The following is a 48,599-nucleotide window of genomic DNA, read 5'->3' on the forward strand; positions in this document are numbered from 1 at the left end:
ACCCTGGAAGACTACCAGGTAGATAGGCCGGAAGTGTAAGCATGGCGACATGTTCAGCTAACCGGTACTAATAGTCCGTGAGTCTTAACCTAACTATTAAAAAACTTACCCTTATTAACTATACATTTTGTTTCGGTGGCCATGGCGGAGGGGTCACACCCGACTCCATTTCGAACTCGGAAGTTAAGCCCTCCAGCGCCGATGATACTTGGGGGCTACCCCTGGGAAAGTAGGTCGCTGCCGGAACATCTCTTAAATGCCTTAAGGCACAAAAAAAGGGACTCATATGAGTCCCTTTTTTTGTGTGCTTATGTTGCTTTTCCGAAAAGACACTTCTTTACCAGCACTAAAGGCTGAATGCAACTGACTTCTCAACTAAGCCAAGCCTTCTGGATCAGCATCGAGCTACAACACGTTATGAGATGAAATATGGAGAAGAGTGAAGAATAAATCGTGGAACTAAAAAAGGCCGCCTACTCCAGTTAAGGAATAGGCGCCCGGAAAAATGAGAGGAGTTTATGAAAAGTTTAGTTGAGAACTTTGTTTACCAGTTGATCAAACTCTTCCACTGAGTTGACACGGTATGTTTTCTTGAAGAGCGTATTAAGGATGTCTAAGGATTGAACAGATTTAATCTTTTCAGATAATGATTGTCCAACCACATCAAATCTTTCAGTTAAACTTTCAATGATTACTCTCTGTAACGTACTGATTTCACCTTTCTGCTCCCAGTAAGGTTTACTCGTACGTTCCAGTTTCTCTTTAATTTCTTGTGCTGCTACGCCTAACATTTTTTCACCCCCTGCAAAGTTTTTTACAGAATGGACAAGTCGTTTCCTATGAACTTTCCCTATGGAAAGAATATATCTTATGGATATTTCCAGATAATCTCTGGCTTCGTCTCCATCCGGCAATTTTGCTATCAGGCTGTATATTTCATCAATTTTTGACTCAAGATCATCATAATGGATGTATTTGAGCAGTAAATGAAATATCTCCATTACTATGCTTGTCTTAAAAGCTGCATCATCCATCCGGCCGATATCATGATGAATGTGGCGGAATTTAGGTACGAAATCTAAAAAATGTTCTGATGGCAGTTCAAAGTAATCCTCAAAATGAGTGCTGAACTTCCATGTGTCTTTGCCGTTATAAATAAGCACCGGAATAATCACAGGCAAGTGTGAACTCAGTTGATTACTGTCTTTTAACTCAATCCATTTTTGAATTTCATAGTTGAGCATTTGCACTCTGGCAAACCAGTCAGGATAGCTCTTATGCTCGTATAAAAAATAAAGACGCAGGGAATTAGCACTGCCTATGATATCGAGTGTGGCCATGACATCTGAGAAATACTCTTTCATTTCTCTGGATATAAATCCAGTCATAGATATGTGCAGACTGTTCAGATCAACATGTCTTCGTATCTCGTATGGAATATAATACCTGATATAGTCAGCAACTACGTTCTTTCTTTTGAAGAAACCTTTAAAGCATTTATCATGTGCCTGGCGGATGATTTCGTTTTCCATACAGAAAAGTTTATCCCAGAATGTTTTGGTTTGCAAGCACCATCACAAACGTCTCCACGACCAATTTCAGGAGCCAATGAAATATTTTCATTTTTGCGGGCGACCTGATAAAGGGCAACGAGTATTATCATTATTGTAAGCTCCTCACCCGGGGGGACCGGTACCGAACCTGCGAGTAACTGTCTTTAAAGTGGAGCCTGCATCCTGCAGGCTATGTAATTCCGGGCGGCTGGAAGCCGCCTCCACATTGAAGATTAGTCCCGTATTGGACATTGGGACAGTCCCCGCGAGGTACTATAAAAATGATTGATGCTGCATTGGTTCCTGGAAGAAATTTGCTTTGATGAAAAAATCTACACAGCGAGGGACAGTCCCCCTCCGGGCTGTAAGCCTCCGGGCAGGAAGCTGTGCCTGGCGTAAAGCGCTCATCTTTGACGGAATTTTTCAGGCAAATGTGCATCAATCATAAGCAAAAATCGTAAAAATATGAAAATTGTAACCGTTTGATTTTATTAGCAAAACGATTATAGTAATTAGTAAGAGAGGCTGAAGGTGGATGAGTAAAGGCTGAAAGGAAAAAAATAATGGCTGTGACAAAGGTAAGGCAGACAGGAGGACTGTTTATGTTTGAGGAAAATACACAAAGACTTGAGAGTTAAAAGTTATCGGTTAATTGTTAGTATCTGAAGAAAGAGGCTCCAAAATTTCAAACGCTTATAACTTATTCACGTCTGGGTGTTTAAAGGCCAAAAAAGAATCGTAATTTCAGTGTTTTGCATGAGAAGTTTTGACTTTCAAGTCAGATGAACATCTAAGTGCTTTGACATTTAGTACTGTTATGTTGTACTAAATGCTTGTCTGTAAATATGGAATATACTGCTTCAGGGGCAGGTGAGCAATGGGCTTGTCAGTATTTTAATTGTTTTTTCTCAGCATTTATAGAATTTGTTTTCTGCTCATGTGCCTTTTCAGCAATTGTTTGAACCTGGAGAGCATGAAGCCTCTGTGTCGCATGCCAGGAGCTTATACCAGTAGTTAAACTGTCATAACAGGGAGGAGGAGAATGAAGTTAGTTGTTTTTGGGGCAACAGGGAAGACAGGAAAGGAGGTCGTAAGGCAGGCTCTGCAAAAGGATTTTGATATTACAGTATTTGTACGTAACCCTGACAAGGTTCTTTTAAGGCCTGCAAACCTGACAATCCTTCAGGGAGATGTTCTTGATCAGTCTGCTGTATCAAAAGCCGTGCAGGGCCAGGATGCAGTCATATCAGTGCTGGGTGCCGGGATACGCAAGACAGATTTGAGGACAAAAGGGACGCGCAACATAGTTAAGGCCATGCAGGAACATGGCGTTAAACGCATTGTGAGCCAGTCTTCTTTGGGAATTGGGGAAACTATTGACAACCTTTCCATCATGGCCAGGTACTTATGTGTGCCGGTGTTTTTGAAAAATGCCTTGATTGATCATGCGGGGCAGGAAGAACTGATAATGGAGAGCGAACTGGACTGGACTATTGTCAGATGTGCAGGCCTGACCAGTGGACCTTTGACTGAAAAGTATCAGCATGGCTTCACATCTAAAAAAAGTAATATCAAAGGGCGTATTTCCCGGGCTGATGTTGCCCATTTTATGCTCAGCCAACTCAAAGATTCATCCTACTTGAATAAGACTGTGAGCATTTCTTATTGAATTTGACGTTTTTATGGCAGGCACTGGGCAGCCAGCAGTAAAGAGAGCCGTAAGGGAAAAGTGCCTGCCTTATTTTAGAAAGTGTCTTTATCCAGCCAAGAGAGATTATAGTCCCTTCTTAGAAACATAAGCTGCCATGTCCGCAAGGCGGCATGCATATCCCCACTCATTGTCATACCAGGCCATCATCTTGGCAGTTGTACCTTCTCCTCCCATAATCATGGTGAATTCTTCATCTATGACGCTGGAATTGGATTCTGCAATAAAGTCTGAAGATACCATGGGTTCTCTTGTAAAGCCGAGAATTCCTTTGAGGGGTCCTGAAGCAGCGTCTTCAAAGGCTTTTCTGTATTCTTCAGTGGTGGTACTCTTTTGTAGAATCAGGGTGCAGTCTACAACAGATACTGTCGGGGTGGGCACTCGCAAAGAAAAGCCATCGATCTTGCCTTTAAGTTCGGGTATAACCAAGGCTACGGCTTTGGCAGCACCGGTAGTTGTAGGTATGATATTGCACGCAGCAGCTCTTGCCCGCCTCAGATCCTTGTGGGGCAAATCAAGAATGCGCTGGTCATTGGTGTAAGCGTGGACTGTAGTCATGGTTCCGTGGTCAATGCCAAACATTTCATGCACTACCTTGACAGCAGGAGCAAGGCAGTTGGTGGTGCATGAAGCATTGGAAATAATATGATGCTTTTCAGGGTCATAGTCTTTTTCGTTGACACCGAGAACTACTGTGACATCCTCTTCTTTGGCTGGTGCAGAAATTATTACCTTTTTGGCTCCAGCCTGAATATGAAGTCCTGCCTTGGGACCGGTGCGGAAAATTCCAGTTGACTCCAGAACAATGTCCACTCCATTGTCCCGCCAGGGAATCTGTGAAGGATCTCTTTCGGCAAAGCTGTCAATTTCCCAGTCTTCAACAATGATTTTATCTTGTTTGACATCGACATTAAAAGGAAATCTCCTGTAATTAGTGTCATATTTCAGAAGATGGGCATTGGTATTAATGTCGAAAAGATCATTAATAGCCACGACTTCCAGCTCGTTTTTATGTGTCTCAAGGATGGCCTTAAGGACTTGCCTGCCCACTCGACCGAATCCATTGATTCCTATTCTTGTTTTGCTCATAACTTTATCCTTCAGTTTTATATGTTCAATGTTCACTCTACACATTTCACTTCATAAACAATACGTAGATGAAAACAAATAATATGGTTGAAAAAAACCCTCAAATGGGTCAGGAATTACACAGGTATAAAAATATTAAAAAGAGAACAGTCGAAATGTGTTATATTTGAACGGTGTCAGAATAAATACATATATGCCCTGTGTCATACATTTAATAAAAGGTCTAATCTTCAAAAAGTCTGTACTCGAATGCTTCCTGCAGTTCACAATCAAGTTTAAGTTTCTGATGCAGCCTTGCGTTTTCTATGGCTATGGCACTCAGATTGGCGACAATGGTCAAAAACTCAATTTCTTCATCAGTAAACTCCCGGCATGTTTCAGAGTAACCCCTGAGCACCCCGATGTACTGGTCTTCGATTTTAAGAGGTATGACCACAACAGATGCGATGCCTTCTTCTTTGGCCTTTTCAGGATACTGAAATCTTGGATCACTGCAGGCATTGTGAATGGTTACGTTTCTGCCTGACAATGCTTCCTGGTCAAGCCCGCTCTTTTCAACCCGCACAGCACCTTTACGGATATAACCCTTGCTTAGTCCATAAGAAGATCCGAGCATCAATCTTTTGCCTTCCTTATCCAAAAGTCTGATGGAAGCTGCTTTAAGCTTCATGGCTTCAGTGACCTGCCGGGAAATCTTGTGCAAAACTTTGGAAGGGTCCAAGCTTGAGTTAATGACCTTGGCCACTTCATACAGTGAATGATAATAGTCTTTTTCGGTTCCGCTCATTAAGTACCTCCTCGTAAAAATACAGATTTATATGTTAGTTAAGATTTAAGATCCTGTCAAAGGAGCTGTAGGAGAACTTGAATTTTCAAGTTACTGAATATCAGGCGTTTATTAGCTCCTCACCCGGGCGGCCCGGGACCGAACCTGCGAGTAACTGAAAATGAGTCTCCTCTATGGACATTGGGACAGTCCCCGCGAGGAAACGTTAAAAAGTTTGATACTGCATTGGTTTTTGGCAAAAATCGGTTTTAATGAAAAAGTTTACATAGCGAGGGACAGTCCCTGTGCCAAGCGCAAAGTTCCCATCTTTGACGGTACTTTTTTGGTAATTGTAAGTGAATCTTAAGGAAAAATCGTAACACACTGAAAAACATAACAGCTTGAAATAATTGACATAAAAAAGTAGTTACTTAGAAGTTTACCTGCTGCTGGTGAAAAATGTTTTGCCAGTTATGGTTAAGGCCCTTTTTAACGACGGCCCCTTGCAAGTTATGATAAAATATCCTGCCTGAAACCTCCTCTGCTCCGAAACGAAGCATATGCTGGGTAGTTTGCTGGCAATCTATAAAATGAAATTTGTTTTTAGCCAAAAAACCAACAAGTTTAACCAGGGCTACCTTGGAAGCATCAGGCAGGAAATAAAACATGGACTCTCCAAAAAATGCCTTGCCCAGGGATACCCCATAAACTCCGCCAGCAAGCTTATTGTTGCTCCAGACTTCCACTGAATGAGCGTAACCTGATTTATGCAGACGAATATAAGCATCCATCATTTCAGGTACAATCCATGTTCCATTACCGTCCGGGCGTGACACGCCCGCGCAATACTCTATTACTCTTTCAAATGCCCTGTCTGCAGTGACTGTGAAGCGTCCGGAATTCAGAGTGCGGCGCAGGCTGCGAGAGATATGCAGTTTCTCCGGATAAAGAATCAGCCTGGGGCTGGGAGCCCACCATAAGATGGGGGAGCCTGGGCTGTACCAGGGAAAAATACCCTTGGAATAGGCGTTAAGCAGTCGCTGTTCACTCAAGTCCCCGCCTATGGCAAGTAATCCATCCGGGTCAGCGTTTTCAGGGTGGGGAAATACCGTGCCCTTGGTCAGAAAAGATACACTCACTCATTTACTTTAAAGTTGAAAGTTAAATAGCTTTCTTTCATGACTGATAAACTATGCTGATACTTTAAAATTAAGCTTGTCTTTTTTTCTGTTTAACTCCACCTTTATAACAGAATTTTTGTCAGTATTTTCAAACAAAAGTTTTTCAGCCAGGGGGTCTTTAATTTCTTCCTGTATAACCCTGCTTAAGGGTCTGGCCCCGAATGCCGGATCAAATCCTTTGCGGGCCAGCCAGGCTCTGGCAGGTTTTGAAAGTTCAATGCTTAACTTCTTGTCAGTGAGACGCTGGTTGAGTTCTACAATGTTTTTGTCAACAATGGATTCCATAACACCAGTACTTAAGGGTTCAAATGGAACTATAGCATCCAGACGGTTTCTGAATTCCGGGCTGAAAAGTTTTTGTACTGCATTGATGCCCTTGGCGCTTAAGTCACTGGAGCTTTCCTGGCCAAAACCTATGCTCTTGGAGCTCATTTCTCTTGCTCCGGCATTGGAGGTCATAAGCAAAGTGGCATGTCTGAAGTCAGCTTTTCGGCCATTATTATCTGTTAGTGTGGCATAATCCATGATTTGTAATAATATGTTGAACATGTCGGGGTGGGCCTTTTCAATTTCATCCAAGAGCAGAATGCAATAGGGGTTTTTGCGGATGGCCTCTGTCAGCAAACCACCCTGGTCAAAACCTACATATCCGGGAGGTGCCCCTATAAGCCTGGCCACTGCATGTTTTTCCATATATTCGCTCATATCAAACCGTATGAATTTGACATTCAAAACCTGGGCCAGCTGCTTGGAAAGTTCTGTTTTACCAACTCCGGTGGGGCCGATGAGTAAAAAACTGCCAACTGGTTTGTTAGGCTCACGCAAACCGGCCTTGGACCTTTTGATGGCTTTGGCAAGGATGTTTACTGCATTGTCCTGACCAAAAATGACTTTTTTAAGATCATGATCCAACTCGTGCAGTCTTGCTCTATCCGAACTGGAAATCTGCTGCATGGGGATTCTGGCCATGCTGGCAATGACTTTTTCAATATCTTTGGGTGTGATCTGCTTTTTGCCTTTGGGAGCACCTTCCAGAACGTGAATGGAACCTGCCTCATCCATAACATCAATGGCTTTGTCAGGAAGGAAACGATCATTTATAAACCGTGCTGAGAGATCAACAGCAGATTCTATGGCCGATGGCATGTATCTAACCTTATGAAATTCTTCGTAGTAAGGTTTCAGTCCCTTGAGAATGGCAATACTTTCAGTCAGTCCTGGTTCTGGCAAGTCGATTTTCTGAAAACGCCTGGAAAGCGCTTTGTCTTTTTCAAAGTGATTCTTGTACTCTTCATAAGTTGAGGAGCCAATGCAGCGTACTTCGCCGGAAGCGAGGACCGGCTTCAAGATATTGGATGCATCCATGGAGCCGCCGCTTGTAGCTCCTGCTCCGACAATGGTATGTATTTCATCAATGAATAAAATTGCACCTTTGATATTTTTGATTTCATTGATCACGCCTTTAAGCCGGGCTTCAAAATCTCCTCGAAATTTGGTTCCGGCCAGAAGGGAACCCATATCAAGAGCAAATATTTTTGTTTTGAGAAAGGATTCAGGAACTTTCTTTTCAGATATGCGAAGAGCAAGACCTTCGGCCATGGCAGTTTTACCCACACCGGGATCACCTACGAAAATTGGATTGTTTTTTCTGCGCCGCAGAAGCACCTGAATAACGCGTTTCATTTCCATTTCACGTCCCACCAATGGGTCGATAAGTCCCTTGGCGGCTTTCTGGACTAAGTTTTCGGTATATTGCTCCAGAAAGCTCTTTCCTTTTTTCTCTTTAGGCTTGCATCCAGGGCAGGCGGATCCCGGCTGATCAGTGTCCATTTCGTGAGAAATATACTCCAGAACATCAAGTCTGGTCAGCCCCTGAGTCCTCAGGTAGTAAACAGCAAACGCGTCATCCTCTTCAAGCATTACAGCAAGAAGGTCTCCTGCCTGGATCATGTTTTTGCCTGCTGACTGCACATGCTTAAGCGCCTTGTGCATTACTCTTTGAACTCCTATGGTCTGAACAATTTCACGATCCCCTGAGGGGGGCAATACTTCGAGATGGTCAAGAAAAAATCTTTCCAACTGGTTTTTCAGTTTGAAAAGATCAGCTCCACATCCGGACAATACCTGTTTACCCTTGTTGTCCAGAAGGTATGCGTAGAGTATATGTTCAAGGGTCAGATACTCATGGTGCCTGACTTTGACTTCCCGAATGGCTCTGGCAATAATTCTTTCAAGTTCGCTGCTTAACATTTATACCTCTTCCATGGTGCATTTGAGGGGATAACCTTCTTTCCTGGCCATACTTTTTACCATAACAACCTTGGTCTCTGCAACCTCGGCAGTATAGATACCGCATATGCCGATGCCGTTTTTATGAACGCTCATCATAATCTGAACAGCTTCTCCCTCGGTTTTGTTAAATACTTTCTGCAGTACATAGATGACAAATTCCATGGTGGTATAGTCGTCATTGTGCAAAAGCACCTTGAACCGCCTGGGTTCCCGAATTTCATCATCCTCGAATGCTTCCTGGGAGACCTGTTCGTCAGTTATTTCTCTGGTCATAGTTTGAAACCCTAATATTTAAAAAATAAAAGTCAATCTTTCGTGCCCTGTTGATGTTATGAAGTTCACAGAAAGCAAATGGTTTTCTGTATCGCATCTGTTTAGCGCTTCTAAGTAACTAGAATCGTTTTGCTAATAAAATCAAACGCTTATATTTTTCACATTTTCACGATTTTAACTTTGATTGATGCACATTTGCCAGAAAAGTTCCGTCAAAGATGGGAGCTTTGCGCCTGGCACAGCTTCCTGCCCGGAGGCTTACAGCCCGGAGGGGGACTGTCCCAATTTTCAGAAAAGTGACAGACTCGTAAAGTTACTCACAGGTTCGGTCCCGGGCCGCCCGGGTGAGGAGCTTTTAAGGAAAGCAGGGGACAGGCATTCCGGGCCCCACTTGAGCGTCAATTTGTGCTCTAAATGTGGTGAACAGGTACGAATTTCTGACATAAAAAATACACAGCAAGTCCAACACCGGATCGATTCACCTGGTGCAGTGTTAATCAGGGTAACAGATACTTTCCAGGCACAGCCCCTTAGCCGGTGCTGTAGCTGGGCCTGTGGTGCGGTCTTTGCCTTTCATGAGCTGATCAAGATAATGAACAGGGTACTTGTTTCGTCCAATAACCTCAAGGGTGCCGGCTATGTTTCTGACCATTTGTTTTAAAAAACCGTCGGCAGAGATGCGCAGAACTGTTTCCTGAGGATACAGTCCAGCTGAAAAGGAAACTTTATGGACAGTCCTTGTACATGTGTTGACGCTGCTTCCGGTATTCATAAAGGCTCTGAAATCATGCCTGCCCACAAGCGAAGCAGCAGCCTCAGTCATAGCCTTGATATCCAGCGGGCCTGTTTTATGAACATAGCGTCTTCGCTGAGGATATACAAAGAGTTTTTCTGTCCAGTAAGTGTAATTATAGGTTTTGGACAGGGCGCTGAACCTTGAGTGGAAATCTCTGGATACTGTCTGAAGATCAATGACCCTGATGGATGAGGGCAACAGGCTGTTGAGGGCTTTGTTCCAAGGCAGGGATATTTTATCATCTGGTGGATCAAAGTGGGCCACCTGACCTAGGGCGTGGGTTCCGGCATCTGTCCTGCCTGCTCCATGGACCCTTACCTGACAGGAGCAAATTCTGCTGATGGCTTTCTCCAGAGTTCCCTGGACTGTTGGCTGTTCATGCTGTAATTGCCAGCCATTATATTCTGTTCCATCATAGGCCAGGGTCAGCCGAATACGTGTCAGTTCCATTGCGAACCCTGAATAATCATTTTTTCAGCCATTAATTTGTTAAGGTCATTGAGAACAGCCATTTTTCCGGCAGCCCAGTCAGGTGCCAGAAGTTCACCTGGAGCGGGATCTCCGGTAAGACGGTGGATAACAATGTCCGGTCGCAGTCTGGACAAGGCCTGGACAGTCCAGGATATATATTCATGCAGACTTAGAGGCGTATATTCTCCCTGATACCACATTTGGGCCATGGCAGTTCCGCGGCAGACATAAAGATTGTGGATTTTTATTCCCTGGACAGGGAGGTCATTAATAAAGTTAATGGTTTTCCTAAAGTTATGGATATTTTCCCCGGGCAGGCCTGCAATCACATGAGCACAGACCTTTATGCCAAGATTGTGCGCCATGGTGCAGGCCAGAGCAAAATCATCCGCCTTATGTCCTCTGTTGATACGCTGCAGGGTTAAATCGTCAGAGCTTTGCAGGCCAAGGTCTAACCATATTTCCTGTGCTGGAAAAGAAGCAAGAATTTGACATTTTTCCCTGTTTAGACAGTCAGGTCTGGTGCCCAGGCACAAAACAGCAAGGTCTTTCATGTCTGTGATTTGCTCAAGAGTGCTGGTAAGATGCCGGGAAGAACAATAAGTATTGGAATAAGACTGCAGGTATGCAGCCAGTTTCAATGATTTATTTTTTTTGAGCAGTTTTTCTCTGAATAGATTGTATTGATCTTTTAAAGAGATGTCTTTATTGAATAGTCCTGTACCTGATCCCTGCTCATTACAGAATGTACAGCCTTTGAAAGATATGGTTCCATCCCTGTTGGGGCAGCTGAAGCCTGCGTCTAAAGGTACTTTTCTTACCCTGGTTCCGAATTTTTTTTTCCAGTATGAAGATAGTTTATTATAAAATTCCATGGCTTTGGTAGTTATGCCCTTTTATCTTTCACAGGCCTGGTCAGTTTTTTCTGCAAAAAATGCACCCTGCGCAATATTGCCTGACCAGGGTTATTCTGGTAAGGAGATTGTTATGCGATTTTGAAAATCAAGTCGGTAACTTGAGAGTTAATTGTTATCAGTTGTTAGTTAATTGTTAATAGTTAAAGAAAAAAGATCATGATTTTTAGTGGTTAGGCTGTATGCATGTCTGGACAACAAAGGTTTTGAAAGGTGCAGTAAATTCAAGGTGTTGCACGAGAACTTATGTCTGTCCAGTTACCTGACAGCCTAATTTAATTTCAACAATAGATGTATGAGGAAAGTATGCCAAGAATACTGGATAAAATATTCGGTGCTGTATCCAACGATCTGGCCATTGACTTAGGTACTGCTAATACCTGTGTTTATGTCAAAGGTAAAGGGATAGTCCTTAGTGAACCTTCGGTGGTGGCTGTGAAAAAAGACTCCCGAGGGACCAATAAGGTGCTTTCAGTGGGCAGCGAGGCCAAAAAGATGCTGGGCAGAACACCCGGTAATATCACTGCCATAAGGCCAATGAAAGACGGGGTTATTGCTGATTTTGAGGTGACAGAGGCCATGCTCAGGCACTTTATTTCCAAGGTGCATAACAGTCGTCGTCTGGTCAGGCCCAGAATAATTATTTGTGTGCCCACGGGCATCACTCAGGTGGAAAAAAGGGCAGTAAAGGAGTCAGCTCAAAGCGCCGGGGCCAGAGAGGTTTATCTCATTGAAGAGCCCATGGCGGCAGCTATAGGTGCCAACCTGCCCATTACCGAACCTACTTCAAATATGGTTGTGGATATTGGAGGCGGCACTACAGAAGTGGCTGTGATTTCCCTTTCAGGCATTGTTTACAGTCGTTCAGTGCGAGTTGGCGGTGACAAAATGGATGATGCCATCAAACACCATGTTAAACGCAAATACAACATGCTCATTGGAGAAGGCAGCGCTGAAGCCATTAAAACCACCATTGCGTCGGCCTATCCTCTTGACGAGGAACAGGAAATGGTAGTCAAGGGCCGTGATCTGGTTTCTGGAATACCTCAGAATATCACTATTACTTCTGAAGAAGTGCGCAAGGCCATTTCAGAGCAGGTTGACAGTATTGTACAGGCGGTCAGAGTTGCTTTGGAGCAGACCCCTCCGGAACTGGCAGCTGATATTGTTGACCGTGGCATAGTCCTGACCGGGGGTGGAGCTTTATTAAAAGGCCTTGACCAGCTGCTGAGGGATGAAACATCCCTGCCCATCACAGTTGTTGATGATCCTTTATCCACAGTAGTTATGGGCTCAGGAAAGGTACTGGACAGCTTAGATGTCCTTAAGGAGGTTACGATAGATTAGCTTGGAAATCTCGCAAAAAAAAATCATCGGGCTTTTGTTCCTTTTTATAATTCTTTACCTGAGTCTGTACACCTGGAATGCCAGGTCCGGAGTTCTGGACCGTTTAGCTGCCTATACCGGGCTTGAGTTTGTGGGATGGGTGATCAAGCCTGGAAAGTTGCTGCACAACCATGCCGCTGATTTTTGGTCTACATATATAGATCTGGTGGCCGTGCACAAAGAAAACAAAGCTTTAAAGCAGCAGGTGAAAGAGCTTAAACTGCAGATTATGGCTAAGTCTGAGCGGGCTGCTTCAGCGTCCCGGCTGGAAAGTATGCTTGGATTTGCACCTCCATCAGGCTGGCAAAGCTCAGGTGCCAGGGTGGTGGCGCATGATTTTGGGCCAATAGGAGCCCTGAACTCTCTAATTGTCGATAAAGGCAAGCTTCAGGGCGTTGCGGTAGATATGCCGGTGATTCATCCTGACGGTGTTGTGGGCAGAACGTTCAGGAACGGGCTGAACTTTTCTTCAGTTCTCATTCTCTCGGATCCCAACAGCAGAATTCCTGTTATAAGCTCAGAAACAAGAGTACCGGGTATTATTTCCGGGCAGGGGTATCAAAAACCTCTTACTTTACAATATGTTCATCTCAATTCTCAACTTGAAAAAGGGGAAATGCTGGTCACATCCGGCCTGGCCGGGATATACCCCAAGGGACTGCCTGTAGCCAGAGTCAGTTCAATATTACGATCTGAAGTTTCACTTTTTCTAATAGTAGAAGCTGAGCCAATGGTTGATTTCAGGAAATTGGAGGAGATTATGGTTCTCAATAAAGACGAAAGACTTAAGATCAGAGATCTTGGTTTTGAGGGTTAGGTATATTGAAGCAGGTTTATTTCTGGCTTATTTTCAGTGTACTGGCGGTCTGGGGGCAGTACTTCGTTCCATCCATGGATTTTTTTACACCAGGGCTTGTAGTGTTATTGCAGCTTGGTCATGTTTCCATGGCTATGTGGTTGGGATTTTTCTGGATGATGGTACAGGAGGGTGCTGGGGGGCTGGCATTTGGAGCTATGATCCTTTTTTATTCCGGCATGATTGTTTTCTTTTATATTGGCGGGGTTTTTTTTGAAGTAAGTAATTTTTTATTTACATTTCTGATTTTTGTTTTTCTCGTCTTTTTTATGAGGGTGGTTGTCTCGGTTCTTGCTTCACTGCAAGGGGCTGTTTTGCCGGACAACTTCCTTCTCCATGACATACTGGTGCAGACAGGACTTTATTTTCTTGTCTGGATCGTAACGTTTAATCTCTTCAAAAAGCATTGTATTCATGAGCCAGTTCAAAGGTAGCAGCTTTTCATATGAAAAGTTTGGAGCCTGCCTGCTGCTTTTTTTAATTTTTATGCTTTTCAGCATCTTTGCACTCAGGCTGTGGTACCTGCAAGTGTATAAGGGAGAGTATTTTTCTCAGAAGGCAAGGGAAAATGTTGAGCGCAGACAGCATATATATGCGCCGCGGGGGCTGATATCCGACAGAAATGGTGTTCTACTGGCTGTCAATGAGCCATCTTACAGCCTGGCCATAGTCAGAGAGGACTGCCCGGATATTTCAGCTACCTTGAATCAGATCAGTGCCTGGACAGGTAAGGAATTACAGGAAATCGAGGCGGAGTTTCAGCGCGGCAGAAGTATGGTCAGATCTTTTGAAAATCAGATACTTGTTCCCAACCTGTCATTTGACATGCTGACCAGGGTTGAAACAGGATCACCATACTGGCCGGGGGTGAAAATTGTGGTTCAGCCCCGACGAAGGTATCTACAGGGTGAAGTTTTGTCTCATGTTCTCGGATATGTGGCCAGGGCCAACGAAGCAGAGTTACAGCGTGATCCTGAGTTGCGTCTCGGTGACAATGTGGGCAAATCAGGTCTTGAACTGACCATGGAACATACCTTGCGCGGCAAAAAAGGGCTGAAAAGGATGGAAGTCGACGCTTCAGGCAGGGTGTTGCATGAAGAAGAGATTGTTGCCCCTGTTTCCGGTCAAGATATAAGCCTCAGTATAGACCTTGATCTGCAGCAGAAAGCTCACAGCCTTATGGATGGCAAATCGGGATCGGTTGTTATCATAGATGCAGATACAGGCCAGATAATGGCCTTAGTAAGCACGCCGAGTTACGATAATAATGAATTTGTCTTTGGTATCTCTCACCAGAACTGGCAGGAACTTCTGAACAATCCTCACCATCCACTACAAAACAGAAGTATCCAGAGTACCTATCCACCTGGATCAGTATTTAAGCTAATAATGGCGGGCATGGCCCATATGGATCCAGAGGTCCGCACCACGGACCGGGTATTCTGTCCCGGACAAATGCGTCTTGGAAACAGAATTTTTCGATGCTGGCACAGCCATGGCTGGGTGGATATGACCAAGTCCCTGGTAGAGTCATGTGATGTGTATTATTATCAGCTTGGTGACAGGTTCGGTGTGGACAGGATCAGCAGTTTCTCAAAAGGCAGCGGTCTGGGCAAAAGGACCGGCATAGACCTTCCTCATGAAAGGGCAGGGCTAATTCCCACGAGAGAGTGGAAAAGGCAAAGGTTTAATGAAGGCTGGAGAGGAGGGGACAACCTTAATCTTTCTATAGGTCAGGGCTTCACTCTGGTTACTCCTTTGCAGATCGCTCGCTTTACTGCCGCACTAATAAACGGAGGCTATCTGTATAAACCTTCTCTTCTTTTAGACGAAGTCAGAGCAGATCCTGAAAAGCTTCCCTGGAGCGAAGGGGCACGTGACTTTGTTTACAGAACCATGATTGAAACTGTTGATGGTGACAGAGGTACGGCAAGAAGACTTAGAACTTCAGGGGTTGTTGTGGGGGGTAAAACCGGAACTGCTCAGGTAGTGCGTCTTTTGCCCGAACATAAGGAAGATGATCCTGAAGCAGTGGAATACTGGCTCAGGCACCATGGCTGGATGGCTGCATTTGCCCATGCCGAGGGAAGAAGGTACTCCATTACAGTTCTCGTAGAGCATGGAGGTTCAGGCAGCGGAGCCGCCGGTCCAGTAGTCAGGGGGCTTCTGGACCATATTTTCAAGAAAGATAAAGCTGGTTGATATTATATCCATATATTCATCATAGAATCATGATTGACAGACAACTTTTCTTCTATATCAACTGGCCCATGCTGGCTGTACTGTTTCTGCTTTTTACCGCTGGAGTTCTGAATCTTTACTCTGCCAGTGCATTCAGGGTTGGGGACGGCATGGCTCTGACCATATTTTACCAGAGACAGATTATCTGGGGTGGTATAAGCCTGGTTTTCATGCTGGCGGTTATGCTTTTTGATTACAGACATTTGAAAACCGTGTCCTGGTCAGTATATATGCTGGCTTTATTTTTTCTGGTAATAGTCCTTTTCTGGGGCAAGTCCATATACGGGGCTCAACGCTGGATTGACCTGGGAATATTTAACTTTCAGCCAAGTGAATTCGCCAAAATAGGTGTGCTGCTTATGGGGGCTGCTTTTCTAGCCAGGCACAAGCCACCCCTGGGCTTTAAGGATCTCTGCAAGATAATGGTCATTGTTTTAGTCCCGGCCTACCTCATAACCAGGCAGCCTGACCTTGGATCTGCCCTGCTGCTTATATTTCTGATATGCGGGATGGTATTATTTCACGGAATAAAAAAAAGCCTGTTTAAAATTATATTACTAACTTTGCCCCTGATAGCACCTCTGGGCTGGATGTTTCTCAAGGATTATCAGAAAACCCGACTTCTTTCGTTTCTTGATCCGAGCCAGGATCCACTGGGCTCGGGATATCATGTTATTCAGTCACAAATTGCTGTTGGATCAGGAGGTTTCTGGGGAAAGGGTTTCATGGAAGGCACTCAGAGCCAGCTGCGCTTCCTGCCCGAAAAGCATACTGACTTTGCGTTTTCAGTTTTTGGAGAAGAGTGGGGCTTTATCGGGGCAGTTGCTCTGCTCTCGCTTTTTTGTTTTTTTTTGTATCAGATTTTTTTATGTTCACAGGAAGCTAAAGACAGGTTCGGCTCTCTTCTGTGCGCAGGGGTATTTTTCTATTTTTTCTGGCAGATTCTTATCAATATCGGCATGGTACTGGGATTGATGCCGGTAGTTGGCATTCCGCTGCCTTTCATCAGTTATGGAGGTACTTCCATGCTGGTTAACTTTATAATGATTGGTCTTGTGCTGAATGTATCAATGCGCAGGTTCATGTTTAAGAGTTGATATGCTGAACATATTTAAGAGCACCCCCAAATCAAAAGGAGTGATGATGGCCAAAGACGAAATAAATGCGTTCATGGGTATGGGAACCTCATATCAGGGAAAGCTGGAGTTTAAGGGTACTGTACGCATTGATGGAGATTTTGAGGGCGAGATTGAATCCGACGGCACATTGATTGTGGGCAACGAAGCAACTGTCAAGGGCAATGTTAGAGTCGGTCAGATGGTTTTGAGCGGAAAGTTTGATGGGATACTCAAGGCCCAGGTAAAGGTCGTGCTGTATAAGCAGGCAAACTTTCTGGGTAAAATAACAACACCTGCCCTGATGATCGAAGAGGGTGCGGTGGTCCGTGGTGAAATCAATATGGAAGAAGATTCAGTTGAACCCCAGCAGGAATAAAATTGCCAACTCTGTCTGCAGAAGAAAAACCGGATGGATTTTCTTGCCTGCTGGGTGGTGGAAAATCCATAATCGGCAGGATTTTCTGTGAAAATTCTAACAATATTTTGAGGTATTAAAACTATATTTTCGGAATTTTCACAAAAATGTTTTGACACAAGCTTCTAAATCGGCTAAACGCTCTGTGTCTTTCACCATAAAAAAGCAACTTTGAACTTAATTTCACATTCTCTTGGGAGGCGCTATGATTGAACTTAATGTCACGTTTTTCATTCAACTTGTTAATTTTCTTATGGTTCTTCTATTGTTGAACGTAATTCTCTACAAACCCATACGCGGCATGCTCAGGAAAAGGGCTGAGATTATGTCTAACAGGGTGAACGAGATAGAGTCATTTTCATCCTCAGCAGTAGATAAGATGAAAGCCTATGAAGCAGAGCTTGAAAAAGCAAGACTAAGGGCTCAGGAGATCAGAAGCTCCTTTAAGGAAGAAGGTTATTCCAAGGAAAAGGAGCTGGTTGAAACTGCGTCAGGCGAAGCTGGCGTGATGATCAGGGAGGCAAGGCAGAAAGTTTCTTCAGAAAAAGAATCTGCCCTAACCAAACTCAAGAAAGATGTGGAAAAATTCGCAACTACTGCAACTGATAGAATTCTTAGCAAGGCATAATCATACATTTCTATTAAGGAGGGCTGTGTGTTGAAAGGAAATAAAAACGTACCGATTATTTTGGCGCTCCTGTTGGTTGCTGCTGGAATTTTCAACGTTGTGGACCCTATGAATTTTCATCCGGATCTGAAAAATCAGATCTGGAGGGTCATCAACTTTGTCATTTTTCTGGCTGTAATCTACTACGCCGGGGGTAAAAAACTGTTTACCTTTTTCCCGGGTCGAAGCAAGGAAATTGAGTCCGAACTCAATGATCTTGCAGCGCGCAGGGAAAATGCCGAGCAGAAATTGGCAGATGTGGAAAAGAGCATTGCCAATCTCGAGGAAGAGAGAGCCAAGCTGATTGAACAGGCCAAAGCTCAGGGTGAAGCCCTGAAGTCAGAGATCATTGCCAAGGCAGAAACTGCCGCGGAACTGATCAAGCAGCAGGCCAGGGTCAGTGCAGAACAGGAAGCAAAGTTGGCACTTGAGGAAATCAAGGCCGAGCTTGCGGAGCAGGTAACAGAGGCTGCCGAAGCCATGATCAGGAAAAAACTCAAGGCCGAGGACCATAAAGCTTTAATTAACGACAGTCTAACAAGGGTGGTGCTAAATTGATAGGTAATATAGTCGCACGCAGGTACGCCCGGGCCCTTTTTGCCCTTGGACAGAAACAGGGCGATAAAGAGCTTAAGGCTTATGGTGAGGATATGACAAAGATTGTCAGTGCTTTAGAGGGAGCCCCTGAGCTGCTTAGGATTTTTAAAAATCCCATTTTTAATGCAGATGAAAAGAAAGGGATTCTAAAGCAGCTCCTGGCCAAACTCAAGCCAGGCCAGGTAGTCGGCAACTTCTGCTATCTTCTTGCTGACAAGGGAAGACTTGATTGTCTGCCCGAGATTCAAGTTTACTATTCAAAACTGTTAGATGAGTCTCAGGGTATTGTCAGGGGTGAAATCGTAACAGCCATTAAGCTGGCTGATAATATGAAACAGGAAATAGTTGGTAAGCTGGAAAAACAATCCGGACGGAAGGTTGTTCTCGATTACGAAGTAGAACCGGAAATTCTGGGTGGAATCAAGCTTAAAGTTGGAGATAAGGTTTTGGATGCCAGTATCAGGGCGCAACTGCAAATTCTCAAAGAAAACATAAAGAGGGGTGAGTAGGGCTATGCAAATAAAAGCAGAAGAAATCAGCCAGATCATTGAGGGCCAGATCAAAAACTACGAAAAACGTGTGGAAATGAGTGAAACCGGAGTTGTTCTTTCGGTTGGTGATGGTATCGCCCGCGTTTACGGTGTTGAGAACGTTATGGCTATGGAACTTCTGGAATTTCCAGGAGGCGTTATGGGCATGGTACTGAACCTGGAAGAAGACAGTGTGGGTTGCGCATTGCTTGGTGAAGATACCGAAATCAAGGAAGGTGACTTAGTCAAAAGAACAGGCAAAATTGTACAGGTGCCTGTTGGTGATGCTGTGCGCGGCAGAGTTATCGATCCCTTAGGCAGACCATTGGATGGTCAGGGTCCGATTCAAAGCTCTGATACAAGGCTTGTTGAAATCAAGGCCCCGGGTATTGTCGAAAGAAAGTCAGTTCATGAACCCATGTATACAGGACTGAAGGCAGTTGATGCCATGACCCCCATCGGTCGCGGACAGCGCGAGCTTATCATTGGAGACCGTCAGGTTGGAAAGACGGCTGTTTGTGTAGATGCGATTCTGGCACAGAAAGAAAGTGATGTTCATTGCATTTACGTTGCCATCGGTCAGAAAAAATCAACTGTTGCTCAGGTTGTTGATGTTCTGAAGCAGCATGGAGCAATGGAATATACCACTGTAGTTTCAGCTACTGCCTCTGATCCTGCATCACTGCAGTTTATTGCTGCCTACTCAGGCTGCACCATGGGTGAGTTTTACAGGGATAACGGCAAACACGCGCTAATCATTTATGACGACCTTTCCAAGCAGGCTGTATCCTATAGACAGATGTCACTCCTTTTGAGAAGGCCTCCAGGACGTGAAGCATTTCCAGGAGACGTATTTTATCTTCACTCCCGACTTTTGGAGCGCGCGGCAAAGATGAGTGATGACCAGGGAGCAGGATCTCTGACTGCGCTGCCTATCATTGAAACTCAGGCCGGTGACGTATCCGCATATGTTCCAACAAACGTTATTTCTATTACCGACGGTCAGGTCTATCTCGAGCCCAACCTGTTTTATGCAGGTGTAAGACCTGCAATTAACGTTGGTCTTTCAGTATCCCGTGTTGGTGGTGCAGCTCAGATCAAGGCCATGAAAAAGGTTGCAGGTACTCTTCGTCTTGATTTGGCCCAGTACAGAGAACTGGCTGCATTTGCCCAGTTTGGCTCCGACCTTGACAAAAGCACACAGAGAAGGCTCACTAGGGGTGAGAGGCTTGTGGAACTTTTAAAACAGCCCCAGTATCAGCCCATGAACGCGGCAGAGCAGGTAATTTCCCTGTATTGCGGTACAAAAGGTTATCTTGATGATATCCCTGTTGAGGCAGTTGCCAGGTTTGAAACAGAAATTCTCGAATATATAAGCAGTCAAAAGTCTGAAATTTTGAATGAGATCAAGGAAAAACAGGACATTGACGCGGATCTTGATAAAAAAATTGCGGCTGCCATTGATGAATTCAAAAAGACTTTTAAGGCCTAACGGGAGATTTAAATGGCATCATTAAGGGACATACAAAGAAAAATCGGCGGGGTCAAAAAGACCAAGCAGATAACCAAGGCCATGAATATGGTGGCCTCGGCCAAACTGCGAAACGCCCAGCAACGCATAGAGCGCTTTCGTCCCTACGCGGATAAATATTCAGATGTATTGACAGACCTTGCATCACGTGTTGATTCCACAGCTCATCCTCTGCTGGAAAAAAGAGATGAGATCAAAACTGTTGGAATTCTCCTTATAACATCAGACAAAGGCCTTTGCGGTAGTTTTAACGTAAATCTTTGTCAGGCTGCATTCAGGCTGGCCAATGAAAAGAAAGGGGATGGCAAGGAAGTCAAGTTTATCTGTGTGGGTAAAAAAGGACGCGACTTCATGCGCAAGAGGGGCTTTGAAATACTGGAAAGCTATGCTGACGTTATGAATGTGTTTGATTTCCAGCTGGCAAGTGACACTGGCAGTGTCATCATAAACAAGTATCTGGAAGCTGAGCTTGACGAAGTTCACGTAGTATTTGGACGGTTTGATTCCATTGTGAAGCAGACTCCTCAACTCAATCAGGTACTGCCAGTTGAGCAGGTTGAGGAAGATGAATCATCTGATGCAGGTGCCTCAAGCCAGTACATTTTCGAGCCGTCTGTGGAAGGATTGTTAGCTGAGCTTCTACCGCGTTATGTAAAAGTTCAGATTTACAGAGGAATGCTTGATACTTCTGCAAGTGAACACGCAGCCAGAATGACTGCAATGGATAATGCCACCAAGAACTGCGATGATCTAGTGGGCCAATTGACTTTGGCATATAACAAGGCCAGGCAGGCAACAATCACAACCGAACTTATGGATATAGTAGGCGGTGCTGAAGCACTGAAACAAGGATAATAGGGGGCGATAAAACATGAGTGAACTAAGTACAGGAAAAATCGTTCAGGTCATTGGGCCTGTAGTTGACCTTGAATTTCCGGAAGGTAAACTTCCCAACATATTCAATGCAATTTTGATTACCAACCCGACCATTTCTGATGAAAAGGACAACCTGGTAGTTGAGGTAGCTCAGCATCTCGGTAACAACGTTGTACGCTGCATATCCATGGACTCTACAGACGGTCTTGTTAGAGGAATGGACGGCAAAGACACAGGTAATCCCATCATGATTCCTGTGGGTAAGCCTTCGCTTGGCAGAATTCTTAATGTTGTCGGTAAGCCTGTTGACCAGAAAGGTCCAGTTAAAGCCGATGTTACCTATCCCATTCACAGGCCCTCTCCATCCTTTGTTGATCAGAGCACCAAGATTGAACTTCTTGAAACCGGTGTTAAGGTTATTGATCTGCTGGTTCCCTTTCCAAAAGGTGGAAAAATGGGAATGTTTGGTGGTGCCGGAGTTGGAAAGACTGTTGTTCTCATGGAAATGATCAACAACATTGGTAAAGAGCATGGTGGTATTTCTGTGTTCGCAGGTGTTGGTGAAAGAACACGAGAAGGTAATGACCTTTATCATGAAATGATTGACGCCGGTGTTATTGATAAGGCAGCTCTTATTTACGGACAGATGAATGAGCCTCCTGGAGCACGTGCCCGAGTAGGACTGACAGCTCTGACATGCGCCGAATACTTCCGTGATGAAGAAAATCAGGACGTTCTGCTCTTTATTGACAATATATTCCGTTTTACCCAGGCCGGTTCAGAGGTATCCGCTCTGTTGGGACGCATGCCTTCAGCTGTTGGTTATCAGCCAACCCTGGCTACGGATCTGGGTATCCTTCAGGAACGAATTACTTCTACAACCAAGGGTTCTATTACTTCAGTGCAGGCTGTTTACGTACCTGCTGATGACTTGACTGACCCTGCTCCTGCTACCACGTTCTCGCATCTAGACGGAACAATTGTTCTTTCCCGTCAGATTGCTGAGCTTGGAATTTATCCGGCTGTTGATCCTCTTGACTCCACTTCAAGAATACTTGATCCAAACATTCTGGGTGAAGACCATTATATGGTTGCTCGAGAAGTACAGATGATTCTTCAGAAATATAAGGATCTTCAAGATATTATTGCCATTCTTGGTATGGATGAGCTTTCAGACGAAGACAAGCTCACTGTATCCAGGGCAAGAAAAATCCAGCGTTTCCTGTCACAGCCTTTCCACGTAGCCGAACAGTTTACAGGTAAGGCCGGGCGTTATGTAAAGCTTGAAGATACTATTCGAGGATTTAAAGAAGTTATTGAGGGTAAGCATGACGATATTCCTGAAAACGCCTTTTATATGGTAGGCGGGATTGATGAAGTTCTGGAAAATGCTAAAAAAGATTAATACTTAAGCTATAAGGTGAAATTATGGCTAACTTGATAAAATTGGAAATTGTCACGCCTGACAGAAACCTGTTGAGTGAAGAAGTTGAATATGTTGGTGCACCAGGAGTTCAGGGTGAATTCGGTGTTATGCCCAATCATATTCCATTCCTTTCAGCACTCAGCATTGGCAGCCTGTTTTATAAAAAAGACGGAAAGAAATTTTATGTATTTGTTTCCGGAGGCTTTGCTGAGGTCAATCCCACCAAGGTAACTGTCATGGCCGAAGTCGCGGAAAAGGCCGACGAGATAAGTGTCGAGCGAGCTCGAAAAGCCAGAGAAAAAGCTGAACAGCGCATGGTAAAGCAAAAAGAAGAAATTGACCATGCTCGGGCTAGAGCTGCCATGGCGAGAGCCATGCACAGAGTAAAGTGCAGGGAAAGCGCAGTGAGCGCAGGCACCTGCTCAGTGTAAGACCTAACTCTATACAAAAATAAAGCCTCGCATTTGCGGGGCTTTTTTTGTGGATAACCCAACACATCTGCTGATGATATCTCAGCACCAATACTTAACCCCCAAGATAGTTTTAACAATGTCTAATCAATTGTTTAGTAATACAATAGCAGTAGTTCTTGCAGCTGGAAAGGGCACGAGGATGAAATCAGATAAACCAAAGGTTCTGCACGAGCTGCTCAACACGCCCATGCTTGGTTTATCCTTAAATACATTTCAATCCATGGGATTACTGGATATCAAAATTATTGCCGGACATGGATACGATGTTCTTGCCGAAAGGTACCCTGAATATGAGCGGCAGATGATATTGCAGGAAAAACAACTTGGTACTGGTCATGCCCTGCAGGTGGCATGGCCTTATCTGAAATCGTCCCCAGCCAAATGGGTTATTGTTGCCAATGGTGACACCCCTTTGATTACCAGTGATCAAATCACCCAACTATTGGAAGGTGTCAACAGACATAATGCCCAGGTTGGACTCCTGAGTTTGACTGTGAAAGATCCAGGAGGTTATGGGCGGGTTGTCAAAGATGAACAGGGAGAACTGCAAGCTGTTGTAGAGGCCAGAGATTGGGATTCCAATAAATACGGTGCTTATAGCGGCGAGGTAAATTCAGGCATTTATGCATTCAGCAAGTCAGCCTTAGAAGAATTGCTTTTTCTCCTTGACAATAAAAACGAGCAGCATGAATTTTATATTACCCAACTAATTTCTCTTGCAAAGAGCAGGGATTTAAAGCTATTTTCAAGTTGCGCTGGTGCAAGTCCTGAGTTGCTGGGCATCAATAGTCCTGCTGAGCTTGTTGAGCAGGAAGAATATTTACGACTAAAAATAGTCAAAAGACTTTTAAATTCAGGGGTCATAATCAGATCATCAGGGCAGGTTCGCATTGGGGCAGAAGTATCAATAGAGCCTGGATCTGAAATTACAGGACCGTGCGAAATTTACGGCTCTTCCATAATCTCTGCGGGCACCCGGATTGACTCACATACTTACATTCAGGACAGTGTTCTGGAGAGTTGTCATATATTGCCTTTTTGTCATATCCAGGGATCTAAAGTTGGATTCGGAGCAACAGTTGGGCCCTATGCCCGTTTACGCCCGGGAACAGAGCTTAAAAAAAGAGCCAGGGCTGGTAATTTTGTAGAGCTAAAAAATTCAATTCTGGGAGAGTCCAGTAAGGCAAATCATCTTTCATACATTGGGGATGCCAGTGTCGGATGTAATGTAAATATTGGTGCCGGTACCATCACTTGCAATTATGACGGTATCAAAAAGCATAAAACACAGATTAGTGATGATGTTTTTATTGGCAGCAATACCGCTCTTGTAGCTCCGGTGAACATCGGCTCCAACAGTATGGTCGGCGCAGGATCTACAATAACTGCTGATATTCCTGCCCAATGCCTGTCAGTTGCCAGGGCAAGACAGAAAAATTTACCTGGCAAAAATCCCTTGAAAAAAAGATAAAATCAATTTAATAAAAATTTATGGAAGCTATAGAACAGCTGGCAAACAAAATCGATGAGCTCCTGCAGGACAAGCAGTCACTTAAGCAGGAGAACCAGGCTTTGAAAAATGAGCTGGAAAATGAGCGTCAGAAGAATAATCTTGTTTTAAACAAGGTCAATGAAATACTGGAAAAAATTGACACTGAAAACTCATCCTGATGCCTGGATATGATATACACGTTTTAGGCTTGGACCTGACATTCAAGACTGATGCAAGTCAAGATCGGGTCGAGCAGGCAAGTAAATTGCTCGAAGAGCGTTTCGCAGAACTTGAGAAAAGGGGCAGCAAACTCAGCAAGGAACGGTTGCTGATTTTTCTGCTTTTGAGTCTGGCAGATGATTATCTACAATCTGAAATAAAGCTTGCAAGCTCTCACAAAAAAATCAGCGAGCTTTTACGGAAAATAGATTCTAGTAATAAATAAAGCGAATTTCCATGATTTTTATTGCAACTCTTTCCTGGCAGGTTTGTGATGAAGGCGATTTATTTTGAGCCAACATTTACCTCGAGGGAGCTGTTGTGCGGTTTTGGTGTGCAAACCCCGCACTGAACGGGGGAGCCTGAAAGAGCCGCTTCGGCACCCACTTATATATACGAGGTTCAAAATAAGTTCCCACACGGCCTGCCGGGGAAATATCATCAGTTAGATGCCTATTCTCAATCCTCCTGCCTGATACGACCATGGAAAGTTGACCATTAACTACTCCAACCTTTCGCGAGCTTGTCTACTGATATAACAACTATCGGGTCCTTCCATTGCGCGAGACTGCTTGACCTGCATCACCATATTATCGATTCGCGAGGCCAGTTAGCCGTGCAAATCAATTTCTTACCAGCATGGACATATTCGGGTTGCCTGCGGTTAAGAAAATAACATATACTCAAGGAGTGGACCATGCTGAGCGCGATACTTATCACTGCTATTATAGCATTAGTGTCTGGGGCGGTTATTGCCGTAGTCGCACAAAAATATTTCGTCAACAAAGAGCTCAGGGATAACCAGGAGCTTGCAGGAAAAATTTTAGAAGAAGCCAGAAAAGAAGCATCAGCTCATAAAAAAGAGATGCTGCTCCAGGCCAAAGATGAGACATTCAAGCAAAAAAAAGAGCTTGAAGAAGAAGCAAGGGCCAGAGAAAAAGAGCTTAAAAAACAGGAACAGCGTCTACAGGAAAAGGAAGAGCGGTTAGAAAAGAAACTGGAAAAGGTGGCACAAAAAGAAAGTGATGTTGTTTCCTGGGAAAACAGGGTGGCTAAACAGGAACGAGCTATTGAAGACAGGGAACATGATCTGCAGCACCTTATTGATCTGCAGACTGCGAAACTGGAAGAGCTTGCCGGTCTGACAACCGAAGAAGCCAAGGCCAGGCTGATTGCTGACATCGAGAGCAGTACCCGTCACGAAGCTGCAAAAATGATACGTCAAATTGAAATGGAAGCGCAAGAGACAGCTGCCAAAAAAGCCAAAGAAATTCTTGCCTTGTCCATTCAACGCTACGCTGGAGACTATGTCTCAGAACATACAGTCTCAACTGTGGAGCTTCCCAGTGAAGATATGAAGGGCCGGATAATTGGACGGGAAGGCCGCAATATAAGGGCAATTGAAGCTGCTACAGGGGTAGATCTGATTATAGATGACACACCAGAGACAGTTGTTCTTTCTGCGTACAGTCCATTGCGCAGGGAGGTGGCAAAGCAGAGTCTTGAGAGGCTGATCAGCGATGGAAGAATTCATCCTGCGCGCATTGAAGACATAGTTGAAAAAGTCAGACAGGAGATGGATGTCAAGCTTCGAGAAATTGGAGAACAATCTACTTTTGACGTAGGAGTGCACGGTATACATCCAGAGCTTATCCGCTTGCTGGGGCATTTGCACTACAGAACCAGCTTTTCGCAGAATGTTCTGCAGCATTCCATTGAAGTCGCTTTTTTGTGCGGCATCATGGCTGCTGAACTTGGTGTGGATCAGAAAAAAGCCAAAAGGGCAGGGTTACTGCATGATCTTGGCAAGGCTGTGGATCATGAGGTAGAGGGACCCCACGCTGTTATCGGCGCAGATCTGGCCAAAAAATACAATGAATCTAAAGAAATAATTCATGCTATTGCAGCCCATCATGAAGATATCCAGCCAACAACCATACTTGCTGTTCTGGTTCAGGCAGCAGACGGCCTTTCCGGTGCGCGGCCGGGTGCCAGGAAAGAACTGCTGGAAAACTATGTCAACCGGTTAGAAGAGCTGGAAAAAATAGCTACTGAATTTCAGGGGGTTAACAGATCCTTTGCCATTCAGGCCGGTCGTGAGGTCAGGGTGATGGTGGACTGTGACCAGGTGGATGATGACAAGACACACCTGCTGTGTAAAGATATAGCCAAGAGTATTGAAGAAAACATGACCTACCCGGGTCAGATCAAGGTAACGGTCATCAGGGAAAAAAGGGCTGTAGGCTACGCCAAATAGCCATGGTAAATCACTAACAATCAAAAAGCCTGGATATTATCAGGAGACATATATGGGAGTTGATCATTCTGAAGCTATGGAGCTTATCAAGCGCGGGTGCCATGAAATTATCGATGAAAAAGAGCTGGAGATGAAGCTCTCCAGGAACAAGCCTTTACGCATCAAGGCCGGCTTTGATCCAACTGCACCGGATCTTCACCTCGGACATACAGTATTAATCCAGAAACTAAAGCATTTTCAGGAGCTGGGACACACAATTATTTTTCTTATCGGCGACTTCACCGGCATGATAGGTGATCCCTCGGGCAAATCAGAGACACGCAAAAAGCTTACAAGAGATCAGGTAATTAAAAACGCTGAAACCTATAAAAGACAGATATTCAAAATTCTTGATCCTGAAAAAACAGAACTGGCCTTTAACTCCACCTGGATGGACAAGTTCGGTGCCGCAGATTTTATTGAACTGTGCTCCATGTATACAGTGGCCAGAATGATGGAAAGAGATGACTTTGAAAAAAGATACAAAGACAACAGGCCCATTGCCATTCATGAATTTTTGTATCCCCTTGTACAGGGCTATGATTCCGTCGAGCTGATAGCTGATGTAGAGCTTGGAGGCACGGACCAGAAGTTCAACCTGCTTATGGGACGTGTTTTGCAGCGTGAATACAATCAGGAGCCCCAGGTTATTCTGACCATGCCCATCCTCGAAGGTACTGATGGCGTTCAGAAGATGAGCAAATCTTTAAATAACTATATTGGCATTGAAGAACCGGCTCCTGAAATGTTCGGTAAACTTATGTCCATATCAGATGATCTCATGTGGCGTTATTATGAATTACTATCTGATCTTGACATGTCTGAAATTGAATCCATGAAACAAGGGGTTCTTAGCGGTGAAATTCATCCAAAAAAATGTAAGGAAGAGCTTGCCCAGGAGATCACGTCCCGGTTTCACGGACGCGAAGCCGGCTTGCAGGAGCGCGAGAATTTTAATAAGGTTTTTGCCAAACAGCAGTTGCCGGAGGATATGCCGGAGTTGAGCTGCAAAGTAAATGATGCCCTTACTGTGGTAGATGTTCTAAGCAGGTCAGGGCTTTGCGCATCAAGAGGTGAGGCCAGAAGACTCTGCAAGCAAAACGCGGTTGGTTTATATGAAGGGTCTCGCATTACTGATCCTGATTTTAAATTTACGCCTGGTGATCATGTCTTAAAGGTTGGCAAAAAAAGATTTTTAAAACTTTATGTAACTGATTGAGGGCTTCTTTTTAACCGAGAAAATCAATATGCTTTACTGCTTTGTATCTAAATTTAAAATCTGGGCCTCCATGATCAAGCTGGAACATTCAGTCTTTGCTCTGCCCTTTGCATATATTGGCATGCTTTGGGCAGCACAGGGCAAACCCGGCTGGTCTACTTTTATATTCCTGACCCTGGCCATGGTTGCTGTTCGTTCGTTTGCCATGACCTTTAACCGCATTGCAGACCTTGAATATGACAGAGAAAATCACAGAACCAGCAACAGGCCTCTTGTAACTGGTGAAATAAGCCTGAGAGATGCTTATATTTTTCTTGCCGGAACAGGACTGATTTTCATCCTTTCATGCTTTATGCTCAATCCGCTGTGCCTTTATCTCGCTGTGCCTGCTCTTTTATGGTCAGCCATTTACAGCTACAGCAAAAGATATACACACTTATGTCATTTTTTTCTCGGTTCGGTTCTCGGTCTGGCTCCAATAGCGGGCTGGATAGCTTATGATCCGAGTTTCGCCTTGCCTCCGTTTCTTCTATTCTGGGGAGTTTTATTCTGGGTGGCAGGTTTTGATATACTTTACTCCTGCCAGGATGCTGGCTTTGATCAGGAAAAGAGTCTGCATTCTATACCGGGTAAGTACGGCCTGGATACTGCTTTTACCCTTGCCGGGTTTTGTCATGTTAATGCATCAATTTTCATCCTCATGGCCGGTGCTGCAATGGGAGCAGGCTGGCTCTATTATCTTGTCTGGCTCGTAATTTCCGTGATTCTTTTAATTGAGCACCGGATCATATCGCCAGCTAATCTCCAGAAAATCAATGTTTCCTTTTTCACTCTAAATGGTCTTGTGGCTGTGCTGCTTTTTGCTGGGGTGCTTGCTGATTTGTTTATTTGACCGCGCGGCACATAAACGCAAGATGCAGAACAGATATCAAATCGCCAATACACATGAGGTTTATAAACCATGACTGATGTCAATTTCCCGGACTACAGGGGTGCTCTGGAATATTACTGTCTTGGATGCAACCAGGTTTTTTCCATAAATAAATTGCATTACACCTGTCCACGCTGCTCCGGCGTATTCCTTCTTACTGACAGGTCTTTTGACAGTTTGAAGCAAACACCTGGGCGCAAATGGCGTGAAATACTGGATGCAAGAGCGGCATCCAAGAATCTTGCTCTTAGAGGGATTTTCAGGTTTTACGAGCTTATTGCTCCAGTAGTGGAAAAGCAGGATATTATATACTTAGGCGAGGGTAATACACCCATTATTCCTGCATCAAAACATCTTGAGGCCCAAACTGGTCAGAAGCTGGCTTTTAAGAATGATGGCCAGAATCCCAGTGCTTCCTTTAAGGATAGAGGTATGGCCTGCGCGTTCAGTTACTTGAAAAAACTGGTGCGTGAAAATGGATGGGATCAAGTTTTGACCATCTGTGCATCCACAGGGGATACATCTGCCTCGGCAGCTCTTTATGGTGCGTATGTGGGCGAGCCTGTCAAAACTGTAGTCATACTGCCCATGGGTAAGGTGACAACCCAGCAGCTTTCCCAGCCTCTTGGCAGCGGTGCCAGGGTTATAGAGCTGCCTGGAGTGTTTGATGACTGCATGAGAGTTGTGGAGTATCTAGCAGATAATTTCCGAGTAGCACTTCTTAATTCTAAAAATGCCTGGCGTATCCTGGGGCAGGAAAGTTATGCTTTTGAAATTGCCCAGTGGTATGACTGGGATTTACAGGGCAAGGCTGTGTTTGTTCCCATTGGCAACGCTGGAAACATAACTGCTATAATGGCCGGTTTTCTGAAAATGTACGAACTTGAAATAATCACTGCTTTGCCTAGAATATTCGGGGTGCAGTCCAGTCATGCGGATCCAGTGTTTAAATATTACAGTCAGGATAGACAAGACAGGAAATACAATCCTGTACAGGTCCAGGCCAGTGTGGCTCAGGCAGCAATGATTGGCAATCCTGTTTCTTTCCCCAGGGTTCAGGCTCTTGCTCAAAAGTATGAAAAAATTGAGGGAGATGGCAGTTTCCATGTCATTCAGGTGGAAGAGCAGGCCATTGTGGAAGGTATGCTTCTCGCCAATCAAAATGGTCATATTGCCTGCACTCAGGGTGGAGAATGCCTGGCAGGAATGCTCAAGGCAAGGGAGTCAGGTTTGCTGAACAGAGAAGAGACGGCTATTCTGGATGCTACTGCTCACGCACTCAAGTTCAGCGACTTTCAGGATAAGTATTTCAGCAACAGTTTTTCTCCTGAATATGAGATTACACCAAGGCAAGAATATATCAATTTGCCTGTGGAGGTTATGAGTCTGGAAGATAAAAACAGGCTGAGCCAGGAAGAGTTCACAAAGGCGGCAGTTAAAGAGATTGCCGGCCTGCTTGGGTTGAGCTCATGAAGTTAATGCCCCCCTTGGGCTCGTAACCCAGAAAAATAACCACGATCATGGAAGGAAGCTGCTAATACACCCTGAAATAATCCCTGTTCCATATCTGGACGTTTTTTCTAATTATGGAATATCTCTGGAAATGCCTTTCATTGATTCGTTTATGTCCCCAGAAATCACTTATGCACTTTTCAGGGAGCATAACCCGCTTAACCGGTCTTCCCAGTGCAGCAATTCGGGCGGTAAAGTAACTGCGAAGAGCCAGGGATCTGCACTTACTGCCAAGCCCTGGATCCCAGGGGCCTGCCCATATGCTGTCAAGCAAAGACTTTTCAGGAGTCAGCCCGATCCTGATTACTGAAATGCCTGCAAGCCAGAGACTTAAAAGCCCAAGAGAAACAAGGTGAACTGTCTGAGCTAAGGACCATGGACTGAACAATCCAAGACAGAACATATTTTTAAGCTCGGTATTATCCAGTACAAGGCAAGGATAAATGCGGGCCAGTGCTGGTTCTGCCTGAATGGTTTTCCGGATATCTTTTAAAAAGATAGCGCCGCTGCAACCTGGCAGGCCAGGCATTAATTGAATGCCCAGATCAAAACCGGACTCCTTTATCAACTGACAAGCCTTAATGGCGGTCCTTCCTGAATATCCCCTGCCAGCCTTTTTCAATACATTGTTATCAAAGCTTTGCACCCCAAGCTCAATCAGATCAACCTGATGAGCTTGTAATTTTCTCAGGATGGACTTGCTTACGTAATCCGGGCGAGTGGAACAACGAATATGATTAACAGCACCTGCCTGTTTCAGGGCTGACGCAGTTTTAAGCATCATCAGCAGATCTTTTTGCCTGATGGCAGTGAAAGTGCCTCCATAAAATCCGAGACCTATTGGAGCTTTGGTCCTGTTATACCTCTCGGTGATACTTTGAAAAAAAGACTGAGCTAATCTATGTAAGGGAATGGGTGTCTGACCGGTTTGAGCCAGTTGAGAACAGAAAGAGCACCGATGAGGACATCCAGCAAAAGGAACAAATACCGGCCATATGGGACCGAACGCTTTATTGGGTTGAGGATGTTTAAATTGTATCATGGTTGAGGATGATTACCTTCTAAAACAAGGGGTTGCAAAAAAAGATTAAATGAAATATGAAGTTCTGCAACAGTTTAGCTTGCATCTGTTACAGAAACCGTCTCAATGATCATGAATGGGGTTGCCCCTAAGGTTGCCGGCAGGGCTGGTTCAGTGGTCCACGCGGGTCTGAAAATGTTAAAGGTAAAAGTCATAAATTCTGGCAATCAATGGATGGTCTGCAATGTTACAGGTACGAGCTATATGATTTAATCATGGCTGTCGAGCCCAAGACATATTATACTGGAGGAATACTTGTGAATGATTGTATATTTTGCGGCATAGTTGGCGGGAAAATTCCCTGCGCTAAAGTTCTGGAGACCGACAATGTCATAGCTTTTCTTGATATTGCCCCTGTTGCAAAGGGACATACTCTGGTCATTCCTAAAAAGCACCTGGCGAATATTCTGGAAATGGACATAGATCTGGCTGCTGATCTGCATGAAGCCGTACAAAAGGTTGGCAGATCAATGCTTGCCTCTTTGAAAGCTGATGGCTTCAATCTGGGTATGAACAATTTTGAGGCTGCAGGACAGTTAGTAATGCATGCTCATTACCATATAATACCTCGTTACAACGGCGATGAGCTGAAACTATGGCCGCAGCATTCTTATGACAATGAAAAGGAAATGGAGATTTATCGCTCAAAAATTGCTCTTATATGGTGAAAGAGGAGTATGCTACTAAGACAAACATCTCATTTTTTTCATAAACGCGTAATGCTCCCAGTCATAAATTCAGAGTGCTGAAGAGGTAAACCCGAGGATGGTTGAATAAATATTTCGTAAAACTGCTGACAAATTCAAGGGGATTAAATATGTCGCAAACGCTGACAAAAGCTCATATTGTTGACAAAATATTCAAAGACAGTCCCAAGAGACGTTCTGATGTCCAAAAACAGGTAGAGGCTTTATTAAAGATAATCAAAAAGGGTATTAAAAAAGATCACTCTTTGCTGATCAGCGGCTTTGGAAAGTTTGAAACTCGCAATAAAAAGCCGCGCAGAGGCAGAAATCCCTATACTAATGAGGATTTGATGCTTGAGGGGAGAAAAGTAGTAGTTTTCAGGCTTTCACATAATTTACGAAAAACAATCAATCAGCAAGGATGAACGCTCCAGGGTACTCTTTCTGTAATTTATCCCGAGCCTGTTCAGCTGCAAGAAGATTGCTGAACTTTCCAGCTTGAACACGCCAGAAATTGCTATTATCTCGAGATATTTTTTGAATTCTGGATTCACTGTAACCGCTGGACCTGAGGTTTCTTCGGAATGCTTCGGCGTTGTCTCTGGAAGAAAATGACCCTACCTGAACATAAAAATTACCCTTCATCTGGTCACGGGGCACGCTGCCTGTGGCCTCAACCCTGACCCGGGCTGTACCAGGTCCGATCATGTCGATTTTTCTGGCTGCGGCAAATGAAAGGTCTATTATTCTGTTGCGGGCAAAGGGCCCACGGTCATTAATTCGAAGGTCAATGACTTTTCCGTTGTCCAGATTAGTGACCCTCACCTTGGTATTCATGGGCAGCACCCTGTGAGCAGCAGTCATTTCGTACATGTTGAAGATTTCCCCGTTGGATGTTTTACGTCCATGAAATTTGGGGCCGTACCAGGATGCTATACCTTCTTCTTCGTAACCTTCATATGTGCTTAACGGAGTGTATGTCTGGCCTAATACTGTATACTTATTCTGTGTTGGGTGGCTGTTTTGCAGGCTTCCGGAAGATGCAGTCTGACTGGATTGAGCCGGTGAAGATGCTGGCGGCTGAACCGGCGCTGCAGGTCGAGCGGTCTGGTCCGGGGTGCGCACTGGTGGAGGTTGAATTTTTTTTGCACATCCTGCTAATTGAGTCAGGGACAAAAAGACTATCAGTATCAAACATATGTATTCAGTAATTGACATACTGCGCATGGCTTTTCCTCACTTTAATGGGCAGTCGTGATGTTTTAAAAGAATTAATCCGAACTTGATCTTATTCAACGGTCATAAAAAATTTTCAATTTCTTTTTTTTATCAGTTTAACACTTATTAGTAAAGTATTTTGAGATGGCCTTTCAGAATAAATGTGAGCTGCGTCCACAACCCAGCTGATATAAGGATCGTTAAGATTTGGGGATACTGAGAGTTTTAGGCTTAAGGAAGAAGGCTGAAGGCTGAAGGTTGAATGTTGAAGGCTGTTGAAAATAGAAGGAGGAAGGTTTAAGTTTTGGGAGTCTGGATATTATTGCTCTTGTCAATATCAAAAATCTTCCTGTTTTCTGGTGCAAGCTTCAAGCGGTAAAATTGCTGAATCTATTAGTAATTTATATAGGAACTTGAACTTTTTTGCATACAAGTAAAACCTAATTAGCAATAAATTCAGAGCATTATGGTTTTACCATATAGATTGTTTCGGTCGCTTAGGCTCTCTCGTGGGTGACAGGTTTTGAGCAACTACATCCCTGACAGCTCAGGTGTCATTGCGAGCGAGTCTTCGAGCGCGGCAATCTCAAACGTGCTAAGGCTGATTTTTTAGTTACTCACAGGTTCGGTCCTGGCCAGTCCGGGTGAGGAGCTTACAAGTAACTTCAAAAAAACTGGCCCCCGGATCAAGTCCGGGGAGACGGTTAAAGCAAGTTTTTACTCTTATCGTCATTCCGGCGAAGGCCGGAATCCAGTTCTTTTCTTGTTCACAAGCTCCAGACTGGGAACACCTCTTTTTTTTGTGGCTCCATCCACATTTTAAAGAAGCGGCTGAAGCCGCAAGAACTAAACCCCCCAGGCTCCAGCCTGGGAACGAGTGTTAAGGCTGTTTTGAGTTACTCTGAGGTTCGATCCCGAACCGCCCGGATGAAACGCTTACAATTCGAGTGTTACGTTGTAGTATTGTGTGTAATTATTTGTTACCGGATCAAAAAAGATGTTAATAAAAATTTTTGTTTTTCGTGATATTAGTACTGGCAATTTTTTTAAACTTAAGCTATTTGTTAAATAAATAACATGCGCGGAACGAGTTTGATTATTTATTAACTGTAAAATCATTTGTGCTTCAGGCGTTCCCGGGTAGTGAATCCGGGCTAGTTAAGGACAAACCATTTTATTTACCAATTGGCAAAGGGGGTCAATATGTCACAAGAGAAAGTAGGCGCAGTCATGGTTGTCGGTGGTGGTATTGCCGGCATTCAATCCGCTCTGGACCTGGCTGAAGCCGGCTATTACGTTTATCTTGTGGAGAAGTCAGCCGGTATCGGCGGCGTAATGTCGCAATTAGACAAGACTTTTCCCACCAATGACTGCTCCATGTGAATTATCTCGCCAAAATTGGTCGAGTGCGGTCGGCACTTGAATATTGAGCTTTTGACTCTGGCTGAGGTAGAAGGAATCAGTGGCGCTGAAGGAAACTTTCAGGTCAAAGTTCGTCAGAAACCACGAGTAGTGGACATGGAAAAGTGTATCGCCTGTAACCTTTGTGCGGAAAAGTGTCCCAAAAAGGTTGCTGACGAATACAATGAAGGGCTGGTCAAGAGAAAGTCCGCCTACATTAAGTATGGTCAGACTGTTCCCTTGAAGTACGCCGTAGAGATGGACACCTGTATTTATTTTGTCAAGGGAGGCAACAAGGGCAAAAAGGGCGGCGGAAAATGCCGGGCCTGTGAAAAATACTGTCCTACCGGAGCCATTGATCTTGACCAGGAATTCAAGGACGAGATCAAGGAAATCAACGTGGGATCAGTTATTCTCACGCCAGGCTTTAAATCTTTTGATCCCACTCCTTTTGACACCTATCAGTACTCCAATTTCAAGGATGTAGTTACCGGGCTGGAGTATGAAAGACTGCTTTCCTCCAATGGACCCTGTATGGGGCACCTTGTAAGACCTTCTGACCAGAAGGAGCCCAAAAAGATAGCATGGCTCCAATGTGTTGGTTCAAGAAATATCAACAAATGTGATAATGGGTACTGTTCCTCTGTTTGCTGTATGTATGCCATTAAGCAGGCCATAGTTACTGCCGAGCATACCACAGGAGACGTTGAGCAGACGATCTTCTACATGGATATAAGAACCCACGGAAAAGAGTTTGACCAGTACTTTGAACTGGCCAAGAAAAAGGGCATCAAGTTTGTACCCAGTCGAATTCACAGCACCTATCCTGGAGACGGCGGCGGAGTTGAGGTTGAATATTTCGATGAATCCAAGGGACAAAGAGTAGTTGAAGGCTTTGACATGCTGGTTCTTTCAACTGGTCTTGAAGTAAGCGAAAGTGTCAAGGAACTGGCTGGTAAACTTGATATCAAGCTGGACAAGTACAGTTTTGCAGAAAGTTCCAGCTTTACTCCTTCAGCTACGAATATTCCAGGTATTTTTGCCAGTGGCTGTTTCCAGAGCCCTAAAGATATTCCTCAATCGGTTACAGACGCATCAGCAGCTGCGGCATCAGCAGCAATATCCTTAAGCAGTCAGAGAGGGACCCTGGCCAAGGAAAGGACTTTTCCGGCTGAAAGGGATGTATCCACTGAGGAACCAAGAGTGGGCGTCTTTGTATGTTCCTGTGGCATCAATATTGCCGGAACCATAGACGTTAATAATCTGGCCGAATACGCAAAAGGGCTGCCCAATGTGGTTTTTGTGGATAATAACCTCTTTTCCTGTTCTCAAGATACCCAGGTTATGATCAAGGAAAAGATTACTGAACATAATCTGAACAGAGTAGTGGTGGCAGCCTGTACTCCCAGAACTCATGAGCCGTTGTTCAGAGAAACCATGAAAGATGCCGGGCTCAATGAATACCTTTTTGAAATGGCCAATATCCGCAATCAGAACAGTTGGGTGCATTCCCAGGAGCCGGAGAAAGCCTTAGAAAAGGCCAGAGATCAGGTGCGCATGGCTGTGGCTAAAGCGTCCATGCTGGTGCCCTTGGAACATCTGACAGTTAATGTTAACCAGTCTGCCCTGGTTGTGGGAGGCGGTATTTCAGGCATGATTTCTGCCCTGGGGCTTGCTGATCAGGGTTATGAAACTATTCTTCTGGAAAAGACCGACAGGCTGGGCGGAAATGCCTGGAGCTTAGTCAGCACCTGGCGTGGTGAAGATATCAAGAAATTCCTGGAAGAGATAATTAACAAGGTGGAAAACCACCCCAATATCAAACTTTATAAAGATGCCCAGCTCAAGAGCAGCAAAGGCGCTGTGGGCGATTTTGTCAGTGAAGTGGAAATAGCTGGTGAGAAGAGGGCCATCAAGTATGGTATTGCAGTAGTATGTACTGGCGGTAAGGAGCTCAAACCCGAAGAATACCTTTACGGTCAGGATCAGAGGATCTTTACCCATCTTGAGTTTGACAAGGAGCTCATGGACCATAAACCTGCTCTGGAAAAGGCCAAAGGCGCTGTGTTTATTCAGTGCGTAGGTTCACGCGAACCGGACAGGCCATATTGCAGCAGGGTTTGCTGTACGCATACCATGCATTCAGCCCTGGAGCTCAAAAAAGCCAACCCAGACATGCCTGTTTATGTCCTTTACCGTGACATCCGTACTTATGGTGCAAGAGAAGATCTATACAGAGAAGCCAGAGAAAAGGGTGTTATCTTCATCCGGTACAACCTTGAAAACAAACCTGTTGTTGCCAAGGACGGTGAAGATATCGTTGTCACAGTCAAGGATCATGTACTGCAGCGAAATGTAGAGATCAGGCCCGGATACCTGGTTCTTGCTTCTGCAATCCTGCCTTCGGACAACAAAGATCTGGTGGATCTGTACAAATGTGGTCTGAACAGCGATGGCTTCCTGCAGGAAGCACATGCCAAACTGCGTCCTGTTGACTTGAGTGTTGACGGTATGTTCCTGGCAGGCCTCTGTCATTATCCCAAGCCTGTAGATGAAGCCATAGCTCAGGCTCAGGCGGCGGTTTCCCGAGCTTCCACCATCCTGTCCAGAGCTGTGATGCCTCTGGATTCCATTAAATCATATGTTACTGAAAATTGTGATGGTTGTGCCATTTGCGTGGATACTTGTCCTTACGGCGCCATCAAGTTGACTGGATATGAAGAAGATGGGGTAGACCATAAAAAGATTGAGACCAACAAGGCCCTGTGTAAAGGTTGTGGTATTTGCGAAGCAACCTGTCCCAAGCATGGGGTATATATCCATGGGTTTACCAATGAGCAGCTTAAGGCCCAGATTTATGCGGCTTTAGAAAATGTTTAATAACAAAGGAGAAATTTAGATGGCTGAAAAGTATGAACCCGTCATTGTCGGATTTCTCTGCAATTGGTGCGCATATGCCGGCGCAGACCTGGCCGGCGTTTCTCGTTTGCAATATCCCACAAACATGCGCGCAATCAGAGTAATGTGTTCGGGAATGGTCCATCCGAATTTGGTTGTTGAAGCTCTGGAAAAGGGCGCTGATGGCGTCCTGGTCCTGGGCTGACACCTTGGTGAATGTCATTACCTGGATGGTAATCACAAAGCTTTTGCCAGGGCACAGGCCATAAAACTGGTATTGGAAGATCTGGGAATTGATCCTGAGAGATTCAGATTAGACTGGGTATCATCTGCCGAGGCTCCAAGGTTTGCCAAAGTAGTATCCGAGTTCACTGAGCAGATAAAATCTCTGGGTCCCAACCCTGTCAAAGCCCAAAAAGAGGCAGTAAACGCCTAATGGCAGCGGGAATGCACTTCCCGTCCTTATGGAGGTAGCTTATATGACCAAGGTAACAGTAGCTGAAGAGTGGTTGAATGCCTGTGCGGGGTGTGAGATCGCTATTCTCAATGTTGGAGATGTCCTGGTGGACCTGCTGGTCAACAACCTGGAATTTGTACATATACCGGTGCTCATAGATAAAAAATACTTTGGGCAGACCGGTGAGGATAAAGAGCTGAGTATACCTGAAGCAGTGGTGGGCATTGTGTCAGGTGGAGTGCGCAACGAGGAACATAAAGAAGTTCTGCTTGAAATGCGCAAAAAATGTCAGATTCTCATAGCCCTGGGTACCTGTGCCACTGATGGCGGTATTCCGGCCATGATCAATATGTATTCTGAAGAGGAACTTAAACAGTTTTATTACAAGGATTCACCTACCACTGATCCCGCCGAATATCCCACAGAGCATATTCCACCCCTTTTGGATCAGTGTTATGCGCTGGATGAAATAGTCAAGGTGGACGTGTCCCTGCCCGGGTGCCCACCGCACCCTGACTGGATAGCTGGAGCCATCCTGGCCCTTCTCGATGGCAAGACCGAATTCAAGATGCCTGAAAGATCTGTTTGTGATGCCTGTCCTACGGTCAGGGAAAGCAAAAAAGGTATAGCAGACATCAAGCGTCTTTATATGGCTGCAGAATATGATCCGGAAAAGCCTCTCAATGAGATGCGCTGTCTTCTGGAACAGGGACTGTTGTGTCTCGGGCCGGTAACAGGCGTTGGCTGCGGGGGAACTAAAGGTGCTCCGAGGTGTATTTCTGCCAGGGTGCCCTGCAGAGGCTGTTATGGTCCCGTCAGAAAAGGTGCCAAACCTTTGGTGGATTATATGGGAGCCTTGGCTTCCGTGGGATTTGATCCCGCTAAGATGCCTGATCGCCGCGGGTATCTGGCCCGTTTTTCCGGTGCTCACGGCGTACTCAAAAAGATTGGTTAGGAGGATAACATGGGAAAGACTTTAAATATAGCTCCCATAACCCGCATTGAAGGGCATGCCAGTGTATCGATACATCTTGATGATACTGGGAATGTATCTGATGCCAGGATGCATGTTCTGTCCCTGCGTGGTTTTGAGCAATTTGTTTTAGGCAGGCCGGTGGAGGAAGTTCCGCGCATAGTTCCTCGCATCTGCGGTATTTGCCCCTGGCATCATCACCTGGCCTCCAATAAGGCAGCTGATGCCTGTCTTGGGGTCGAACTGCCACCAACTGGCAGAAAGTTGCGTGAGCTGTGTCAGATGATGGCCTACATTCCAGACAAGATTCTGCATTTCTATTTTCTGGCTGCTCCGGATTTCGTGCTTGGACCGGACGCAGACTATTCCGTCCGCAATGTTGTTGGAATAGTAGGAGCTAATCCTGAGCTGGCCAAGAAAGTAGTACATATGCGTTATAAGGGTCAGATGCTGCTTGAAAAGTTTGCAGGCAAGGTTATTCATCCCGTTGCCGGTGTTGTAGGTGGTTTTTCCAAGCCACTGCTTGAGGAAGAGCGTAAGGAAATCCTTGCAGGTATCCAGGAACTTAAGGACTTCAGCATATTTACCATTAAGTTTGCCAGGGAAGAAGTGTTCCCCAAATACTTGGATGCAGTAAAGATACTGGGAGTATTTCCTTCTGGCTACCTTGGAACCGTGAGACCTTCTGATGGAGCTCTGGAGCTTTACGACGGCGAACTCAGGATGATGGATAAAGACGGAAATTTTGATCAGTTTACCTATCCGGAGTATGTAGATTACATTGGTGAGCATACAGAGCCGTGGACTTATCTCAAATTCCCTTATTCCAGAAAGGCTGGCAGCCTCAATCTCGATGAAAATGATCCAGTGGGCGTTTACCGCGCCAATACTCTGGCCAGAATTAATGTGTGTGACAAAATGGCTACACCCATGGCTCAGGAAGAGCTGGAAATTTTCCGCAAAGAGTTTGGTCGGCCCACCCATTTGACCCTTTTGTATCACTGGGCAAGACTTATTGAGCTTGTACAGGCCTGTGAAAGAGCCGAAGAGCTTCTGAATGATCCTGAAATCACAGGACGTGAGCACAGGGCTAAAAATATTGAGCCAAGAGCCGGTGACGGGGTTGGATGTGTTGAGGCACCAAGGGGAACGCTGATTCACCATTACAAGACAGATGATAATGGAATGGTGACCATGGCCAACATGATTGTGGGTACAACCCACAATAATGCTCCCATGAACCTGTCAGTAAAACAGGCTGCCAGGGCACTTATCAAAGATGGAAGTTATGATCAGGGTATACTGAATCGTGTGGAGATGGCCATACGCGCCTACGACCCGTGAATGAGCTGCGCAACACACCGCCTGGATGGCGGCATCAACGTTGAGCTGAAGATTTACGATTCGCAGGGAAATGTCATTGAAACCATGGGTAAATAGATTAGACAGAATAAAAGAAATGGTTTAAAAGAGGCCGTCTTCACATGAGTGAGGGCGGCCTTTTTCAATTTTACAGGAGAGAAAATGGACTGGTCAAGCATGTTTAATTCCAGAGTAGTCGTCTTTGGGTGCGGAAATACATTGTATGGTGATGATGGATTAGGGCCCAAAGTAGTTGAAGCTCTTGAAAAGGATGAATCACTTGGAAAGGATATAGCAGTCATTGATGCTGGCACATCCATCAGGCCACTGCTTTTTGACCTGATTATGGGCGACAGGCACCCGGAGCGAATTATTGTGGTGGATATTACCACTGATGAAGATATTGAGCCAGGAGAAATCAAGGAAATTGACGTTGATCAGGTTGACCCGAAAAAAATATCTGATTTTTCCATGCATCAGTTTCCCACCACTAATCTTCTTAAAGAACTGAAGGACAGTACTGATATTAAGCTGAACATTCTGGTGGCCAGACCTGTAAATGTTCCTGAAAAAATGGCTGAAGGCTTGACTCCGGAGATGGAAAGGGCTGTTGGGAGTATTGTAGACCGGATCAAGGAGATTGTAGCTGTCTGATTTTGCTTTATTTTTCCAGATGATATGATACTGCCTGACTTCCTGTTGCCTCAAGCTGAACTTTTCTTAAGCTCGTAGCTCGTAGCTCGTAGCTCGTAGCTCGTAGCTCGTAGCTCGTAGACTAAATCTTAAAACTTAAAACTTAAATCTTAAAACTTAAAACCTCAGTTCCTCAATGATAAACCAAAAAAATATTCGTAACTTCAGTATAATAGCTCATATTGATCATGGTAAATCAACTCTTGCGGACAGAATTCTGGAAATAACCGGTCTGCTTGGTGAAAGAGATAAAAAAGATCAGTACTTAGACAGGCTGGAGCTTGAGCGGGAAAGGGGCATTACCATCAAGGCTCAGTCAGTGCGCATTCCGTATAAAAGTAAAGATGGACAAGACTACGTGTTGAACCTCATTGACACACCTGGTCATGTGGATTTTTCTTATGAGGTTTCAAGAAGCCTTGCAGCCTGTGACGGTGCTCTTCTTGTTGTTGATGCCACTCAGGGGGTTGAGGCCCAAACCCTTGCCAATGTTTACATGGCTCTGGATCATGATCTTGAAGTGATCCCTGTGTTGAATAAAATTGATCTTCCCAGTAGTGAGCCTGAGCGCATTGCTTCAGAGATTGAGGAAATAATCGGATTAGACTGTTCTGATGTGTTGAAGGTCAGCGCCAAGACAGGTCAGGGTGTGCCGGACGTATTGGAAAGACTTATAAAGGATATTCCTCCTCCAGTTGGAGAACGTCTTCAGCCTCTTAAAGCTCTGATATTTGATTCATGGTATGATTCATATCTCGGAGTGGTGGTTTTGTTTAGAGTTCTGGACGGAAGCATTAGTAACGGTCAGGAAATCATGATGTTTTCCAATCAGAAAAAATTTGAGGTTACCAGGCTGGGTGTTTTTTCCCCTGATCCTCAGGAAATAAAAGAGCTTGGACCGGGGGAGGTTGGTTTTTTATGTGCAGGGGTCAAAGATCTGCAAGAAGCCAGAGTAGGCGATACCATAACTTCAACCGATAATCCTACTCAAACTCCCTTTCCAGGATTTAAGCGTATCAAGCCAATGGTTTTTTGCGGACTTTACCCTGTGGAATCAGCTGATTATGAGGGTTTAAAAAACGCATTGGAGAAACTGCAGCTCAACGACGCCGCCCTTGACTATGAGCCGGAAACCTCACAGGCATTGGGCTTTGGATTTCGCTGCGGATTTCTGGGCTTGCTCCATATGGATGTCATTCAAGAGCGACTGGAGCGGGAGTTTCAGGTTAATCTCATTGCTACAGCTCCTTCTGTTATTTATAAGGTCGTAGGTGTGGATGGAGTCGAGTTTGAGATAGATAATCCGTCCAAACTTCCTCCAGTGCAGGAGATACAATGCGTAAAAGAGCCATTTGTGAAAATGGAGATTCATGTTCCCAATGAGTATGTAGGCAATGTACTCGGTTTGTGTGAGGAAAAAAGGGGCGTTCAGGTAAATATGCATTACCTGTCCTCCACCAGGGTTATTATAACCTATGAATTGCCTTTTGCTGAGATAGTCTTTGATTTTTTTGATCGTTTGAAATCAGTGACAAGAGGGTTTGCCTCGCTGGATTATGAAGTTATAGACTACCGTGAATCAGATCTGGTCAAGTTAGACATAATGATCAACAGTGAGCCTGTGGACGCCATGGCAGTTATTGTTCACCGTGAAAAAGCATACCACAAGGGCAGGGCTCTGGCTCTCAAGCTCAAACGTGCTATTCCCAGGCAGCTTTTTGAGGTCATCATCCAGGCGGCCATTGGCAATAAGATTGTAGCGCGGGAGCGAACAGCTCCTCTTCGGAAAAATGTCACTGCCAAGTGTTACGGAGGTGACATTACACGGAAAAGAAAGCTTCTGGAAAGACAAAAAGAGGGTAAACGCAGAATGAAAAAAATGGGGAGTGTTGAAATTCCCCAGGAAGCCTTTCTGGCAGCCCTGCAAAGTGATGACTGATTCATGAATATGGATCAGACTGGCTGTAATGATAGACTGGGCGACTGGTTACTCAATAACAAGAAAAAGGACGGAATAAATAGATGAACCCACGTTGGCAGAATATGCTTAAAGAATATGCTGAGGCATTGATCATAGCTCTGGTATTAGCGCTTTTTATTCGTACATTTATTGTTCAGGCATTCAAAATTCCTTCAGGGTCTATGCTGCAGACTCTTCAGATAGGTGATCATCTTCTGGTCAACAAGTTCAAATATGGGATACACATGCCTTTTATGGACAGATACATATTTGAATTTGATGGTCCTGAAGTTGAAGATATAATCGTCTTTGAGTTTCCTGAAGATCCTTCCAAGGATTTTATCAAAAGAGTGGTGGGCGAACCTGGTGATGTCATTGAGCTGCGTGACAAGCAGCTTTATCGTAATGGCGAACCAGTCCAGGAAGGCTATATTCAGAATACCGATGAAAGGGTAGTCAATGGCCGTGATGAAATGGAGCCCTTTACAGTTCCGGAGAATGCATATTTTGTCCTGGGAGATAACCGCGATGAGTCGTATGATTCGAGATTCTGGGGAATTGTGGAAAGGGAGAAGATTCTGGGTAAAGCCTGGATCATTTACTGGTCCTGGGAAGGTTTTTCCAATATCCGCTGGAACAGGATTGGTAGAAGTGTGCATGCCATAGGGGATTAGAAATTGGCCTTAAACTGATTTTAAATGTGATTTTATATGTTTGCTAAGGTTACTACTGCAGCGCTGCTGGGAATAGATGCTTTCAGGATTGAGCTGGAAGTGGATTACGCCAGGAGCGGATTGCCGGCATTTACTATGGTAGGGTTGGCTGAGGGTGCGGTTCGGGAGAGCAAGGAAAGAGTTTTTTCAGCCCTGAAAAACAGCGGTTTCAAGCTCCCCCCGGCCAGGATCACTATCAATCTGGCCCCGGCAGATATACGCAAGGAGGGATCAAGCTATGATCTTCCCCTGGCTTTGGGGCTCTTATGTGCCTCAGGAGTGATTCCTCCCCATAAGCTGACCAATATCTTCATGGCAGGAGAACTTTCTCTTACCGGTGAACTCAAGCCTATCAACGGAGCTTTGCCCCTGACCCTGAAGGCTCGTGAAGACAAGGCTTCTCATGTGCTTGTTCCCCACCTGAATGCACAGGAGGCAGCAGTAGTCAAGGAGATGAATGTTTACGGCATCAAAACTCTTGGACAGGCTGTGGAATTTCTTCTGGGGGGCGAATCCATTGAGCCCACTCAGTTTGATCTTGAGGATCTCTGGAAGGAAGGAGCCAGATTTTTTATCGATTTTTCAGAAGTAAAAGGTCAGGATCACGCCAAAAGAGCAATAGAGATTGCTGCGGCAGGAGGCCACAACCTCCTGCTCATCGGACCTCCCGGAAGCGGCAAGACCATGCTTGCCCAGCGCATACCCACCATCCTCCCACCCCTGACTTTTGAAGAAGCTCTGGAAGTAACTAAGGTTTACAGCGTGTCCGGGCATCTTGCTCCTGGCCAGGCCATGATTGTTCGCCGTAACTTCCGTAGTCCGCACCACACCATATCTGATGCTGGACTAATTGGAGGCGGCCATTATCCCAAACCCGGGGAAGTTTCTCTTGCCCATCGGGGAGTTTTATTTTTAGACGAGCTGCCTGAGTTTAAGAAACATGTGCTGGAAGTTATGCGTCAGCCTCTCGAAGACGGAGAGGTCACTATTTCAAGAGCAGCCATGTCACTTAAGTATCCGGCCAGCTTTATGCTGGTGGCGGCCATGAATCCCTGTCCGTGCGGATACCTAACTGACGATCAGCACAATTGTATTTGCAGTCCTGTGCAGGTGCAGCGCTATCGTTCCAGACTTTCCGGGCCATTGCTGGATCGTATTGACCTGCACATTGAAGTCCCTGCCGTACCATACAAAGATCTTAAGCAGGCCAGTAGCAGTATTGATTCCCAAACCATGAGCGAGAATATTGCACGCGCAAGAAAAATCCAGCAAATCCGCTATCAGAATCTGCCTTTTTTTACCAACAGCCAGTTATCCGGCAAATGGCTCAATGACTTTTGTTCCCTTGGTGACACCGAGCATGATTTTCTTGAGGGTGCTGTAAGCAGTCTCGGGCTTTCAGCCCGTGCTTATGTTCGCATCCTTCGTTTGGCCAGAACCATTGCAGATCTTGAAGGTGTAGAAACGGTGCAGGTGAATCATTTGTCTGAGGCAATAAATTATCGAACTCTGGACCGTCAGGATCAGGTCGGCTTTTAGTGTTGAGCGCAATCCCTTACTTTATTCCATTACCTGTCATTATGGTTTTATGATTTTTTTAACACTACAGCGATACTTTAATTAAGCTTGAAGAGGACTGGCTCTTTTGCCGCCGGATCCTGTCCCAATTTCCTGATATGGGACTGTTCTTCAAAGTGGAGGCAGCTTCCACCCGCCTGGTCTTTAATAGCCTGCAGGATGCAGGCTCCACTTTGGAGGCAGTTACTCCCACCTTCGGTCCCGGAACGCCCGGGTGAGGATCTTATGACCAGGAACGGAGAACCAGGCACTTTGAACTCTCAAGAGGTTATGATTAATAAATGAACAGAACACTTCCAGAACAACATCATGTTTTCAAGCTGGCCGGAAAATACGTGTGGTGGAAAAAACCTGAACAGGCCCTGGAAGACAAAAGACATTTTCTTGCATCTTTGATGACCTTTGCCACAATGGAAGATACGCGGTGGATGGAGCAGAACTTTTCCACAGATGAACTGATAAATGTTTTAAAAAAACCTCCAATTGGCATTTTTACTGCGCGCGCATGGCACTTCTGGCATTATAGACTGGGATTAGCAAAAAATGAATCTGAAATCCCGGATTTGCCAAAACGGAACTGGCACATGCAGGGCTGATAATTTTATGGACAGCTTTAAACCATACTTATCTATTCTACCTCCTGCGCAAAAAAGCATATGGAACGAACTGACAATAGTTCCTGGAAATTTTGTTTTATATGGCGGTACAGCCATTGCGCTGCAACTGGGGCACAGATCGTCAATAGATTTTGACTTCTTCTCATCTGATTCTTTTGAGAACGATCATCTATGTCAGGCAATGTCCTCACTTGGCTCATTTGAAATAATTCAATCACGAAAAAACACCCTGACGTTAATAATTACAGCTGAATATGAACCTGTAAAACTTTCTTTTTTCGGAGGATTCGAAAATGGAAGAATCAATCCGCCTATAGTCACTGATGACAGGATATTACGGGTTGCTTCTTTAGAGGATCTAATGGGACATAAGCTTAAAGTTATTTTGCAAAGGGTTGAAGCCAAAGACTATATTGATATTGCCTGTCTCCTCAACAGCGGACTTTCTCTTGAAAAAGGATTGTCCTGCGTTTTAGCATTATGGCCTCATGCACCGATTCAGGAAATTGTGCGGGCTTTGACCTATTTTCAGGAAGGTGATTTTTCTGAACTAAATGATTTACACAGGCAGACATTGATCAAGGCATGTTCCAGTATTTCATTTCAGAATGTTGTGAAATACCCGCTAAACTCAAGGAAATTATCAGATTATTAACATTCATAAAATAATTATCACCTGACGCGGGCTGTGCCCGCTACCCAAGAAAAAGAAAATGTATGTGAGACGTGCAACAGTAATCTAAAGCTGCAAGCGGTATGCGCATCTGTCCGAGCAGACCACGGCTGAGGCTGTGAATGTGGAGCCTCTGGGTAAGGCAGCATAGCTGCTGATGATGTGTGAGGCCACCCTGTTGGTACGGGGTGGCCTTATTATGTGGTAATTGGAAAGGAAGGAAGTTAGTTGTCGGTAATCTTTCGGACCTGGTCAGTGAATTGATCCATGTTTTCAGCTCTCAATGAGAAGTCAAAGAGGGCGTCCAGAACTTCTAAAGATTGTATTGTTTTTATGCGGTTGACTATTTCGGGCTGAAGGATTCCTAATCTAGAATTGGCAACTTTTAAAACTGATTCACATGGCGACTCAATTCTAGCAACCCCCTCCCAATAAGGTCTCCTTGATTGCTCAACCCCCTTTAAAATTTCCTGCACTGCTACTCCTACCATATCCTCACCTCCTGGAAATCGCCTGGTAAGCTCGGTTACTCGCTCCTCACTCAAAGGACCCGATGCCAGTACGTATTTCAAAATATTAAACAGATATTCTTTCCTTTTATCCTCATCAGGCAGCTGCTCAAGCAAGTCAAATATTTCCTGCAGCTTTATGTCCAGTTCAGGGAAGTGAATGTACTTAAAAAGCAGATGAAAAATTTCCATAAGGATAGAGGTTTTGAAAGCCTCGTCTGCCATATGTGTTATGTCATGCAGTAAATGCCTGAACTTAGGAATAAAAACTCTGAATGACTCATGGGGTATGTCAAAATAGTCTTCAAAGTTGTGGCTGAAGTTCCACTTATTTACACCGTGATAAATAATCACGGGAATAACTATAGGCAAGTAGCCTGCCAGCTTGTTACGTCTGTAAAGGTTCATCCATTTCTGGACTGAATAGTGAAGAGCTTGAAGCAGTGCGTACCTGTCCGGGTAACTTTTATGTTCAAAGAGGAAATAGAGTTCTGCAATCTCGCCGCTTTTTTTTAGCCGAACCCTGACAACCACGTCAGTAAGAAACTCTTTGAACTCTTCAGCTACAAACCCGCTAATATCAATTTCTATTTCTGACAGATCTAAGTAGGCCTTGATTTCATCCGGTATGTGATAGTCTATGAAATCTCGGACCAGCTCTTCATCCTGGAAAAAGGTCTTGAAGCCTGCATCGTGTGGGGATGGAATTTCAAATGACATAGTGAAAAGATATCTTATGGTTTGGGACAATGCAAGAAGATTAAATATCAGCTTTTAGTTGATACTTCCGGTTGGGCCAATTATATGGTTTACAGTTAGAGAAAAAGCTGGTCTGGAAGACGTAAAGCTGCACACTCTCCGGCACAATTTTGCCAGCTTTTTGATAAACCCCGGACGCTCAATGTATGAGGTTGGAGACTTACTCGGACATAGTAAAAATTGAAATGACTAT

45 protein-coding genes, 2 rRNA genes and 1 other RNA gene are annotated in these 48,599 nt (G+C 44.7%); 37 read left to right on the top strand and 11 right to left on the bottom strand.

Annotation, left to right across the window (positions count from 1 at the left end):
- Together LZ23_RS06180 and rrf are read left to right on the top strand one after the other, a co-directional pair.
- Positions 1 to 92 (top strand): 23S ribosomal RNA (locus tag LZ23_RS06180); the annotation flags it as partial.
- A 39-nt stretch (positions 93 to 131) separates the two neighbouring features.
- Positions 132 to 246: ribosomal RNA gene (rrf, locus tag LZ23_RS06185) — 5S ribosomal RNA — on the top strand.
- A gap of 281 nt (positions 247 to 527) precedes the next feature.
- Here the strand turns inward: rrf and LZ23_RS06190 are convergent.
- Positions 528 to 1,532 (bottom strand): Rpn family recombination-promoting nuclease/putative transposase, encoded by a 1,005-nt coding sequence (locus LZ23_RS06190; RefSeq protein WP_084590916.1) that lies wholly within the window; start codon positions 1,530 to 1,532, stop codon positions 528 to 530.
- A gap of 1,063 nt (positions 1,533 to 2,595) precedes the next feature.
- Here LZ23_RS06190 and LZ23_RS06195 point away from each other — a divergent pair.
- On the top strand, positions 2,596 to 3,222 hold the full coding sequence (locus LZ23_RS06195; RefSeq protein WP_045212525.1) for an NAD(P)-dependent oxidoreductase: 627 nt from the start codon (positions 2,596 to 2,598) through the stop codon (positions 3,220 to 3,222).
- Positions 3,223 to 3,327: 105 nt separating this feature from the next.
- On the opposite strand, the gene gap is transcribed toward LZ23_RS06195, so the two are convergent.
- The 7 genes from gap to mnmL form a co-directional block, all read right to left on the bottom strand.
- Entirely contained in the window at positions 3,328 to 4,350 is a 1,023-nt protein-coding gene (gene gap / locus LZ23_RS06200; RefSeq protein ID WP_045212526.1) for a type I glyceraldehyde-3-phosphate dehydrogenase, read from the bottom strand.
- A 223-nt stretch (positions 4,351 to 4,573) separates the two neighbouring features.
- On the bottom strand, positions 4,574 to 5,137 hold the full coding sequence (locus LZ23_RS06205) for a GAF domain-containing protein (RefSeq protein ID WP_045212528.1): 564 nt from the start codon (positions 5,135 to 5,137) through the stop codon (positions 4,574 to 4,576).
- A gap of 410 nt (positions 5,138 to 5,547) precedes the next feature.
- Positions 5,548 to 6,255, bottom strand: a complete 708-nt coding sequence (gene aat / locus LZ23_RS06210) for a leucyl/phenylalanyl-tRNA--protein transferase (RefSeq protein WP_045212530.1) — start codon at positions 6,253 to 6,255, stop codon at positions 5,548 to 5,550.
- A gap of 51 nt (positions 6,256 to 6,306) precedes the next feature.
- Positions 6,307 to 8,547, bottom strand: a complete 2,241-nt coding sequence (gene clpA, locus LZ23_RS06215; protein WP_045212532.1) for an ATP-dependent Clp protease ATP-binding subunit ClpA — start codon at positions 8,545 to 8,547, stop codon at positions 6,307 to 6,309.
- Positions 8,548 to 8,862 (bottom strand): ATP-dependent Clp protease adapter ClpS, encoded by a 315-nt coding sequence (clpS, locus tag LZ23_RS06220; protein WP_045212533.1) that lies wholly within the window; start codon positions 8,860 to 8,862, stop codon positions 8,548 to 8,550.
- 493 nt (positions 8,863 to 9,355) lie between these two features.
- Positions 9,356 to 10,108, bottom strand: coding sequence for a tRNA pseudouridine(38-40) synthase TruA (gene truA / locus LZ23_RS06225; RefSeq protein WP_052507153.1), 753 nt, complete (start codon positions 10,106 to 10,108; stop codon positions 9,356 to 9,358).
- Positions 10,099 to 11,004 carry a tRNA modification radical SAM protein MnmL/YtqA gene (gene mnmL / locus LZ23_RS06230; protein ID WP_045212535.1) on the bottom strand — a complete coding sequence of 302 codons (906 nt, stop codon included), beginning with the start codon at positions 11,002 to 11,004 and terminating at the stop codon, positions 10,099 to 10,101. The genes truA and mnmL overlap by 10 nt, the downstream gene beginning before the upstream one ends.
- 345 nt (positions 11,005 to 11,349) lie before the next feature.
- On the opposite strand from mnmL, the gene LZ23_RS06235 reads away from it, so the two are divergent.
- The 21 genes from LZ23_RS06235 (at position 11,350) to thrC (ending at position 30,789) form a co-directional block, all read left to right on the top strand.
- A complete protein-coding gene (locus LZ23_RS06235) occupies positions 11,350 to 12,390 on the top strand; it encodes a rod shape-determining protein (RefSeq protein WP_045212536.1) in 1,041 nt (346 codons plus the stop codon).
- A gap of 1 nt (position 12,391) precedes the next feature.
- Positions 12,392 to 13,246, top strand: coding sequence for a rod shape-determining protein MreC (mreC, locus tag LZ23_RS06240; RefSeq protein ID WP_045212538.1), 855 nt, complete (start codon positions 12,392 to 12,394; stop codon positions 13,244 to 13,246).
- Positions 13,247 to 13,251: 5 nt separating this feature from the next.
- Positions 13,252 to 13,719 carry a hypothetical protein gene (locus LZ23_RS22380; RefSeq protein ID WP_052507154.1) on the top strand — a complete coding sequence of 156 codons (468 nt, stop codon included), beginning with the start codon at positions 13,252 to 13,254 and terminating at the stop codon, positions 13,717 to 13,719.
- A complete protein-coding gene (mrdA, locus tag LZ23_RS06250; RefSeq protein WP_045212540.1) occupies positions 13,700 to 15,487 on the top strand; it encodes a penicillin-binding protein 2 in 1,788 nt (595 codons plus the stop codon). Before LZ23_RS22380 ends, mrdA begins: the two co-directional genes overlap by 20 nt.
- A gap of 29 nt (positions 15,488 to 15,516) precedes the next feature.
- Entirely contained in the window at positions 15,517 to 16,623 is a 1,107-nt protein-coding gene (gene rodA, locus LZ23_RS06255) for a rod shape-determining protein RodA (RefSeq protein ID WP_045212541.1), read from the top strand.
- Between the two features lies 1 nt (position 16,624).
- Entirely contained in the window at positions 16,625 to 17,020 is a 396-nt protein-coding gene (locus LZ23_RS06260; protein ID WP_332308266.1) for a bactofilin family protein, read from the top strand.
- Positions 17,021 to 17,264: 244 nt separating this feature from the next.
- Positions 17,265 to 17,687, top strand: a complete 423-nt coding sequence (locus tag LZ23_RS06265) for a F0F1 ATP synthase subunit B (RefSeq protein WP_045212545.1) — start codon at positions 17,265 to 17,267, stop codon at positions 17,685 to 17,687.
- A gap of 27 nt (positions 17,688 to 17,714) precedes the next feature.
- Positions 17,715 to 18,284: a F0F1 ATP synthase subunit B gene (locus tag LZ23_RS06270; protein WP_232300427.1), complete on the top strand. Its 570-nt coding sequence runs from the start codon at positions 17,715 to 17,717 to the stop codon at positions 18,282 to 18,284.
- The gene (gene atpH, locus LZ23_RS06275; protein WP_045212547.1) at positions 18,281 to 18,832 is read left to right on the top strand and encodes an ATP synthase F1 subunit delta; all 552 of its coding nucleotides are present in this window, start codon (positions 18,281 to 18,283) and stop codon (positions 18,830 to 18,832) included. The genes LZ23_RS06270 and atpH overlap by 4 nt, the downstream gene beginning before the upstream one ends.
- Positions 18,833 to 18,836: 4 nt before the next feature.
- Positions 18,837 to 20,345, top strand: a complete 1,509-nt coding sequence (atpA, locus tag LZ23_RS06280) for a F0F1 ATP synthase subunit alpha (protein ID WP_045212548.1) — start codon at positions 18,837 to 18,839, stop codon at positions 20,343 to 20,345.
- 12 nt (positions 20,346 to 20,357) lie between these two features.
- Positions 20,358 to 21,239 carry a F0F1 ATP synthase subunit gamma gene (locus LZ23_RS06285; protein WP_045212549.1) on the top strand — a complete coding sequence of 294 codons (882 nt, stop codon included), beginning with the start codon at positions 20,358 to 20,360 and terminating at the stop codon, positions 21,237 to 21,239.
- Between the two features lie 16 nt (positions 21,240 to 21,255).
- Positions 21,256 to 22,665 (top strand): F0F1 ATP synthase subunit beta, encoded by a 1,410-nt coding sequence (atpD, locus tag LZ23_RS06290; protein ID WP_045212551.1) that lies wholly within the window; start codon positions 21,256 to 21,258, stop codon positions 22,663 to 22,665.
- A gap of 23 nt (positions 22,666 to 22,688) precedes the next feature.
- Positions 22,689 to 23,117 (top strand): F0F1 ATP synthase subunit epsilon, encoded by a 429-nt coding sequence (locus LZ23_RS06295; protein WP_045212552.1) that lies wholly within the window; start codon positions 22,689 to 22,691, stop codon positions 23,115 to 23,117.
- A gap of 118 nt (positions 23,118 to 23,235) precedes the next feature.
- Complete coding sequence (glmU, locus tag LZ23_RS06300) at positions 23,236 to 24,630, top strand: bifunctional UDP-N-acetylglucosamine diphosphorylase/glucosamine-1-phosphate N-acetyltransferase GlmU (protein ID WP_084590911.1); 1,395 nt, start codon at positions 23,236 to 23,238, stop codon at positions 24,628 to 24,630.
- A gap of 20 nt (positions 24,631 to 24,650) precedes the next feature.
- Positions 24,651 to 24,830: a hypothetical protein gene (locus LZ23_RS06305; RefSeq protein ID WP_045212554.1), complete on the top strand. Its 180-nt coding sequence runs from the start codon at positions 24,651 to 24,653 to the stop codon at positions 24,828 to 24,830.
- Positions 24,830 to 25,096 carry a cell division protein ZapA gene (gene zapA, locus LZ23_RS06310; protein WP_045212555.1) on the top strand — a complete coding sequence of 89 codons (267 nt, stop codon included), beginning with the start codon at positions 24,830 to 24,832 and terminating at the stop codon, positions 25,094 to 25,096. Before LZ23_RS06305 ends, zapA begins: the two co-directional genes overlap by 1 nt.
- Positions 25,097 to 25,124: 28 nt before the next feature.
- A non-coding RNA gene (gene ssrS / locus LZ23_RS23285) (6S RNA) lies at positions 25,125 to 25,308 on the top strand.
- Between the two features lie 259 nt (positions 25,309 to 25,567).
- On the top strand, positions 25,568 to 27,127 hold the full coding sequence (rny, locus tag LZ23_RS06315; RefSeq protein WP_045212557.1) for a ribonuclease Y: 1,560 nt from the start codon (positions 25,568 to 25,570) through the stop codon (positions 27,125 to 27,127).
- A 52-nt stretch (positions 27,128 to 27,179) separates the two neighbouring features.
- A complete protein-coding gene (gene tyrS, locus LZ23_RS06320) occupies positions 27,180 to 28,385 on the top strand; it encodes a tyrosine--tRNA ligase (RefSeq protein WP_045212559.1) in 1,206 nt (401 codons plus the stop codon).
- Positions 28,386 to 28,413: 28 nt separating this feature from the next.
- Positions 28,414 to 29,277 (top strand): 4-hydroxybenzoate octaprenyltransferase, encoded by an 864-nt coding sequence (locus LZ23_RS06325; RefSeq protein WP_045212561.1) that lies wholly within the window; start codon positions 28,414 to 28,416, stop codon positions 29,275 to 29,277.
- A gap of 69 nt (positions 29,278 to 29,346) precedes the next feature.
- Positions 29,347 to 30,789 carry a threonine synthase gene (thrC, locus tag LZ23_RS06330; RefSeq protein ID WP_045212562.1) on the top strand — a complete coding sequence of 481 codons (1,443 nt, stop codon included), beginning with the start codon at positions 29,347 to 29,349 and terminating at the stop codon, positions 30,787 to 30,789.
- A 61-nt stretch (positions 30,790 to 30,850) separates the two neighbouring features.
- Here the strand turns inward: thrC and LZ23_RS06335 are convergent, their stop codons facing one another.
- Entirely contained in the window at positions 30,851 to 31,870 is a 1,020-nt protein-coding gene (locus tag LZ23_RS06335) for a radical SAM protein (RefSeq protein WP_052507156.1), read from the bottom strand.
- Positions 31,871 to 32,079: 209 nt separating this feature from the next.
- On the opposite strand from LZ23_RS06335, the gene LZ23_RS06340 reads away from it, so the two are divergent.
- Together LZ23_RS06340 and LZ23_RS06345 are read left to right on the top strand one after the other, a co-directional pair.
- On the top strand, positions 32,080 to 32,577 hold the full coding sequence (locus LZ23_RS06340; RefSeq protein ID WP_232300428.1) for an HIT family protein: 498 nt from the start codon (positions 32,080 to 32,082) through the stop codon (positions 32,575 to 32,577).
- 149 nt (positions 32,578 to 32,726) lie between these two features.
- Positions 32,727 to 33,020, top strand: a complete 294-nt coding sequence (locus tag LZ23_RS06345; RefSeq protein WP_045212563.1) for an HU family DNA-binding protein — start codon at positions 32,727 to 32,729, stop codon at positions 33,018 to 33,020.
- Here the strand turns inward: LZ23_RS06345 and LZ23_RS06350 are convergent.
- Entirely contained in the window at positions 33,004 to 33,822 is an 819-nt protein-coding gene (locus tag LZ23_RS06350; protein ID WP_045212564.1) for a septal ring lytic transglycosylase RlpA family protein, read from the bottom strand. The two genes, LZ23_RS06345 and LZ23_RS06350, sit on opposite strands and share 17 nt — an antisense overlap.
- Positions 33,823 to 35,016: 1,194 nt before the next feature.
- Here LZ23_RS06350 and LZ23_RS06360 point away from each other — a divergent pair.
- From LZ23_RS06360 to LZ23_RS06410, 10 genes are all read left to right on the top strand, one after another.
- Positions 35,017 to 38,094 (top strand): FAD-dependent oxidoreductase, encoded by a 3,078-nt coding sequence (locus LZ23_RS06360; RefSeq protein WP_157493116.1) that lies wholly within the window; start codon positions 35,017 to 35,019, stop codon positions 38,092 to 38,094.
- Positions 38,095 to 38,113: 19 nt separating this feature from the next.
- On the top strand, positions 38,114 to 38,548 hold the full coding sequence (locus LZ23_RS23925) for a hydrogenase iron-sulfur subunit (RefSeq protein WP_157493117.1): 435 nt from the start codon (positions 38,114 to 38,116) through the stop codon (positions 38,546 to 38,548).
- 43 nt (positions 38,549 to 38,591) lie between these two features.
- Positions 38,592 to 39,524, top strand: a complete 933-nt coding sequence (locus LZ23_RS06370; RefSeq protein ID WP_045212566.1) for an NADH-quinone oxidoreductase subunit B family protein — start codon at positions 38,592 to 38,594, stop codon at positions 39,522 to 39,524.
- A 9-nt stretch (positions 39,525 to 39,533) separates the two neighbouring features.
- Positions 39,534 to 40,886, top strand: a complete 1,353-nt coding sequence (locus LZ23_RS06375) for a Ni/Fe hydrogenase subunit alpha (protein WP_045212567.1) — start codon at positions 39,534 to 39,536, stop codon at positions 40,884 to 40,886.
- Between the two features lie 180 nt (positions 40,887 to 41,066).
- Positions 41,067 to 41,558, top strand: a complete 492-nt coding sequence (locus tag LZ23_RS06380; protein ID WP_045212568.1) for a hydrogenase maturation protease — start codon at positions 41,067 to 41,069, stop codon at positions 41,556 to 41,558.
- A 175-nt stretch (positions 41,559 to 41,733) separates the two neighbouring features.
- A complete protein-coding gene (gene lepA, locus LZ23_RS06385) occupies positions 41,734 to 43,536 on the top strand; it encodes a translation elongation factor 4 (protein ID WP_045212569.1) in 1,803 nt (600 codons plus the stop codon).
- Between the two features lie 83 nt (positions 43,537 to 43,619).
- The gene (gene lepB, locus LZ23_RS06390; protein WP_045212570.1) at positions 43,620 to 44,231 is read left to right on the top strand and encodes a signal peptidase I; all 612 of its coding nucleotides are present in this window, start codon (positions 43,620 to 43,622) and stop codon (positions 44,229 to 44,231) included.
- Positions 44,232 to 44,267: 36 nt separating this feature from the next.
- Positions 44,268 to 45,809 (top strand): YifB family Mg chelatase-like AAA ATPase, encoded by a 1,542-nt coding sequence (locus LZ23_RS06395; protein ID WP_045212571.1) that lies wholly within the window; start codon positions 44,268 to 44,270, stop codon positions 45,807 to 45,809.
- A 320-nt stretch (positions 45,810 to 46,129) separates the two neighbouring features.
- Positions 46,130 to 46,444 carry a hypothetical protein gene (locus tag LZ23_RS06405; RefSeq protein WP_045212573.1) on the top strand — a complete coding sequence of 105 codons (315 nt, stop codon included), beginning with the start codon at positions 46,130 to 46,132 and terminating at the stop codon, positions 46,442 to 46,444.
- Positions 46,445 to 46,451: 7 nt separating this feature from the next.
- Positions 46,452 to 47,120 carry a nucleotidyl transferase AbiEii/AbiGii toxin family protein gene (locus LZ23_RS06410; protein ID WP_045212574.1) on the top strand — a complete coding sequence of 223 codons (669 nt, stop codon included), beginning with the start codon at positions 46,452 to 46,454 and terminating at the stop codon, positions 47,118 to 47,120.
- A 242-nt stretch (positions 47,121 to 47,362) separates the two neighbouring features.
- Here LZ23_RS06410 and LZ23_RS06415 read toward each other — a convergent pair whose 3' ends face one another.
- Positions 47,363 to 48,367: an Rpn family recombination-promoting nuclease/putative transposase gene (locus LZ23_RS06415; RefSeq protein WP_045212575.1), complete on the bottom strand. Its 1,005-nt coding sequence runs from the start codon at positions 48,365 to 48,367 to the stop codon at positions 47,363 to 47,365.
- 58 nt (positions 48,368 to 48,425) lie between these two features.
- On the opposite strand from LZ23_RS06415, the gene LZ23_RS23300 reads away from it, so the two are divergent.
- Positions 48,426 to 48,590, top strand: a complete 165-nt coding sequence (locus LZ23_RS23300; protein ID WP_084590915.1) for a tyrosine-type recombinase/integrase — start codon at positions 48,426 to 48,428, stop codon at positions 48,588 to 48,590.
- The last annotated feature ends 9 nt before the right edge of the window (positions 48,591 to 48,599 follow it).

The sequence above is a fragment of the Desulfonatronovibrio magnus genome (assembly GCF_000934755.1).
Lineage (GTDB): Bacteria > Desulfobacterota > Desulfovibrionia > Desulfovibrionales > Desulfonatronovibrionaceae > Desulfonatronovibrio > Desulfonatronovibrio magnus.

What these genes read in the sequence shown, in the direction of transcription:
- LZ23_RS06190 (WP_084590916.1), bottom strand. Translation starts at nt 1,532, where the DNA reads ATGGAAAACGAAATCATCCGCCAGGCACATGATAAATGCTTTAAAGGT.
- LZ23_RS06195 (WP_045212525.1), top strand. Translation starts at nt 2,596, where the DNA reads ATGAAGTTAGTTGTTTTTGGGGCAACAGGGAAGACAGGAAAGGAGGTC.
- gap (WP_045212526.1), bottom strand. Translation starts at nt 4,350, where the DNA reads ATGAGCAAAACAAGAATAGGAATCAATGGATTCGGTCGAGTGGGCAGG.
- LZ23_RS06205 (WP_045212528.1), bottom strand. Translation starts at nt 5,137, where the DNA reads ATGAGCGGAACCGAAAAAGACTATTATCATTCACTGTATGAAGTGGCC.
- clpA (WP_045212532.1), bottom strand. Translation starts at nt 8,547, where the DNA reads ATGTTAAGCAGCGAACTTGAAAGAATTATTGCCAGAGCCATTCGGGAA.
- clpS (WP_045212533.1), bottom strand. Translation starts at nt 8,862, where the DNA reads ATGACCAGAGAAATAACTGACGAACAGGTCTCCCAGGAAGCATTCGAG.
- truA (WP_052507153.1), bottom strand. Translation starts at nt 10,108, where the DNA reads ATGGAACTGACACGTATTCGGCTGACCCTGGCCTATGATGGAACAGAA.
- mnmL (WP_045212535.1), bottom strand. Translation starts at nt 11,004, where the DNA reads ATGGAATTTTATAATAAACTATCTTCATACTGGAAAAAAAAATTCGGA.
- LZ23_RS06235 (WP_045212536.1), top strand. Translation starts at nt 11,350, where the DNA reads ATGCCAAGAATACTGGATAAAATATTCGGTGCTGTATCCAACGATCTG.
- mrdA (WP_045212540.1), top strand. Translation starts at nt 13,700, where the DNA reads ATGAGCCAGTTCAAAGGTAGCAGCTTTTCATATGAAAAGTTTGGAGCC.
- rodA (WP_045212541.1), top strand. Translation starts at nt 15,517, where the DNA reads ATGATTGACAGACAACTTTTCTTCTATATCAACTGGCCCATGCTGGCT.
- LZ23_RS06260 (WP_332308266.1), top strand. Translation starts at nt 16,625, where the DNA reads ATGCTGAACATATTTAAGAGCACCCCCAAATCAAAAGGAGTGATGATG.
- LZ23_RS06265 (WP_045212545.1), top strand. Translation starts at nt 17,265, where the DNA reads ATGATTGAACTTAATGTCACGTTTTTCATTCAACTTGTTAATTTTCTT.
- atpA (WP_045212548.1), top strand. Translation starts at nt 18,837, where the DNA reads ATGCAAATAAAAGCAGAAGAAATCAGCCAGATCATTGAGGGCCAGATC.
- LZ23_RS06285 (WP_045212549.1), top strand. Translation starts at nt 20,358, where the DNA reads ATGGCATCATTAAGGGACATACAAAGAAAAATCGGCGGGGTCAAAAAG.
- atpD (WP_045212551.1), top strand. Translation starts at nt 21,256, where the DNA reads ATGAGTGAACTAAGTACAGGAAAAATCGTTCAGGTCATTGGGCCTGTA.
- LZ23_RS06295 (WP_045212552.1), top strand. Translation starts at nt 22,689, where the DNA reads ATGGCTAACTTGATAAAATTGGAAATTGTCACGCCTGACAGAAACCTG.
- glmU (WP_084590911.1), top strand. Translation starts at nt 23,236, where the DNA reads ATGTCTAATCAATTGTTTAGTAATACAATAGCAGTAGTTCTTGCAGCT.
- LZ23_RS06305 (WP_045212554.1), top strand. Translation starts at nt 24,651, where the DNA reads ATGGAAGCTATAGAACAGCTGGCAAACAAAATCGATGAGCTCCTGCAG.
- zapA (WP_045212555.1), top strand. Translation starts at nt 24,830, where the DNA reads ATGCCTGGATATGATATACACGTTTTAGGCTTGGACCTGACATTCAAG.
- rny (WP_045212557.1), top strand. Translation starts at nt 25,568, where the DNA reads ATGCTGAGCGCGATACTTATCACTGCTATTATAGCATTAGTGTCTGGG.
- tyrS (WP_045212559.1), top strand. Translation starts at nt 27,180, where the DNA reads ATGGGAGTTGATCATTCTGAAGCTATGGAGCTTATCAAGCGCGGGTGC.
- LZ23_RS06325 (WP_045212561.1), top strand. Translation starts at nt 28,414, where the DNA reads ATGCTTTACTGCTTTGTATCTAAATTTAAAATCTGGGCCTCCATGATC.
- thrC (WP_045212562.1), top strand. Translation starts at nt 29,347, where the DNA reads ATGACTGATGTCAATTTCCCGGACTACAGGGGTGCTCTGGAATATTAC.
- LZ23_RS06335 (WP_052507156.1), bottom strand. Translation starts at nt 31,870, where the DNA reads ATGATACAATTTAAACATCCTCAACCCAATAAAGCGTTCGGTCCCATA.
- LZ23_RS06340 (WP_232300428.1), top strand. Translation starts at nt 32,080, where the DNA reads ATGGATGGTCTGCAATGTTACAGGTACGAGCTATATGATTTAATCATG.
- LZ23_RS06345 (WP_045212563.1), top strand. Translation starts at nt 32,727, where the DNA reads ATGTCGCAAACGCTGACAAAAGCTCATATTGTTGACAAAATATTCAAA.
- LZ23_RS06350 (WP_045212564.1), bottom strand. Translation starts at nt 33,822, where the DNA reads ATGCGCAGTATGTCAATTACTGAATACATATGTTTGATACTGATAGTC.
- LZ23_RS06370 (WP_045212566.1), top strand. Translation starts at nt 38,592, where the DNA reads ATGACCAAGGTAACAGTAGCTGAAGAGTGGTTGAATGCCTGTGCGGGG.
- LZ23_RS06375 (WP_045212567.1), top strand. Translation starts at nt 39,534, where the DNA reads ATGGGAAAGACTTTAAATATAGCTCCCATAACCCGCATTGAAGGGCAT.
- LZ23_RS06380 (WP_045212568.1), top strand. Translation starts at nt 41,067, where the DNA reads ATGGACTGGTCAAGCATGTTTAATTCCAGAGTAGTCGTCTTTGGGTGC.
- lepA (WP_045212569.1), top strand. Translation starts at nt 41,734, where the DNA reads ATGATAAACCAAAAAAATATTCGTAACTTCAGTATAATAGCTCATATT.
- lepB (WP_045212570.1), top strand. Translation starts at nt 43,620, where the DNA reads ATGAACCCACGTTGGCAGAATATGCTTAAAGAATATGCTGAGGCATTG.
- LZ23_RS06395 (WP_045212571.1), top strand. Translation starts at nt 44,268, where the DNA reads ATGTTTGCTAAGGTTACTACTGCAGCGCTGCTGGGAATAGATGCTTTC.
- LZ23_RS06405 (WP_045212573.1), top strand. Translation starts at nt 46,130, where the DNA reads ATGAACAGAACACTTCCAGAACAACATCATGTTTTCAAGCTGGCCGGA.
- LZ23_RS06410 (WP_045212574.1), top strand. Translation starts at nt 46,452, where the DNA reads ATGGACAGCTTTAAACCATACTTATCTATTCTACCTCCTGCGCAAAAA.
- LZ23_RS06415 (WP_045212575.1), bottom strand. Translation starts at nt 48,367, where the DNA reads ATGTCATTTGAAATTCCATCCCCACACGATGCAGGCTTCAAGACCTTT.